This is a genomic window from Paractinoplanes bogorensis (assembly GCF_018829635.1).
GTDB classification, from domain to species: Bacteria; Actinomycetota; Actinomycetes; order Mycobacteriales; family Micromonosporaceae; genus Actinoplanes; species Actinoplanes bogorensis.
In genome coordinates this window covers 170800-227385 of sequence record NZ_JAHKKG010000013.1, presented here as the reverse complement: position 1 = coordinate 227385, position 56586 = coordinate 170800, and the positions used below count along the sequence as shown (strand labels likewise).

The following is a 56586-nucleotide window of genomic DNA, read 5'->3' as shown; positions in this document are numbered from 1 at the left end:
CTGAAGATCGTCGACGGCAAGATCTACGTCTCCCAGAAGCACGAGCTGACCGAGCTCAACGACACCAACGGCGACGGCACGATCGACCAGTACCGGCGGGTCGCGACCTGGCCGTTCGACGGGAACTTCCATGAGTTCGCGTTCGGGCTGCTCTACAAGGACGGGTTCTTCTATCTGAACCTGTCCGTGTCGATCAACCTGGGCGGCGCGACCACCGACCCGCAGGGCTCGCCCAACCGCGGCACCACCCTGAAGATCAACCGCTCGACCGGTGCCGTGCAGTACATCGCGGGTGGTCTGCGCACCCCGAACGGCCTCAACTTCGGGCCCGACGGCGACGTGTTCGTGCTCGACAACCAGGGCGGCTGGCTGCCCGCGTCCAAGCTGGTGCAGGTCAAGCAGGACCGGTTCTTCGGCCACTACACCAACCCGGACGGCCCGTTCGACACCCAGCCGGTGACCAACCCGGTGCTGTGGCTGCCGCAGAACGAGATCGCCAACTCCCCGAGCACCCCGGTGATGCTCAACTCCGGCCCGTACGCGGGACAGATGCTCTTCGGCGACGTCACCTACGGCGGCGTCCAGCGGGCCTACCTGGAGAAGGTCAACGGCGAGTATCAGGGCGCGGTGTTCCGGCTGACCCAGGGGCTCGAGATGGGCGTGCTGCGGCTGAGTCAGGGACCGGACGGGGCGCTCTACGCGGGCGGTCTCGGCGCGGGCGGCAACTGGGGGCAAGAGGGCAAATTGACGTACGGGCTGCAGAAGCTCACGCCCAACAACACCAGCGTGTTCGACATCAAGGCCATGCGCGCGATCGCCGACGGTTTCGAGTTCGAGTACACGCAGCCCGTCTCGGCCGCGACCGCCGCCTCGTACAAGGTGAAGCAGTGGCGCTACCAGCCGACACCCGACTACGGCGGTCCCAAGATCGATGAGGAGACGCTCTCGGTCACGTCGGCCACGCTGTCGGCCGACCGGCTCAAGGTGACGGTCAAGATCGCCGGACTCAAGCCGGGACGGGTGGTGCACGTACGGTCGCCGCGGCCCTTCACCTCGACGTCGGGCAGCTCGCTGTGGAGCACCGAGGCCTGGTACACCCTGAACAGCCTGGCTGACGGCACCACGCTCAAGTCGGACCGGGTCGAGGCCGAATGGTCGGGCCAGACCGGCGCCGCGACGTTCGCCAAGGACCACACGGGCTACACGGGCTCCGGTTTCTCGGCCGGTCACGGTGCGGTCGGTGCGGCGACGACGTTCACGGTCAACGTCCCGACGGCCGGCACCTATCCGACGGCGCTCCGCTTCAGCAACGGTCCCAACCCCTCAGCCGGGACCAAGACCATTTCCCTGTACGTCAACGGGTCGCGCATCAAACAGGTCAGCCTCGCCGACACCGGGAACTGGGACACCTGGGCGGTTCTGAATGATTCGGCGGCCCTGCGAGCGGGTGGCAACACCATCTCGTATCGCGTCGACACCGGCGACATCGGGCACGTCAACCTGGACAGCCTGACCATCGGGTCCGCTTCTTCCTCGGGCTCCGGCACCGGGACCATCACCGGCATCGCGGGCAAGTGCCTCGACGTGGACAACGCGGGCGCGGCCAACGGCACGAAGATCCAGCTGCACACCTGCAACGGCACGTCGGCGCAGAGCTTCACCCGCTCGGGCGATACGCTGCGGGTGCTCGGCAAGTGCCTGGACGTCGACAACGGCGGAACCGCCAACGGCACCAAGGTGCAGCTCTACACCTGCAACAGCAGTGCCGCCCAGGTGTGGCAGCCGCAGGCCAACGGGTCGCTGCTGAACCCGCAGTCGGGCAAGGTGCTCGACGCGGCCGGCGGGGCCAGCGCCGACGGCACGCAGATCCAGATCTGGGAGTGGGCCAACGTCGCCCAGCAGCGGTGGACCCTGAACGGCCCGTCCCGGGTGACCCTGTTCAACGGGGGCTCGCTGTCCGCCTTCCAGAACTCCGACGGCAGCGCGCCGACCTGGCCCGTCTCCGGCGGATCGGCCGAGGTGCTGGGCGGTGACCTGCGGACCAAGCAGACCTACGGCGACTTCAAGCTGCACGTGGAGTTCTGGTTGCCCAACCTGCCGGCCGACGTGACCGGGCAGCAGCGGGCCAACAGCGGGGTCTATCTGCAGGATCGATACGAGGTGCAGGTGCTCGATACGTACGGGAAAGCGGTCCTGGCCAATGACGACTCGGCGGCCATCTATCAGAAGCGGGCGGCGTCGACCAATGCCGGCACGGCGCCGGAGACCTGGCAGACCTACGACATCACGTTCCGGGCGGCGCGCTTCAACGGCACCACGAAGACCGAGAACGCGCGGGTCACGGTCGTCTGGAACGGCGTGACCGTCCACAACAACGTCGAGATCGACGGGCCGACCGGCGCCGGGGCGGCGGAATCGGCGGCCCCGCTGCCCATCCGCCTGCAGGACCACGGCGATCCGGGCGCGAACGTGCGCTACCGCAACATCTGGATCGAACCGGCTTGATCCACTTCGCCGCTGCCCCCGGTTCTCCCCGGGGGCAGCGGCTCTCTTGCGGCTACTCCGTGGCTCTGGCGCGGCTGCTTCGTGGCTCTCGCGCGGCTATTTCGTGAAGAAGGCGAGAAGGTTGCCGTCCGGGTCGGGCAGCGTGAAGACCCGGCGGCCCGCCTTGTCCTTATGTGGCTCGTCGAGGGGCGCGAAGCCGTTGGCCACGACGAAACCGTAGGCCTCGTCGATGCTGTCGACCTTCATGTAGAGCGTGGCCCCCGGCCCGGCCGCGGCGGCGGCCTCGGTCGAGAAGGTCAGCCAGAACCAGTTGACGTAACAGGTGTATTCGGTGTCGCTCCGCTTGCCCGCGCGGAAGCCGAGGCTCTCGTAGAACGCGGCCGTCTTGTCCAGGTCGCTGGAGGCGTAGACGAGGCCGGAAATGCTGCCGATCTTCATGGTGTGCTCCTCTCCGTTACCTCTCTGTCGGATGGAGCCGCGCAAGTGTGACAGGCCCTACGTCTGGTGGCGCTCGCGGTAGGTGCGGGTCTTGTGCCGGTTGCCGCAGACCTCCATCTCGCACCAGCGGCCGCGCCCGTTGCGGGACGTGTCGTGGAACGCCCACCGGCAGTCCGGGGCCGCGCAGAGTTTGATCCGGTGCCAGTCGCCGCGGGCCGCGCTCCCGGCCACGGTCTCGACGATCACATTGAGCCACGGCCGGCCCGAATGGGCGGCGATGCGCAACCCACCCGCCGGATCGGGCTCGACCCGCAGCGGATGCCCGGCCAGGGCCAGGATGACATCGGCGTCCGGGTCGCCGAGCAGCGACCGGCGCAGCGCCGAGCGCAGCTCCACGGTGGCGGCCAGATCATCCGGCCCGAGCTCGGATTCGCCGGGCGGCAGATGGTTGACCACGATCCAGCCCCGGAGGGCCTGCGGTGACGTCAGCTCGTCACCGGCGACGTGGGTCTGACCGTGCCGGCTGAACGTCCGCTCGTCGACGGTGTTGAGGAACTCCTCGATCAGCTGCAGCACGCTCACGACACCACTATAGCGACTAGCCGGTGTTGACAGCCTCCGACACCAGCATTAGGTTTCATTGGTGTCGAACGAATGAGGGAGGCAAGCATGCTCGACGTTTCCGGAGCAGACCTCGAAGACCTGCGGTCCCGCCTGCGTGCGACCCGTTGGGCGACGCCCTGGCCGGTCCCGGGCTGGACGGCCGGCACCGACGGTGACGAGCTGAAGCGCCTGGTCGGCTACTGGGCCTCGGCCTACGACTGGCGCAAGCAGGAAGCCGCCATCAACGCTCTGCCCCACCACTACGCCGAGATCGACGGCACGACCGTCCACTATCTCCGCTACGACGGCGAACGCGAAGGCGCGCTGCCGATCCTGCTCGCCAACGGCTGGCCCAGCACGTTCCTCGAGCTGACCGGCCTGGCCGAGCGCCTGTCGTCCTCGTCCGGGCACGGCGGCACGGTCATCGTCCCGTCCCTGCCCGGCTATGGCCTGGCCCCCCAACTGCCGGCCGTCGGCGCGCCCCCGTTCACCCACGACGTGTGGCATCGGCTCATGAGCGACGAGCTCGGCTTCGCCCGCTACGGCGCCCACGGTTCCGACATCGGCGCCGGCGACGTCGCCCGGCTCGCCCAGGCCTACCCGGCATCGGTGGCCGGCCTGCACGTGCTCGACGTGGCACGCCCACCGCACTACGACCCCGCGAGCCTGACCGTCGACGAGCAGGCCTATCTCGACGCCGAGGAGGCGTGGGAGGTCGAGGAGCGCGGCTATTCGCACCAGCAGCAGACCCGCCCGCTCACCCTCGCCCAGGGACTGTCCGACTCACCGTCCGGCCTGCTCGCCTGGATCCTCGAGAAGTACCGGGCGTGGAGCGACTGCGGCGGTGACGTCTCGACCCGGTTCAGCGACGATTTCCTGCTGACCCAGGCCTCGCTCTACTGGTTCACCAACGCCATCTCGACGTCCTTCCGCCCCTACTACGAGCGGGCCCACCGCCTGGTCCCACCGGTCGAGCGGGTCGAGGTGCCGACCGCCGTCGCTCTGTTCCCGGCCGACCTGGGCGGCCGCTTCCCGCGCAGCTGGGCCGAGCGGGCCTACCACGTCACGCGCTACACCCGCATGCCACGCGGGGGCCACTTCGCCGCCCACGAGGAACCCGACCTGCTGGCCGCCGACATCACCGAGTTCTTCCGCGACCTGGACTGACCCCGTCAGTCAGCCACCGGTGGTGATGAGGACGATCGAGGCGGCGGCCGATACGTCACAACCAGTCGTGTTCACGGGCATAGCGGGCCGCCTCGTGGCGGGTCCGTGTCTGCGTCTTCTGCATGGCGTTGGACAGGTAGTTGCGGACGGTCCCGGGCGCCAGATGCAACCGCGCGGCGATGTCGGCCACCGAGTAGCCCTCGCTGGTCACCCGCAGCACGTCCAGTTCCCGGTCGGTGAGCGGGACGTCGTCGATGACCGCGAGCGCCGACACGTCCGGGTCGATCCACCGCTTGCCCTGCTGCAGGGTGCCGATGACGGTCGCGATGTGCGACGGGTCGGCCGACTTGCTCACGAACCCCTGCACACCGAGCTTCAGAGCCTTCCGCAGTACGCCGGGACGGGCGTGCCGGGTCAGCATCAGGATCACTTGTTCCGGCCGTTCCTTCCGGATCGCGGCCACGGCTCCGAGTCCGTCCACGTTCGGCATCTCGAGGTCGATGACCAGCACGTCCGGCCGGTGCCGCAACGTCGCCTCGACCGCCTCGGCCCCGTCCGCGGCCTCCGCGAGCACCTCGACGTCGCCCTCGAGGGGCAGGATCGCCGCCATCGCCTTGCGCAGCAACGCCTCGTCATCGGCCAGCACAACCGTCGTCACAGCGCACCCTCCCCGGAGACATGCCCCGCGGCGGCTGCGACGGGTGCGGCGCGTGCACCGGCCTGCGGGAAGACGGCGGCGGTCGTGAACTGACCGGCCTCGAGCGACACGGTCAACGTGCCGCCGTCGTCGGCCAGGCGCCGGCGCAGCGCCGAGAGGCCGCGCAGCTCGGGGTCGCCGGATCCGGTGGCCGCGCCGTCGTTGACGATGGTGATGCCCGCGGCGGACAGCACGATGCGCACCTGAGTGGCCTCCGCGTGCCGCAGGATGTTCGTCGTCGTCTCGCGCAGCACCTGACCGAGCGATTCGCTCACTCGCGCATCGGCGTCCGCCTCCCGCGTCACCCGTACGTGGATGCCGGCCGCCTCGAACAGGTTCTTGGCGTTCTCGAGCTCGGCCGACAGGTTCAGCCGTCGCTGGGCGTACGCGAGCTCCTTGGTCTGTCTGATCGTGTCGCTCACCAGACCGTGGATCTCCTGCAACTCCGCCTCGGCGCGGGCCGGATCGGTGTGCACGAGCTTGCACGCGAGCGCCGCCTTCAGCTTCACGACGTGCAACGTGTGCCCCTGGATGTCGTGCAGATCGCCGGCGAAGCGCACACGTTCCCGGATGACGGCCAGCTCGGCCTCGCGCTCGCGGGACATCTCCAGCTCCTGAATGATCGCGTAGAACCGCTCACCCACGAACGACAGCACCATGATCAGCACGGTCACGCTCGTCGGGATGAGCACATACCGGACCAGGGCGTCGCTGCCCTCGATCAGCAGCCGCAGCGATCCGACCGCGGCGACGAAGACGACGAGCGCGGCCGTGGCCTCGTACTGCCGGCGCGGCAACCGCGTGAGAGCCAGCGAGGCGACGCAGGCGACCCCCCAGTACGCGTTCGGGCTGCCCACGACGAGCACCCCGAGCGGCCACACGACGCCCGCGACGATCGTGCACGGCCAGGCGACCCGGCCGATGTCGTTCGCCGTCCACCGCTCGAAAGCGACCAGGGTCGCGATCGCTCCGGGGGCCAGCACGAGCACGTGCCACCAGTCGCGCACATCGACCGCCACCACGAACACCGCGGCGAGCACGATCATCGGCGTCGCGGTGTACAGGTTGAGGCGACGCAGACGTCCCTGGGTCGCCTCGGTGATGTGCAGCGGTCTTGCTCTCACCCCACCAGTATTCGCCGTCGTCCGGCCCGCCTGACAGTGACACCACGTCACATGTCGTGATGACACAGCGGCACTGCCCGGGAGGAGGTGTTCGCTGGTGTCATCGAGTCATGTCCACGCCAGTGATCGAAGTCGAGAACCTCAACCTCACCTACGGCGACTTCCACGCCGTCAAGGATCTGACCTTCGAGGTCCGCCCCGGGGAGCTGTACGCGCTGCTCGGCACCAACGGAGCCGGCAAGACCTCGACCCTGGAGACCATCGAGGGTCACCGTACGCCGACGTCGGGCACCGTACGGGTCTTCGGGCACAGTCCCGGCGACCGTAAGGCCGTCCGCCCGCGGATGGGCATCATGCTCCAGGAGAGTGGCTTTTCTCCCGATCTGACCGTACGGGAGTCGGTCGGCCTGATCGGGACGCTCACCCGGCGCACCGACGACGTCGACCGGGTGATCGACGTGGTCGACCTGACCCGCAAGGCCGGCACCCAGGTCGGTCAGCTGTCCGGCGGCGAGAAGCGGCGGCTCGACTTCGCGACGGCCGTGTACGGCACCCCCGAGCTGATCTTCCTGGACGAGCCGACCACCGGTCTGGACATCCAGTCCCGCGACGACCTGTGGAACGCGGTCGACCGGCTGCGCGAGAACGGCTCGACCGTCGTGCTGACCACGCACTACCTGGAGGAGGCGCAGCAGCGCGCCGACCGGATCGGGCTGATGCACCAGGGTGTCTTCCACCATGAGGGCACGGTCGCCGAACTGACCCGCACGCTGCCGTCGGTCATCAGGTTCACGCTCGGCGGGCCGGCCCCGGCGTTGCCCGTGCAGGCGATCGTCGGCGCGGACGGTTCCGTGCTGGTCGAGACGTTCGGCCTGCAGAAGGACCTGGCCCTGCTGCTGGGCTGGGCCGAGAACCACGGCGTCGAACTGCGTGACCTTTCGGCCGGCCCGACCCGCCTGGACGACGTCTTCCGCGCCATCGAGTCTTAATTCCTTCCCACCGTACGTATTGAGCGCGCTCGATTCTCCGACCACGTCGACTTTTGAATGGGACGAAAATGTTCGCCATTGCTCGTACCGAGCTCATCCAGATCTTCCGGAACCGGCTGGTGCTGGTCACCAGCTTCGTCATCCCGGTCGCGATCAGCGCCTTCTTCATCTATCGGCACGACGTGTTCTCGCAGGTGGGCAGCCTCGGCTACATCGCCGCGATCGTCATGTTCACGGTCGGCGCCTTCGGCCTCTACACCTCGACAGTGACGACGCTGGCCTCCCGCCGGCAGAACCTCTTCCTCAAGCGCTTGCGGTCCACCGCGGAGAGCGACGCGGGCATTCTGGCCGGGCTCGTTCTGCCCGCTACGGTCATCGCCCTGGTCCAGGTGACCGGAATTCTGATCGTTCTGAGCGCGGTCGTCGGCACGCCGGACAATCCGCTGCTGCTCGCGGTCGCCGTCATCGCCACCGTGGCCATGATGATCGGCCTGGCGCTGGCCACGGCCGGGGTGACCAACTCCCCCGAGCATGCCCAGGTGACCACATTGCCGGTCAGCCTCGGCGTCATCGCCGTGGCGAGCTGGGTCGGCATCACCGGCACCGAGGAGCTCGCCCAGGTCAAGCGGCTGCTGCCCGGCGGCGCGGCGACCGAACTGGTGCTGAACGCGTGGAACGGCGGCGCCGCCCTGAGCGACTCGCTCATTCTGCTGGCCCCTACGTTCGCCTGGGTGTTCGTCGCGGTCACGTTCGCGCGCCGGATGTTCAACTGGGAGCCGCGCCGCTGACGCCGGTCCGCCGGCTGCCCCGGGTCGATCGAGGGGCAGCCGGCGGCGGCGTTTTGGGCGGATATGCTGGACCGACCATGACGTCCGAGCTGCTCGACTTCCGCCGCATCTACGTCGAGCCGGCGGCCGCCGAACTCCCCCGCGGCCGCGAGGTGCTGGCCCGCTATCCGCAGGCGACGGTCGTCGAGGTGGAGAGCCATAACCGGATCGACGAGCTCTACGGCGACGAGACCAACGTCAACCGGTGGGTACGCATCAAACGGGAAGCGCTCGTACTCGGCGTGAAGAAGACGCTCACCGCCCGGCCCAACGGACGGTCGGCCGACTTCATCGCCCCGTCGACGGCCAATGGATGCGCGATGGCCTGCGCGTACTGCTACGTGCCGCGGCACAAGGGCTACAGCAATCCGATCACCGTGTTCGCCAACATCGACCGGATCACCGGCTATCTGACCCGGCACGCCGCCCGGCAGGGCACCAAGACGACGCCGAACGAGTGCGACCCGTCCGCGTGGGTCTACGACATCGGCGAGAACTCGGACTGCAGCGTCGACGCGCGGATCAGCGACAACGTGCAGGACCTGGTCGGGCTGTTCCGGTGGATGCCGAACGCGAAGGCGTCGTTCGCGACCAAGCACGTGAACCGCGACCTGCTCGACTGGGATCCGCAGGGCCGGACGCGGATCCGCTTCTCGCTCATGCCCGCGCGTGACGCGAAACTGCTCGACATCCGCACGTCGCCGATCGCCGAGCGGATGGCCGCGATCGACGATTTCGTGGCGGCCGGCTACGAGGTGCACGTGAACTTCAGCCCGGTCGTCGTGCGGGACGGGTGGCTCGACGACTGGGCCGAGTTGCTCGGCGAGTTGCACGCGTCGATCGGCCCGGCCGCGCGCCGGCAACTCGCGGCCGAGGTCATCTTCCTGACCCACAACCGGGATCTGCACCAGGTCAACCTGGGCTGGCACCCGAAGGCCGAGGAGCTGATCTGGCGGCCCGACCTGCAGCAGCCGAAACGGTCGCAGAACGGGTCGTGGAACGTGCGCTACCGCACCGGGGCGAAGGGACAGTACGTCGCGGCCCTGGTCGACCTGATCGGCGAGCGCCTGCCGTACTGCCGCATCCGGTACGCGTTCTGACGTACAACGCCTCCTGGCGCATCGTCCGCGGCCCCTGACGCCGGAACTGGCAGGAAGCTCTCAGGCTCGTTGCCGATACTGCTCTGTGGCCGTGCCGTGCCGCTGGCGCCATGCTGTCCGACCGACCGAGGAGTTTGTGTGTCCGTGCTCGCCGAAGCCGCCCCCGACGAGTCCGGAGGGTTGACCGGGTGGGCCGTCGGCCTCATGGAGTCGCTGGGCGGTGTGGGGGCCGCGCTGATCGTCGGCCTGGACAACCTGTTCCCGCCGATCCCGAGCGAACTGGTGCTGCCGCTGGCCGGATTCTCGGCCAGCCGGGGCGTGTTCAGCCTGCCCGAGGCGCTGTTCTGGACCACGCTGGGCTCGGTGGTCGGCGCGATGATCGTCTACTGGGCCGGCGCACTGCTCGGACGTGAGCGAACACGCAGTCTGGTGGCGTACCTCCCGCTGGTCAAGGTGCAGGATTTCGACCGTTGTGAGGAGTGGTTCGCCAAACACGGCACCAAGGCGGTCTTCCTCGGCCGCATGGTGCCGTTGTTCCGCAGCTTCATCTCGCTGCCGGCCGGTGTCGAACGGATGAGCTTCTGGAAGTTCACCCTGCTGACCACGGCGGGCAGCTTCATCTGGAACACCATCTTCGTCACGGCCGGGTTCCTGCTCGGCGAGAACTGGCATCGCGTCGAGGGATACGCGGGCGTCTTCCAGAAGGTCGTCATCGCCGGCGTCGTGATCGGCGTGGGCTACTTCGTCTGGCAACGCTTGAGGTCCCGCCGCAACGGCACCACGGACGCAGACGCCACCGTGGTGATGCCGATCGTGCGCGACCGGCCGCGCAGCCACCGCCGGTAACTGAGCGTTCGCGCCCGGGCCGTCCACTCCACGGCCCGGGCGCGGGCTTGCTCAGGCGAGCTTGCTCAGGCGAGCTTGCTCAGGCGGCGACGCTCGACCGGGACTGCGCCGGTGCGCTCGAACGGTCGCGGCGGAAGAGCAGGACCGCGGCGAAGGCCAGCAGCCAGACGCTCCACAGCACGTACCCGAGGAAGTTGGCGAAGTCGACGCCCGGCACACCCAGCGGCGACACCACGCCGGTCGCGATCAGGACGGCCGACACGCCGCCAAGCGCGACGAACCACCACCCGGCGAACGCCCGGCCCAGAGCGGCCAGCACGAGCAGCGTCCAGGCGGCGGTGAGCGCATAACCGAGCGTTTCCCCGATGAGCGTTCCGAGCACATGATGCGCGGTTTCGAACGACGCGCGGTCACCCGAGGACGCGTACCCGGGAACGAGCAACGGCCATCGGGACAGTCCGATCACCTGGACGACCGCGGCGGCGACACCGACCGGCACGGAAATGCGCATCCATCGAACGCGGGCCAGCCGTCCGACGCCGAAAGCGATCGGCGCGAACAACGCCGCAGACAAAGCGAGCACGGTGAACCAGGAAACCACCGCAGTCTGGTGAGCGGTGAACGACGCCAGGATGACGTCGGTCGGCTCCTTCAGGATGTCCGGGTAGTCGAAGACGCTGCCCAGCACGGTGAAGGCGACATTGGTGAGCACGGCGGCCGAAACGAGCAGTGCGGCGGTCAGTTTGCGGTTCATGTGAAGTCTCCCCTGCGGATACGTGCGACGAGTTGGTTGTCGGGGTGGTCAAGAAGGTGTTCCCGGGCGAGCACCTCGACCCGGTCGTGGTCACCGGCCAGGAAGGCCGAGGCGATCGCCACCGTCTGCCGGTCGCGGGACGTGACGGCCGACGCCCGGGCCCGGGCGAAGAGCGTGAGCGCCGCCGAGACGAGTTCATCGGTCATGGGCGCAGCTTCGCCGGAACGGCTGACGCTGGGCTGACGCGGCGGTTTTATGCTGCGTCAGTGCTGACCGTGGCGGTGCTCGGCCCGCTCGACCTGCGGCTCGACGGCGTCCGGCTCGAGGTGCCGGCCGGCCGGACGACCGAGGTGCTGATCCGCCTCGCCCTCGACGCCGGGCATGCCGTCCGCGCCGAGCGCCTCATCGAAGACCTCTGGGCGGGCCGGGCCACCCCGAACGTGTTGCAGGCCAAGGTGTCCAAGCTGCGCCGGGTGCTCGGGGATCCCGGACTGGTCAGTGGCGGTCCGACCGGCTACACACTGCACGTCGATCCGTCCGGGGTGGACGCGCTCGAGGTGCTGCGCACCGCGGCCCTCCCCAGGCCGGACACCGGTCTCCTGACCCATTTCCGCGGCGACGAGCTGCTGCCGGACGCGGGCGACGGCGAATGGCTCGGGCCGTGGCGCGGCCGACTCGCCGAAGCGAGGTTGCGGCTGACCGAGGCGTACGCCGAATCACGGCTCGACGCGGGCAGCAGCAGCTCGTCCGAGTTGCGGGAGCTGGTCGCCGCGCATCCGTTGAGCGAGAACCTGTGGCGGCAGCTCATCACGGCCCTCTATCGCGAGGGTCGCCAGGCCGACGCCCTCGACGCGTACCGGCAGGCGCGCACCCGGCTGGCCGACGAGCTCGGACTCGACCCGGGCCCGGCCCTGCGCGACCTGGAACGGCGCATCCTCGTGCAGGACGCCGGACTGGCCGCCGGCAACCTGCCCGCACTCACCGCCTCGATGATCGGCCGGGACGCGGAACTGAGCGAAGTTGTCCGTCTGATGAGCGCTGCGCGCATGGTGACGGTCGTCGGGCCGGCCGGAGTGGGCAAGACACGGCTCGCGATCGAGGCGGCCCGGGGCGCGGGCGGCTGGTTCGTGCGCCTGGAGACGGCGAACGACCAGACCGACGTCTGGCGGGCGGTGGGCGAGACGTTCTCGCTGCCGGAAGCGAACGAACCGATGGTGCTCGAACGTGTCCGTACGTTGCGCGCCCTGCTCGTTCTGGACAACTGCGAGCAGGTCGCCGAGCCGCTGGCCCCGATCGTCGAGCGCATCCTGACCGCGGCACCCGGGATCACCGTGCTCGCGACCAGTCAGGTTCCGCTCACCATCGAGGGCGAGACCGCGTACGGGCTCGGGCCGTTGCCGTCGGACGCCGCCGCCGAACTGTTCCGGGAACGCGCGAACCGGCATCGCCGCATCGGCCCGGACGAGGACGTGGACAGCGTCGTCCGGCAGCTCGACGGTCTCCCGTTGGCGATCGAGCTGGCTGCGGCCAGAGCCAAGGCGCTTCCCGTACGCGAGATAGCACGCCGCCTCGACGACCGGTTCACGCTGCTCAACGATCCCAACAGCCGTCGCCCGGCCCGGCGCCGCACCCTCCGGGCGGCGATCGAGTGGAGCTACGACCTGCTGTTCCCCGACGACCAGCGCGGGCTGTGGGCGCTGGCCACATTCGCCGGCGGCGCGCCGCTCGAGGCGGCCGAGCGGGTGCTCACCGCACTCGGCGTGCCGTCGCAGGCCGCACTCGACGTGCTCGACCGGCTGGTCGACCGCTCCCTGGCGATCGCCGAGATCGGCGCGGCGGGCGCCCGCTACCGTCTGCTCGACAGCGTCCGCGCCTACGGTCGTGAGCGCATCGCACAGTCCGGCCTGTCCGACGCAGCGGCCAAGGCCCACGCCACCTGGTACGCGACCATGGCCGCCGACGCCGACCCGCACGGCGCCGGCCAGGCGAACTACGTGTCGTTCGCACGCACCGAACGCGCCGACATCGACGCCGCAATCGCGTGGTCCCGGACGCACGACCCGCACACGGCCCTCCGCATCGTCAACGGTTTCGGCTGGGCCTGGATCTTCCTGGGCGCCGGCCGCGACGCCGCCCGGCGCGCCCGCATGGTGGCGTTGTCCGCGCTCGCCGAGCCGAACGCGCAGGATGCTCACCGGCCGCCGGGCAGCGAAGCGCGCAAGACGCCACCAACCGGCAACCGGCAAACGCGCAGTGCGGCTGTAGCGGCGGATCCGGAAGCGGGCGATGTGCCGACCGATGAGCGGGTGGACGCGCTGTTGTTCGCGGCCTGGTTCGAAGCGTCCGGCGGGGATCTGGAACGCGCGTTTGCGGATGTGGAAACTGCTCGCCGGATCGCGCCGGAACCGAGAACGCTGTTGTTTCTCGCGTTTCTGCACAGCCAGCACGGGCGTCCGGCGGCGGCGCTCGAAGCGATCGCGGAGTTCCGGAAATCCGCTCAGGGGTGGGAAGCGGGCGCGGCGGCACTGCTGGCGGCGTGGGCGTATACCGGGCTCGGCGACACCGTGCGGGCTCGCGCGGCCTGCGACCAGGCCATCGGCATTCTGACGCCACTCGGAGATGCGTGGGCGCTCAGTCACGCCGAGGCTCTGCTGGGCGGGCTGGCTCAGGCCGAGCACCGGTTCGCGGACGCGGTCGCTCATCTCGGCGCCGCCGCGGATGCCGCGCACCGCCTCGGGTTCGCCGCGGCCGAGTCGCTGCACCTGGCCAACCTGGGGCGGGCCCAGCAGCAGAACGGCACGCTGCTCGACGCGCTCGAAACGCTGGAACGGGCGGCCGTGACGGCGGAGTCGGTGAGCGATCTGCGCAACGTCGCCTATGCGCGCACACGCCGGGCCCGGGTGTTGCGCGCACTCGGCCGGCTGGACGAGGCCCGCGCCGACGTCGCGGTGGCCCGGCGCTGTTACGACGACTTGTTCGCGCGCTACTTGTCCGCAGCGCTCACCAACGACGCTCCGGCGCTGCACCAGGTGGTGGCCGATGCGCGCGAAGTGAGCGATCACGAGGTGGAACTGCTCGCCCTGGACGAACTGGCCGCCCTCGAGCCCGACGACACCACCGCACAGGAACTGCGCGCCGCCGCCGACGCGCTGCTGCCCGCGGTCGCGCACCTGGTCACCCCGGACGACAGGCACCCGCGCACCTGAGCGCACCGCTCACCCGAACGAACAACCACGGTCGCGCACCTGGTCACCCCGGACGACCGGCACCTGATCGCTTTCTGCGGGGGCCTCGATCCGTAGGCTGGCCGGATGGTTGATCTCGCTCGGGTGGCCCGCCGATGTTCGTTGATCGTGGACTCGCGGTCGTTCGAGGTGACGATCGTGGTGATAATCGGGCTCAATGCCGCCCTGTTGTGCGTCGAGACCTATCCGCTGGCCGAGTCGATCTCGTATCTGCACTGGCTCGAGTGGTTCTTCCGGGCCGTGTTCGTTTCGGAGATCGTGGTGCGGATTCTCGCGTACGGGAAAAGGCCTCAGGAATTCTTCCGGCACGGGTGGAACGTATTCGACTTCGTTGTCATTGCGGCCGTTTTCATCCCGGGGCTGCATGGGGACACTGCGGCTCTGCGGGTGATCCGGATGGCGCGCGTCGTGCGGCTGGTGCGGTTCTCGCCGGGGCTTCGGACGATTGTGACCGCTCTTCTGCGCAGCCTGCCGGGGGTCGGTGGGTTTCTGGCGCTGGCGCTGGTGACTTTCTATGTGTACGGCATGACCGGTTGGCTGATCTTCGGGGATATGTATCCCGACGAGTACGGGACAATTGGGCACGCTGTGCTCACGCTCTTCGTGCTGTTGTCGCTCGAGACGTTGCCGGATCTGATCGAGCAGGGGATCGCCCTGTCGCCGTGGACGCTCGTGTATTACGTCAGCTATGTGCTGATCACGGTCAATCTGCTGCTGAACATTCTGATCGCGGTCTTCGTCAATTCAATGGAGGAGGCGCGGCGGCTGGAGATGACCGAGAGCCTGGCCGTCGACGAGGATCAGGACGGCATCCCGGACAACATCGACCGGATCATGGTCAGCCAGCGGCTCGACGACCTCCGGACGATGATCACCGAACTGGAGCGCGATCTGCGCATCGACCGCGAACCGCGCCGGCCGGGCGGCGGCTCGATCCCCCGCCCCAGCCCCGACCGGGGAGGGTCAGCCGCCCGATGACAACGGCGGCCACCGGGCCAGGACAGGCTCAGCTGTTCCGGCGCCGGCGGGTGAAGAACATCAGCGCCGCGCCCAGCAGGACGACCAGGCCACCGCCGCCGGCCAGCAGCGCGACCGGCGCGCCGGTGATCGGGAGGCCACCACCGCCACCACCGCCGCCGCCGGAGCCGCCGGGCGGGGTGGTGGGCAGGCAGCGCAGCCGGCCGGATGAAAGGGGGCACCGAACCACGCCGAACCATTTAAGGATCTTTAAGGTACGGCGTTCATCCGCGCGGAAGAGCGCCCCCGTAGTTGTCGATGCAGCAGCGAAGCAGCCGACTACGAAGGAGCCACGCATGTACCGGAACCAGCGCCGCAGGATGTCCTCGACGATGCGCAAGGTGGTGCTGGGCGCCTCCGCGGTGGTTCTCGCGGGCGGCGCGTACGCCATCAGCACGGGCGTGAGCAGCGCGGGCGAGAACTGCGACGGCCTCGACCAGGCCCTGCGGCAGAACCTCCAGTTCATCGCGGGCCAGCGGGCCGCACCCGACGCCCAGTCCGAGGCCCGCATCGCCAACCGTCAGGCCGTGGTCGACCTGATCAACCAGCGCCGCGTCGTGGCCGGTTGCAACGCGAACGTCGCGGGCGAGGTCCCGGGCGCCGCCGCCCCCGCCCAGCCTGGCGGCAACCAGGCCGGCGGGGGCGACCAGGCGGCCCCGAAGCCGCCGGCGGCCAACCCGCCCGCCGCGAACCCGCCCGCCGGCAGCCCGGGCACCGAGGGCGAGGTCGTCTGCAAGGGCTCGACCGTGACGCTCTCCGGCGAGGCCGGCGCCCCGTTCGCGTCGAGCGGCACCTTCCCGATCGGCACCACCCTCAAGGTCACCAACCTGGACAACAACAAGAGCATCACGGTCAAGGTGGAGACCACGTCGGGCAGCTGTGTGCTGCTCAACAACGCCGCCTTCGAGGGCGTGCGCGAGCCGGGCAAGTTCCTGATCCGCCGCGCCGTGATCGAGAAGCTGGGCTGAATCGTGAAAGGCCCGGCCTACGCGTAGTAGCGGTAGATAGGCCGGGCCACGCACGCGGGCTTGTCCACGCCCTCGATCTGCACGGTGAAGTCGTACGCCACCTGGACGCACCGCGAGGCCACCTCGGTCACCTCGGCCCCGACCGCGGCCAGCCGGATGTGCGAGCCGACCCGCACCGGGCTCGGGAAGCGCACCTTGTCGAGCCCGTAGTTGACGCCCATCTTGACGCCCTCGACCTGCAGCATCTCGGCGAAGAACGGGATGACCAGCGACAACGTCAGGTAGCCGTGGGCGATGGGGGCACCGAACGGACCCTTCGCGGCGCGTTCGACGTCGACGTGGATCCACTGGTGGTCGCCGGTGGCCTGGGCGAACTGGTTCACCCTGTCCTGGGTCACCTCGAACCACGAGCTGTGCCCGAGGTCGCGGCCGGCCAGGGTCTTGAGCTCGTCGAGCCCGGTGAGCGTGATCATGCCCCGAGTATCCGCCGGGGACGGCCGGTCGTCGATCCCGTGAACCACCGGTCAGGGCCAGGGGCTGCCGGCCGGGGGCTGTTCCGCGTCCGTACGATCGGCCGACGGCAACCACAGCACGAACGTGCTCCCGTTGCCCGGCGCCGAGAACGCGGCCACCCGGCCCCCGTGCGACTCCACGATCTGCCGCACGATGGCCAGCCCGAGTCCCGTACGACGCTCGCGGCGGCCACCCGGCGGTTCGGCATTTTCGCCCCGCCAGAACCGGTCGAACACCCGGGCCAGGTCGTCCGGCGCGATGCCCGGTCCTTCGTCGGCCACAGCCAGCCACAACCACGAGCCGACCTGCCCGGTCGCCACCGTCACCGTCGAGTCGGCAGGCGCCAGCCGCAGCGCGTTGGACAGCAGATTGCCGACCGCTCGCCGCAGCGCGTCGGCGTCGCCGATCAGGTGCAGGCCGGCCGCCGTCTCGTAGCGCAGGGTGAGCGCACGGGGCGTCACGAACGACTCCTCCCCCGCCTCCCGCGCGACCACCGACAGGTCGACGTCCGCGTCCACGGTCGCGTCGGCGTCCCGCCGGGCGGTGGCCAGCAGGTCTTCCACCAGGCGCGACATGCGGGTGGTGGCCCGGTCGACCACCGCCACGGCCCGGCTGCGTTCCTCGGGCGTGGCCTCTTCGGCGTTGAGCGAGGCGTCCAGGTTGGTGCGGATGATGGCGAGCGGGCTGCGCAGCTCGTGCGAGGCGTCGTCGATGAGCTGCCGCTGGGCCCGGAACGCGTGGTCCAGCCGGTCGAGCATCGAGTCGATGGTGTCGGCCAGGTCGCGCAGCTCGTCCGGCGGCCCGTTGAGCTTGATCCGCCGGGACAGGTCGGTCGCCTGGATCTCGCGCGCGGCCCGGGTGATCGCGCCGACCGGCCGCAGCGCCCGGCCGGACAGCACCCAGCCGATGCCGAGGCTGGCCACGAACAGCACCCCGAGGGCGATCAGCGAGTAGGTGCGCAGGGCTTCGAGCGTGCCGTAGTTGACCGCCGCCTGGATCTGGCTGACCTCGGCGACGTTGGCCGTGCCCTGGAACCGGCCGTCCCGATAGATCTTGGCCACCTGGGCGGTGACCTGCTGCGGCTCGGTGGTCTGGGCGACCAGGATGTAGATGACCCCGAGCGTGACCCCGGCCAGGGCGAACAGCACCGTCGAATAGATGACGGTGAGCCGGAACCGGATCGACCGGAACACCTCGGGGCGTTTCACGACGACTATCCCTCCCGCAGCCGGTAGCCCCGGCCGACAACGGTCTCGATCGATCCTTCGCCGAGCTTGCGGCGCAGGGTGCCGACCGTGACCCGTACGGTCTGGGTGAACGGATCGGCGTTGGCGTCCCACACGTGCTCGAGCAGTTCCTCGCTGGAGACGACATGTCCGGGCCGGGTCATCAGGTATTCCAGGACGCCGAACTCCTTGGGCGTGAGCGCCAGCGGCCGCCCGGCCACGGTCACCTGGTGGCGGGCCGAGTCGAGCACCACGTCCCCCACGGTGAGCCGGGCCGAGCCGCCGGACGTGTCACGACGCAGCAGCGCCCGTACGCGGGCCTGCAGCTCCGCCAAATGAAAGGGCTTGACCAGGTAGTCGTCGGCGCCGCCGTCGAGGCCCCGCACCCGGTCGTCGAGCCCGCCGCGGGCGGTCAGCATGAGCACCCGCGGTTCGCTGCCGCCCGGCGTCGGCGTCTCGCCGCTGCGCAGCGACCGGCACAGGGTGAACCCGTCGCCGTCGGGCAGGTTCACGTCGAGCAGCATCAGGTCGTATTCGTTGACGGTCAGCCGGTCATAGGCCTGGGCGACGTCGAGCGCGACGTCCACCGCGTAGCCACTGCGGGCGAGCCCGACGCGCAGGCCCTCCGCCAGATCTTCTTCGTCCTCCACCACCAGCAACCGCATTGAACAACTATCCCCGGGCGATCAGCGAATCGGCCACCTGGCGGGCCCGTTCGATCGGCACCGCGAACCCGATGCCGATCGAACCGCCGCCCTCCATGGTGGCGATGGCGGTATTCACCCCGATCACCTCGCCGCGCGCGTTGACCAGCGGTCCGCCCGAATTGCCGGGGTTGATGGAGGCATCGGTCTGTACGGCGGTCTGCCGGGTCTGGCCGCCGAGCCGCACCTCGCGGTCGAGCGCGCTGACGATGCCGGCTGTGACCGTGCCGCTGAGGCCGAGCGGGGAGCCGACCGCCAGGACCGGCTCGCCGACCCGGGTCGCGCTCGGATCGGCCAGGGCGAGCGGGCTGGGCGCGCTGCCCTGGGTGACCCACAGGACGGCGATGTCGCTGCCCGGATCGCGGCCGACGATCTCCGCGGTGCGGCGCTGACCGTCCTGGCCGACGACCGACACCGATCCCCCGCCGCCGCCGGCCGCGACGACGTGGTTGTTGGTGACGATGTGCCCCCGGTCGTCGAAGACGAAGCCCGAGCCGGAGGCACCCCCTGATCCCGTACGGACCTGGACCGAGACGACACCCGGCAGAACCGTGGCGGCCGCGCCGACCAGGTCGGACGGCACACCAGGCTGAGCCGGCGGAACAGCGGTGGCGACGGGCTCATCGGAGGAGCGGCCCGCGACGTAACCCGCCGTCCCGCCCGCACCGGCCGACAGACCGATCACGGCGAGAGCCGCGACGGCCGCCGCCGGCAGGCGCCTACCGCGGGTCGCGGCGTGGGCCGCCACCCCGGAGGCCGGTTGCGGTGCGGTGGCCCAGTCGGGCGAGTGGAACTCAGGTCCGCGAGGCGATCCCAGTCCAGACATGACGATCCTTTCCCAAGTGCGTCGGGGAAGCCGATGAGGGCGAGGTCAGGGCAGACGGGCGAACCAGAACATCGAGGCGAGGGCGGCGATCAGCGCCAGCCCGAGCCCGATCCCGATGAACCGGGCCGACACGTCCCGCACCTCGGTCTGATAGCCCACCGAGCTGCCGATGTCGGCGTACGCGTTCTGCAGCTCCTCGGTGTTGGCCGCCTCGAAGTAGCGCCCCCCGGTCGCCGACGCCACGGCTTCCAGGGTCTCGCCGTCGACCGGCACCTGCTGTCCGTCGCCGATCGTGCCCGACGCCGTACCGAAGGAAATGGTGTCGACCGGAACGCCCAGCTCGCTGGCCATGCGCGCCGCCTCAGCCGGGTCCTGACCCGACGTGTTGGCACCGTCGGAGAGCACGATCACCCGGGCCGGCGGTACGTCTTCCGCAGCTCCCGCGTCGACCGAACGGACCTGCTCGAGGGCCGACGCGATGGCGTCCCCGATCGCGGTGCCCGCCTGCCCGGCCGAGCCGTCGGCGAGCCGGTCGATGCCCGCGCCGAGCTGGGTGCGGTCGGTGCCCGGCGGCACGAACACCGAGGCCTGCCCGGCGAACCCGACCAGGCCCACCTGGAACTGTTCGGGCAGGTCGTCGACGAATCCGCGGGCGGCCTGCTTGGCCGCGTCGAGCCGGTTGGGCGCGACGTCGGTGGCCAGCATCGACCGGGACACGTCGACCGCGACCAGCACGGTGGCCCGTTCCCGGGGCACCTGCACCTCGGCCTGGGGCTGGGCGAACCCGACGACCAGCAGGCCGAGCATGGCCAGGAACAGCGACGCGGGCAGGTGCCGCCGCCAGCCCGGGCGTTTGGGCGCGACCCGGTCGAGCAGTTTCAGGTTGGTGAAGCGGACGGCGTATCGGCTGCGGCGCCGCTGGGCGATCACGTACGCCACGGCCAGTGCGACGACTCCCAGCAGCAGCCAGAGCCGTTCCGGGGAGAGCCAGGTCATGATCTTGCCTTTCGTGCGGTGGACAGGCGCCGCCGCGCGTGCACGTGCCGCACGATGTCGGCGACCCAGTCCCGGTCGGTCCTCAGGGGAAGGTGAGCGGCACCGGCCCGCTTGACGGCCCCGGCGATGGTGGCCTGTTGCTGGGCCGCGGCCGCCGCGTAGCGTTCGCGCAGCTTGCGGCTGGCGGTGGGCACCTCGCGGCGGCGCCCGGTCTCCGGGTCGACCAGGGTGAGCAGGCCGACGTCGGGCAGTTCCTGTTCGCGCGGGTCGCCCACCTGCACGGCGAGCACCTGGTGGCGGGTGGCCAGCCGCCGCAGCGGCAGCTCCCAGTCGGGGGCGGCCGGGCCGAGGCCGTCGTCGTCGAGCCCGTCCAGGAAGTCGGAGACCACCACGACCAGGCCGGTCCGTGGGGTCTGCCGGTGCAGCGCCTCGATGCCCGCACCCAGTGGCACGGGTTCCTGGTTGCGCGGCGTGAGCATCATCGCCCGCAGCAGCGACAGCAGGGCCGTTCGTCCACCGCGAGCGGGATAACGGCGTACGCCGGAACCGGTCATCAGATGAGCCCCGAGCCGGTTGCCGTTGCCGAGGGTGAGGAAGCCGACCGCGGCCACCGCGGCCAGGGCCAGTTCCCGCTTCTCCAGGTCGGCGGTGCCGAAGTCCATGCTGGCGCTGGCGTCGACCAGCACGTGGGTGGCGAGCTCGCGGTCGGCGTCGACCGTGCGGACGTGCGGCACGGTGGTGCGGGCGGTGACCGCCCAGTCCATCCGGCGCACCTCGTCCTCGCCCGGGCGGTACTCCTTGCTGCCCGCGGGTTCGCTGCCGATGCCGGGGAGCAGTCCCAGGTACGAGCCGTGCAGCAGCCCGTCGAGCCGCCGCGTGATCATCAGTTCGAGCCGGCGGAGGCGGCGCTCCGGCACGAGTGCGGGCGCGAAGTCACCTTCGTTCACGCCGCCATCCCCAGGCCCGGGCCGCTGTCCTCCTGCTGCGGCGCGATGATCGGCAGCGGGACGGCGTCGATGATCCGGCGCACGATCTGCTCGGGCGCGACCCCGTCGGCGACCGCGTCGAACGAGAGCACCAGCCGGTGCGCGAGCACGTCCGGGGCGATCTCGAGCAGGTCGGCCGGCAGCACGTAGTCGCGGCCCCGGAGCAGGGCCAGGGCCCGTCCCGCGGCGACCAGACCGAGCGTGGCCCGCGGCGACGCCCCGTACGCGAGCTGGGCTGCGACGTCCGGCAGCCCGAACCGCTCCGGCTCGCGGGTGGCCAGGACGAGGCGTACGACATATTCGGCCAGCGCGTGGTGCACGAACACCCCACGGGCCCGGATCTGCATCTCGTGCAGCGTCACCGGGTCGAGCACCGGCATGGCCACCGGCCGCGCCCCGCCCATCCGGTAGAGGATGCCGAGCTCCTCCTGCTCGGTCGGGTAGCCCACGACCACCCGCATGAGGAACCGGTCGCGCTGAGCCTCGGGCAGCTGGTAGACGCCCTCGCTCTCGATCGGGTTCTGGGTGGCCAGGACCAGGAACGGTTTCGGTACGGGATAGGTCTTCCCGCCGATCGACACGTGCCCCTCGGCCATCACCTCGAGCAGCGCCGACTGCACCTTGGCCGGAGCCCGGTTGATCTCGTCGGCCAGCACGATGTGCGCCATGATCGGGCCGAGCTCGACGTCGAAGCTCTCCTTGCCCGCGCGGTAGATCCGGGTGCCGAGGATGTCCGAGGGCACCAGGTCGGGCGTGAACTGGATGCGGTGGAAGGTGCCGCCGACCGCGACGGCCAGGGTCTCGGCGGCCAGGGTCTTGGCCACGCCGGGCACGCCCTCGAGCAGGCAGTGCCCGCCGGCCAGCAGCGAGGTCATCAGCCGCTCGATCAGGCGGTCCTGGCCGACGATCACCTTCTTGACCTCGAACAGGGTCCGTTCGAGCCGGCGGTCCGTAACGTCTTCTGTCATGTGTCGATGACACCAATCGGCCCCGAAAGCCTGCCGAAGCCGAACCGAAAGAAAACCGAAGGACCCTGTGGACAGCCACTGTTTCGCCGGTCGCGGGCGCTAGCCTCCCGGACGTCCCTGGGTGGGCGGGGGAGGCGGCGGCTGCTCCGAAATCCAGGCAGGATGGGGGCATGACGTATCCACCACCGCAGTACCACGGGGAGACCGGAGAGTTCAGCGCCACCTATCGACCGGCGGCCACCGAGCCCGAGCTGGTCTATCCGAACAACGGCACCCGCGTGCACTACCTGTCCAGCGGCGCCTCGACGGGCGGGCTGTTCGGGCTCTACCGCTGGGAGTGCGGGCCCGGCGTCACCGGCCCCGACCCGCATTTCCACCGCTCGATCAGCGAGTCGTTCTACATCCTGAGCGGCAGCATGCGCATCTATACGGGCAAGGAATGGATCGACACCGAGCCCGGCGACTACGTGCATGTGCCGATCGGCGGCATCCACGCGTTCAAGAACGAGTCAGGTGCGCCGGCGTCGATGCTGCTGCACTTCTCGCCGGGTGCGCCGCGTGAGGGCTACTTCGAGGGCCTGGTGCGGGTCGCGCAGATGGAGCCGGAGGAACGCGACCAGTTCTATCTGGACCACGACAACACCTGGCTCGGCTGAACCGCGACAGCCCCGGTCAGCCCGGCATCATGTCGAACATGCCGGCGTGATGCCGGAGCCAGGTGCCCTTGCCCTGGCGCTTGGCCGCGTACATGGCGACGTCGGCCTCGCGCAGCAGTGAACTGACCACCGTGTCGGGGCCGGCGGCGGCGATGCCGATCGACGCCGCCGCCCCGGCCGCGCTCAGCGCCTCCAGGATGCGGGCCGCGGTCTGCTCGGCCTCCTCCGGCGTGCACTCGGTCAGCAGCACCGCGAACTCGTCGCCACCGAGCCGGGCCGGCACGTCACCGGTCCGCAGCGAGCCGCGCAGCCGGTCGGCCACCGCGATCAGCAGCGCGTCGCCGGCCGCATGGCCCATCGTGTCGTTGACCGCCTTGAACCCGTCCAGGTCGACCAGCAGCACCGACACCGACGCCGGGGATCCGGTCAGCGCCTGCTCGACCTGGTCATGGAAGTGCCCGCGATTGGCCAGCCCGGTCAGCCCGTCGAAGTGGGCCTGGTGCCGCAGCCGGCCCTCGTGCTCGCGCAGGCGGGCGATCAGCGCCTGGTTGTCGTGGAACGCCACCAGCTGACGCCAGGCGACCAGCCCGCAGATCAGCGCCAGCCCCACGACCACGCCCCACAGGCGGGCGTTGACGCCACCCGGCAAGGTGAAGGCGAGCACGCCGAAAGCGACGACCATGGCCCCGTACGGGAGAAGGCTATAGGGCTTACGGCGACGCTCGCCGAACGCGGACCGGCCGCCGCTGGCCAGGATCTGCTGGATGCGGGGACCGACGCTGATGAGCAGACTGGGCAGGAAACCGACGAACAGGGCCGGGGTCGACGACGGCGGCAGGAACATGACGACGCTCATCACGGCGGCCGCACAGATCATCGGGATGGCGGCCAGCTTGTGCATCGGCGCGTTCCCGCTCAGGATCATCCGGACCGACGCGAACGACGCCGTGATCGTCACGCCGGTCGCGGCGAGCACGGTGAGCATCTCGGTCGCCGTGTTGCCGCCGGGCGTCGCCAGTACGCACCACGCGACCACACCGCCGGCCACGAACACGGTGGTCGAGTCGAGCCAGAACCCGAGACGGTCGCGGCCCGACCGGTTCGGATGCGGGTGGGCCAGCATCGCGACCAGCACCGAGGTCAGCCCGAGCCCGAGACAGACCGTCTGCACCGTGCCGCCGGTCGTCGACCACTCTCCGGGCAGGAACGTCGACACCGCCTGCGTGCTGTCTCCGATCAGGAACAGCACACCGACCGCGGTCAAAACCCGCCAGAACCGCCGGATCGCCCCGGCCGCCAGTTCCGCCACCCGCCAGGAGCACAGCGCGAGCATGAGGTCGAGCGCCGGCTGGAACATCCAGAACACCCGCACCTGCCACACCGTGTGCCCCGCGAACACCGCGAACAGCACGAACACCAGTGCGGTCCAGCCGAGCGAGCCCAGCAGGTAACGGTCGCGACGCAGCAACGACAGCACGCCGCGCGTGCCGCCCTGTGCCGAGTCGCCCATGGCCGCTTGTATCGACACCGCCGGGCCCGTGTTGAGAAAAGGTCCGCCGTGTGAGCCATCAGGCTCCCGTAATCGAGCCGCGGCTCGAATGACATAGGTCAACGGATTCTGGCCATACACTCGCGGGGTGCATCGGATCGTTGTGCTTGCGCTCGACAACGTGGTCGCCTTCGACCTGTCCACGCCCCTCGAGGTGTTCGACCGGGTGCGGCTCGACGACGGCTCCCGTCCCTATGACGTACGGGTGTGCGCCCCCACGCCCCGCGTCCGCACCCGCACGTTCACCATCGAGGCCGACCACGGGCTGGACGCCCTGGAGACCGCCGACACCGTCGTGATCCCCGGATGTCACGAGCTGCCTCACGGCGTACCGGAAACGGTGTTGACTGCTCTGCGCACGGCCGCGGCTCGCGGCACCCGGATCGCGTCGATCTGCGCCGGCGCCTTCATCCTGGCCGCCACCGGACTGCTCGACGGCCGCCGCGCCACCACCCACTGGCTGGGCGCCGCCGAGTTCGCCCGCCTGTTCCCGCTGGTCGGCCTGGATCCCGGCGTCCTCTACGTCGACGAGGGCCAGTTCCTGACCTCGGCCGGGGCCGCCGCCGGGCTCGACCTGTGCCTGCACCTGGTCCGCCGCGACCACGGCTCGGCCATCGCGGCCCAGGCCGCCCGCCTCTCGGTGATGCCGCTGGAACGCGAGGGCGGCCAGGCCCAGTTCATCGTCCCGCCGCAGCCGCCCGCCCCGCGCGGCTCGGAGATGGAACCGCTGCTGCGCTGGCTCGACACCAACGCCGACCGTGACCTGACCCTGGACGAGATCGCCACCCGGGCCGGGATGAGCACCCGGACCCTGAACCGCCGGTTCCGCGACCAGACCGGCACCACTCCCCTGCAGTGGCTGCACCTGTCCCGCATCCGCCGGGCCCAGCACCTGCTCGAGACCACCACCCACCCGGTCGACCGGATCGGCTCACAGGTCGGGTTCGGCTCACCGACGGCGTTCCGCGACCGCTTCAAACGCGTCGTCGGCACCAGCCCGCACAGCTACCGGAGGAGCTTCCGCTGATGGAAGAGCTGGAACGAAGGCGATTGAGGGCTCTGGTCGAGGCGGACACCGCCACCCTGGAGCACCTGCACGCCGACGACTTCGTGCTGGTCAACCCGGGCGGCGGCGAGTGGGACCGGGCGTTCTATCTCGGCGGCATCGCCGACGGGTCGATCGACTACCGCCGGTTCGAGGCGGTGAGCCCGATCCAGGTGCTGGCCGGCGACGACCTGGCCGTGGTGCGCTACCGGTCCGCGATCGAGATCTCGGTCGACGGCGGCCCGGTCGTCGCGCTCGACGCCTGGCACCTCGACTGCTACCGGCGCGACGACGGGTGGCGCTGCGTCTGGTCGCAGGCCACCCGGGCCGGGGACTAGGCCGGGGACTAGCCCGCGGACGGGGTCTCGAGGATGGCCTCGCCGGCCAGTTCGATGCGTACCGTCTTGCCGACCAGGACGCCGCCGCTCTCCAGGACCACGTTCCAGACCAGGCCGTAGTCCGCGCGTTCGAACTCGGCCCACGCGCTGAACCCGAAGATGTCGCGGCCGTACGGGTCGCGGCGCGCGCCGCCGTATTCGACGTTGAGGTCGATCGGGCGGGTCACCGCCTTGATGGTGAGCAGGCCGTGCACGGTGAACTTGCCGCTCGGCTTGGCCGCGGGCAGGGCGGCCGGGTTGGGGCGCCGGGACAGCGGGTTGTCGCGCAGCCGGGCCCACAGGAAGATCGCGTCGTTGTTCTCCTGCCACTCCACGCTCGTGCTGCGGAAGTCGAGGGTGGGGTAGCGCCCGACGTCGAGGAAGTCGGGACTGGACAGGTGGGTGTCGCGTTCCGGGTTGTGCGTGTTGAGGCTCGTGGCGTCGATGCTGGCGGTCACCGACGAGCGCGCCGGGTCTTCGGCCACATGAATGGTGGCGCTCCCCCGGGCGAATTCGCCGCGGACCGGGCTCACCATCATGTGCTGGGCGTGGAAACCCAGCCGTTTGTGCGCCTCGTCCAATTTGTACACACCCGGGTCGGGAATGGTCAGGCCGTTCCACTCACGGATCGGTCGGTCGACCATGGCTACGCTCCACCCCTCGGACGAGTCAGTTCAGAATGCATTCTCCGAATTCAAAGGATCTTAGGGCCCGAAGTCGTGTAGTGGGCCCCCGGTCGGACACTCTGGGTACGGACGGGCAGGTCAGTGGCCTGGAACACCGTCTCAATCGTGGGGTGATGACCGATTTATACGGCGACCGGCGTCACAGTTCCCAGCTTTTCGTGACGCACTGTTTTATTCATCGAAACACAAACGATGCGGGTGACGATGAACACTCGTCCCAAAATCGCTTATCGGCCATTGAGGACAGAGCCGGTGAGTTCCACCGATCGCACCCGATCCGCCTGTTCCGACGCGTGGTGCGCGGTGATCAGCTCATCCGCGCCGGCCTCGGACGCGAACTTCAACAGATATTCGCCGACCTCGTCGGGCGTGCCGGTCGCGGTGTACCGGGTCATGCCGGCCAGCGAGGCACCGGCCGGGGAGGCCAGGAAGGCGTCGATCTCGGCGTCGGTGAAGTTGCCACCCCGGGCACCACGGCTGATGAAGGCCCGGGTGCGGGCGCGGTAGGCGCGGACCCGCTGGTCCTCCGCCTCCTCGCTGGTGGGCGCGGCGAAGACGTTCACCCCGGCGATCACGTACGGCGTCTCGAGCTGGGCCGACGGGCGGAACGTGTCGCGGTAGACGGCCACCGCCTGGTGCAACGCGTCGGGGGCGAAGTGCGAGGCGAACGCGTACGGGAGGCCCAGCTGGGCGGCCAGTTGAGCACCGAACAGCGAGGAACCGAGGATGTAGAGCGGCACCGGCCCGTCGGGAGTGGGCACCGCCTGCACACCGGGGATGCGCGTGTGGCCGGTGAGGTAGCCGTTGAGCTCGAGCACGTCTTGCGGGAACGTGTCGGCCGAGCCGTTGTCGCGGCGCAGGGCGAGCATCGTGTTCTGGTCGCTGCCGGGCGCGCGGCCCAGGCCGAGGTCGATGCGGCCGGGGAAGAGCGTGGCCAGGGTGCCGAACTGCTCGGCGATCACCAGCGGCGAGTGGTTGGGCAGCATGATGCCGCCGGCGCCGAGGCGGATGGTCTCGGTGTGCGCGGCCACGTAGCCGATGACGACGCTGGTCGCGGAGGACGCGATGGTCGGCATGTTGTGGTGCTCGGCGTACCAGACCCGCTCGTATCCGCTGCGTTCCGCCGCCCGGGCCAGCGCGACGCTGCCCTGGAAGCTCTCGCGGGCGGTCTGGCCCTTGCTGATGGGTGCGAGATCGAGAATCGAGAGTTTCGGCACGATCCCGAAGCTACTCCCCGGTCCTTACATCGGCGATGTGCGCCGGAACACGTCGAGCACGAACCATTCGTCCTCGTGGTGCACGATCCGCGACAGCTCGGGCCGGGCCGCGATGACCGAGTGCACCTGCGCCCCGTCGTAGCCGCCGCTGTTACGGAAGTGCAGCGAGACGAGATCGCCGTCCGAGTCGAGCATCCGAACGAAGCCGTCCAGCGCCGCAGCGAGGTCGCCGGCCGAGAAGTAGTAGAGAAGGTCGGCCACGACGATGAGGTCGAACTCACCGGACGGGAGCTGGGCCGGAAGGTTGGCCACTTCCACGCGTACGTGGGAAAGGTCCTTGAGAAACGCACGCGCCTGGTCGACGGCCGACGGCACCGAGTCGACGGCCAGCACTTCGTCACAGCGTGCGGCCAACATTGAAGTGAACAACCCGATCGAGGCCCCGGGCTCGTAGGCGCGGCGATAGTGCGCGCGCGGCAGGCTGGCCAGCGTCACCGCATATTTCCGCTGGTTGTGCCACTTGGACGCGACGTCCCAGGGGTCGTCCTTGGCCTCGTAGAGCCCCAGGAAGTGATCCAGCGACACGGTGTCGGCCGGCGGTCGGGCGTCGTCGAGTTCCACGCCGAAAAAGATACTGGAGCCGCCGCGACCTGCCGATAGGGGCCGACATGGCACGACGCGGCCGCCGGGACGACGGCTTCACGATGATCGAGGTACTGGTCAGCGTCTCGATCATCTCGGTCGTGATGCTGTCGCTGTCGTCGTTCTTCGTGATCAGCATGCGCATCATCCACCAGCAGGGTGACCGGCAGGCCGCGATCCAGGCCGCCGGCGACGCCATGGAACGGGTCCGCGCCCTCCAGGTCAGCGCCATGCTCACCGGACGCGACAAGTCGAGCTCGCTGGCCCAGTGGAACGACCCGGTGACCGGCGTGTCCGGCCTGCTCACCGACACGATGGAGTTCGACGAGTCGGCCCCGGCCGGCAGCGGTGCCACCGCCGCCCTGCCCACCACCGCCCGGTCGCTGCGGCTGAGCGGGATCGAGTACCGGCAGAACTGGTACATCGGGTCGTGCACGCGGAACACCGACGGCTCCTGCTCGGCCAGTGGCACCGGGCCCGCGTTCTACCGGGTCATCGTCGCAGTCACCTGGACCGACAAGTATTGCCGGGACGATGCCTGCTCGTACGTCACCTCGGAGCTGATCGCCAGGAACACCGAGGAGCCGCTCTTCAACCCGAACGACGGATCATGAAGCGCGACGACGACGGCGTCACCCTGATCGAGGTGCTCGTCGCGATGCTGATCATGACGGTGGCCGGCGCCCTGGCCACCACCGCGATCGCCCAGATCTACCGGTCGACGAGCCATGTCGAGGCGTCGTTCGAGGCGCAGCGCCAGATCGAGACCATGTACACGCGGCTGGACACCGAGATCCGGTACGCCCGCAGCATCAGCAACCCGGGTCAGGTCGGCCGCGACTGGTACGTGGAGTACCTGCTCAGCTCGGGCAGCGCCGACACCTGCGTCGAGCTGCGCCTGAACAGCACGACCCGCGAGGTGCAGCGTCGCACGTGGACCAAGAACGCGGTCCCGCTCGCCCCGTCGCGATGGACCGTGCTGGCCACCGACATCGTCGCGACCACGCCCTTCACGGTCGTCGCGGCCGACCGGAAGAGCCTGACCGGCTCCCGCTATCAGCGGATGACGCTCGCGATGAGGTCGGTGGCCGGTGGCGGCCGGGCGAGCTCGACACAGGAGACCGACGTGACCTTCACCGCGCTCAACGCGACGTCCACCGCCGACGACGTCTCCACCTGTACCGAAGCCCGCGGAGTGGCGTCGTGAAACGTGATGACCACGGCTCGATGCCCCTGGCCATGCTGGTCGTGGTCGTCGGCCTGACCCTCAGCGGCGTGCTCGGCACGATGGTGATCAGCCAGATCGGCAGCGCCGGCTACGACGCGCGGCGGGTGATGGCGCTGCACGCGGCCCAGTCCGGTCTGGAGGCCGGCCTCGGGCAGATCCGCGCCTCGACCAGACTGAACCGCGACGGCGAGACCCGCGGCGACCGGACGAAGCTGCAGTGCGACCCGATCACCGGCTCGGTCGGCAACGGCAGCACCGGCACGTGGAGCGTGTCGGTCGCCTATTACGACGCCGACCCGCAGGGCCACGGGACCGACGCGACCTGGCTGAGCGCGCACCGGATCCCCTGCACGCCCGCCGACGGCCCCCGGGACGTGCCGTCGTATGCCGCCTTCACGTCCGTCGGCACCGCTTCGTACCAGGGCCGGATCTCCCGGCGCACGCTCACCGGCACGTACGTCTTCCACCTGGAGAACGCCAACATTCTCGGCGGGCTGATCCACGTCTACCGGGGCGACACCACGCTGAACGACCTGTGCATCGACGCCGGCTCGGGCGAACCGGCCGCCGCCGTCCCGGCCCGTCTGCAACTGTGCAGCGCGGGCAGCACCGCGCAGACCTGGGCCTACACCTCCACGTTGCAGATCCAGCTGGTCTCGTCACAGACCAAGGCGCTCCCGTACGGGATGTGCCTGGACGCCGGAAGCACACACGCCACCGGCGCGCAGGTCCTCCTGCAGCCGTGCCAGACGACGCGGCCCTCGCTCTACCGGCAGATGTGGAGCTTCAACGACTCGGCCAACCTGGTCGGCGCGAACAGCACGGGCACCGACGTGGACGGCTTCTGCTTCAACGTGCAGACCGCCGACACGCCGGGCAGCTACCTGATCATCACCAGGTCGTGCAACGGCTCGTACAACAACGTGAGCACCTTCTCGGCCGATGCCAACGTGGGCGCCGGGCAGGCCGCCTCGGACGTCGGCCGGTCGATCGGCCAGCTGATCAACTACAACCAGTTCGGCCGCTGCCTGGACGACACCGGCGCCAACCCGAACGCGACCCACATGATCGCCTGGCCCTGCAAGCAGAACCCGAACCCGAACAAGGTCTTGTGGAACCAGCGGTACACGCTGCCGGCGTTCCCCGGCGACTCGGACAAGTCGATCAACGCGACCGAGGCCAACCACGCCACCGGCACGATCACCATGACCTACACGGCGGTCACCTACTGCCTGCAGAGCCCGCTGTCGACGGCGCTCTACAAGTACGTGACCACCAAGGTCTGCGACGGCACCCCGGCTCAGCAGTGGACCGTTTACGGCCGCACCAAGCTGTACGCGACGAGCTACATCATCAGGGACGTCAACGGCAAGTGCCTGCAGCCACGGGACCCGGCGGCGAGCCCGCCCGACCTGTTCCAGGCGGTCAACCAGATCAGCAAGATCTATGTCGCCGACTGTGACGGCTCCACGCTGCAGAAATGGAACGCCGACAAGAACGTGATCGAGGCGCTGGCGCTCAAGGACATCAACGAGAACCCGGCGACGGCGAACTGATAACCTCACGCGCCGATAGCGAGGCCTGGGGAGGCGTTGTGGGGCGTAGGTGGGGCCTGGCCACAGCGGCCGCTGTGGTGACCGTCGTGCTGGCCTTCAGTGGTTTCACGCAGTGGGCCATGGCCGACGCCGGGCTGCACGATGTCGGCCTCCCCCGGGTCACCGGTGCGCCGGCCGAGTCGCCCGTACGGACGAAAATCCGCGCGACGAGGGTGGAGAACGGCCCGCTCTGGTCCGGCGGTTCGCAGCGGGGCGCCGGACGCCACGTGGTCACCCTCCGCACGCTCGAAGATCTGACCACGCTGAACCTGACCGTCCGGATCGCGCCCGCCGACGAGCTGAGCCTCGGTCAGGTCACCACCACCGTGCCCGGCAACCGTGTCGTCATCTCGGCCGAGACCCAGGACGACGCGCTGCTCTACCACCTGGCGCTGCGCCACGAGCACGTCCTGCCCGCGGGCGGCTACGACATCACGGTCCGCTTCGGCGGCGCCGCCAAGGACCGGGATGCCGTCGGTGACACGTACGAGGTGTACGCCGACGCGAGCCGCCCCCTGCACGTCTACGGCGACTTCCTCCCGACCGGCACCGATCCGTCCCGCCAGTCGTAGAGCAGGTCCGCCGCGCCCGGGGCCGGACCGGGGCGGCCGAACAGCCAGCCCTGCCCGCGGTCGCAGCCCAGCGTGCGCAGCAGGTCGGCGTGCTGCGCGGTCTCCACGCCCTCGGCCACCGTCACCAGCCGCAGGCTGCGGGCCAGGTCGACCACGGCCCGCACGAGGGCGGTCTGCTGGGCGTCGGACGAGTCGTCCGGCATGAACGACCGATCGATCTTGAGGATGTCGATCGGCAGGTCCCGCAGATAGGCGAGCGACGAATAGCCGGTGCCGAAGTCGTCGATGGCCACCCGGACCCCGTCGGCGCGCAGCCGGGTCAGGTGGGCCAGGGTCAGCTCGGCGTGTGCCCCCGACCGCACCAGCACCCCCTCGGTGATCTCCAGGACGAGTGCCTCCGGGGGCAGCCCGCTGCCGGTCAGGGCCCGGCGCACCACGTCGGCGAAGTCGGGCTCGGCCAGCTGCCGGGGTGACACGTTGACGCTGATGGTCGTGCCGTAGGTCGGGTACCACGGCGCGGCGTCGGCACAGGCCTGGCGCAGCACCCACTCCCCCAGCCCGACGATCAGCCCGCTGTCCTCGGCGGCCGGGATGAACCGGTCCGGCCCGATCGGGTCCTGCCCGGGCGGCGTCCAGCGGACCAGCGCCTCGAACGCGACCGGCGCACCCCCGCGCAGCGCGACGATCGGCTGGTAGTGCACGGTGAACTCGCCCGCCTCGAGACCTTCGCGCAGGCGTTCCACCGTACGGATCCGCTCGGCCTGCTCCCGGCGCAGCCGCGCGTCGAACACCTCGAACCGGTCCCGGCCCTCGGCCTTGGCCGCGTACAGGGCCAGGTCGGCGTCGCTGAGCAGCTGGTCGGCACCGGCGCCGTCGTCCCGGCGGCGGATCCCGACGGTCCCGGTCATGTGCAGCACGTGCCCGCTGACCTCGATCGGCCGGCGCAGGGCGGCCAGCACCTCGCCGGCCCGGGACTCGGGGGCCAGCAGGACGAACTCGTCGCCGCCGAGCCGGACCAGCGTCTCGCCCGCCCCGGCCACGGGCAGCAGCCGCTCGGCCACCGCCACCAGCAGCTCGTCGCCGATGGTGTGGCCCAGCCGGTCGTTGACGTCCTTGAAGCCGTCCAGGTCGAGCAGCAGCAGCGCCTGGTCCGGGGGCGCGCCGGCCAGCTGCTGTTCGAGCTGGAGCCGGTTGGGCAGCCCGGTCAGCGTGTCGTGCACGGCCATCCGCCGGATCGACTCCTGCATCGCCTCCTGCTCGGCCGCGCGCTCCTCGGCCACGTGCGTGGCCAGGGCCATCCGCAGCACCAGCAGCACCGACACGATCCCGGTCAGCAGGAGCGGCACAATGACGTCGTCCGGGTCGAGGCCGGCCTCGTCCCAGCGGCGGAGAATGGTGTACAGCGTCGTGGCCGGCCCGACCACCACCAGGGCGACGTTGAGCGGGACGGTGCGCCAGGCGTGCACCCGGGCCGCGGTCGCCGGGGCGGGCGCGCCCGCGGCCGGATGCAGGACGGCCAGCGCGATCAGGACGAAGGCGACGCACCAGCCGGCCATGCTCAGCACCGGACCGGCGATCCATCGGCCGTGCATGACCGCGAGGAAATACTGGACGTCGGAGAGCGCGATCACGAAGGTGGCGAACAGCACCACGGCGTGGACCCGGGTGAACCGGGCCTGCACGACCAGCAGCCGCAGGGCCATGCCGGCCAGCAGCGCGTCGATGAACGGCAGCAGCTCCATCGAGGGGGTGGCGACGCGGATCGCGGCGTCGTGCACGTACGGGTCGTAGAGCAGCACCCAGGCCAGCACCAGCGCGGTGATCAGCACGATGCCGGTGTCGGTGAGCCGGGCCCAGCGCGAGATGCCGGTCCGCCGGTCGGGCAGCAGGGTGAGCCCGATCGCGATCTGCGGATAGGCCAGGCCGTAGAAGACGTCGACGATCGAGACCTCGTCGCCGTGCGGCGGATAACTGCCCGGAGCGGCCGCCCAGATCAGGGTGCCGATCGTCGAGCAGGCCATCGCCGACGTCAGCAGCCACCAGGCGACCGGGCGGGCCGGACGGTTGCGGCGGATGCCGATCGCCACCGCCACCGTCGAGCTGCCGGCGGCCACGGCGTAGGTCAGGAGCTGACCTTGCAGGGGCAGGAACCAGCCGGCGACCAGCAGCGGGACGGCCAGCAGGGGCCACCACCACGCTCGGCCAACCATTCCGACATTTTCTCGCGGCAAGCCCGACAGGTAGGGCCAAACGGGCAAAGTGTGGCCCGAACCCCCCGCTGCATCGATGAGTCTCGCTATCGTCCGCGTCGTGAAACGAGCCTTCGCAGCCGCCCTCACCGCCGCCGCCGTCGTCGTGTTCGCCGCGCCCGCTCCCGCGTTCGCGGCCGACAGCTCCTACCGGACCCTCAGCTCCGCCACCAACCCCGACTGGATGCGGGGACTCCCCGACGCGACCAGCCTGGCCGCGCTCTCCATTCCCGGGACGCACGAGACCCTGTCGATCCACGGCGGGGCGCTGACCCAGACCCAGGAGAACTACGGCGACAGCGCGCACACGCTGACCGCGCAGCTGCGGGCCGGGATCCGGATGATCGACGTGCGGCTCCGGGTCAACGCGGGCAACACCTTCACCATCCACCACGGCGCCACCTATCAGAACGCCAACTTCGACGACGTGCTGGCCCGGCTGGCCGAGTTCCTGGCCGCGCACCCGGGCGAGACGGTCGTGCTGCGGCTCAAGCAGGAGTGCACGGGGCAGATCGGCTCCTGCACGGACGCCGGCGGTCAGCGTGCGTTTGCTGACATCTTCGACGCGTACGCGGGAAACCGCTCCTCGCTCTTCTGGACGCCCTCGGTGAGCCGGTCGGCCGCGGCGGACACCCCGACGCTGGGCCAGGTCCGCGGCAAGCTGGTCCTGGCGGTGCTCAACGGTCCGCGTGGCGGGGTGATCGAGCGCTATGGCCTGGCCCAGTTCGCCGGCTGGCACGACGGCTCGTCCGAGTGGGTGCAGGACGAGTACAACGTGCCCAACGTCGGTGCCATCGCCACCAAGCGCGATCAGGTGCGCCGCTTCCTGGACCGGACCAGCGCCGGCGACCGCTCGAAGATGTACGTCAACTTCGCCAGCGGGGCCAGCATCTTCGCCCAGCCGCAGCAGGTCGCGGGCGGCGCGTTCGGCGTGCAGGGGGTCAACCCGTTCCTGCTCACCTACCTCAACGAGGGCCCGGAAGTGCACACCCCGGTTTCCCGTACGGGCGTGATCATGCTCGATTTCCCCGGCGGCGCCCTGATCAACAAGATCATCTCGTACAACTGAGGAGCATTTACCTTTCCCGTACGTCGTCCTGACCGTCATCGATGCACGGCGGCCTAGCGTCGCCACGATGAGGATCGCACTGTTCCGGGCCGGGGCGGCGCTGGCAGCAGCCGGACTGCTGATCGGCGCCTGCACCGGCCCGTCGAAAGCCGAGTCCCAACCGGGTCGCCCGAACGTCGTCCTGGTGCTCACCGACGACCTGTCCATGAACCTCGTCCAGCACATGCCCAACGTGCGGGCGCTGGCCGGCGACGGCACCACGTTCGCGCAGTACACGGTGACCGACTCGCTGTGCTGCCCGTCCCGGTCGTCCATCTTCACCGGCCGCTACCCGCACAACACGGGGGTCTTCACCAACAGCGGCGACGGCGGGTTCGGCGTCTTCGCGAAGGAGCAGGAGAAGGACACCTTCGCCACCACGCTGCAGGCCGCGGGCTACCGCACGGCGATGATGGGCAAATATCTCAACGGCTATCAGCCCGGCCGCGACGGCGTGCGCCCCGGGTGGACCGAGTGGGACGTCGCCGGCAACGCCTACGGCCAGTACAACTACGACCTCAATGAGAACGGCACGGTCAAGCACTACGGGCGGGACTACCTGACCTCGGTGCTCGAGCGCAAGGCGACCGACTTCATCACGTCGTCCGGCGACGACCCCTTCCTGCTCGAGGTGTCGACGTTCTCGCCGCACGGCCCCTACACGCCGGCACCGCAGGATGTCGATGCTTTCCCGGGCCTGAAGGCGCCGCGCGGGCCGTCGTTCGACAAGCTGCCGGCCGACGCGCCGTCCTGGCTGGCGTCGCGCCCGCCGCTGACCGAGCAGGAGAAGACCACGATCGACCGGGTCTACCGCAAACGGGCCCAGTCGGTGCTGTCCATCGACCGGATGCTCGGGTCGCTGCGACAGACCCTGGAGAAGACCGGGGTGGCCGACCGTACGCTCGTGGTGTTCAGCTCGGACAACGGTTTCCACCTGGGCGAGCACCGGCTGGCCGCGGGCAAGCAGACCGCCTTCGACCACGACGTGCACGTGCCGCTGATCATGGCCGGGCCGGACGTGCGGGCCGGCGCCACGGTCGACGCGATGGTGCAGAACATCGACCTGCGGCCGACCTTCGAAGAGCTGGGCGGGGTCAAGCCGGGATCGGCGGTGGACGGGAGCAGCCTGGTTCCCCTGCTGCGCGACGGCGCGGCCGACGGCTGGAAGACCACCGGGCTGGTCGAGCACCACGGACCGGGCGTGGCCCCCGACGACCCCGACAAGCAGAACAAGGCCAGTGGCATGCCGCCGACCTACACCGCCCTGCGGACGCCGGACTACACGTATGTGGAATACGCGAACGGCGAGAAGGAGTACTACGACCGCCGGACCGACCCAGACGAACTGGCCAACAAGGCATCCTCCTTGCCGGCCGAGCGTGTCGCCGAACTGCACGCCGAGCTCATTCGTCTGTCGACCAGCAGTTAGAGCTCAGCGGCGGGCCATGGCCTCGGCGGCGAAGTGCATCAGCTGCTCGGCCGCCGCGGCCGGGTCGGGGTCGGCCTCGGGCAGCGACGACGACACCAGGCAGCGCTCGAGCAGCAGCTCGACCAGGGCGGCCCGGTTGACCACGGCGTCGGCGTCGATCGCGCCGGGCAGGATCCGGACCTCGACCGTGTCGCGGATCGGGCGCTCGGCGAACAGCTGGGTCAGGTTGATGTCGAAGAACTTGGTCAGTTCGCCGTCGTCGGCGGCCTGACGGAGCTCACCCCACCCGGGCCGGCCGGCCGTGGCGGCGACCAGCGGCTCGGGCAGCGGGGCGAGGCGGCGGCAGGCCGGGTTGGTCTGCAGCAGCGCCCGCAACGGCTCACGCCAGCGCGCGAACAGCCGCACCACGTTGGCCAGGGCCTCGGGCCGGCGGAACGGGCCGCCGTCGAAGTGCAGGTGCACGGCAGCCTCGTGCGGAACGGTGAAGCCGAGCTCACGGGCCGGGCCGAGCAGCTCGTCGAGGGCCTCGTGATGGTTCGCGGCCAACGGCGGCGTGACGATCTCGCAGGGCCGTTCCCGCTCGCCACCGGCCGGGGCGGCCAGCGCGATCGTGCTGCCGCCGGCGTCGTCGAGCCGGACGACGTCGCCGATCAGCTCGGGTTTGACGTCCCACAACGCGGCCGCCGGGTCGAGCACGGTGTCGAGCGGCGCGGCCGGATCACACCGTGAAGCCAGCAGGCCGAGCAGGCGGGAATCGTCGCTGAGCACGCGGTACCAACCCGGTGGGGCCGGAGTGCGCGGGTCAAGGCCGTCGATCAGGGTGATGTCGTCGACCAGGGTGCACAGCGGGCTCCCGTCCGGCCGGTCGACCGCGAAGCCCAGCGTCAGGTTGAGGAAGCGGCCCAGGCCGGGTACCAGCGACGGTTCGCTGTCGCGGTGCCAGACCGGGCGGACCCGGCCGCCGGTGCGGGCGGCCAGGTCGTCGGCGAGGCTGCGCCGGCTGACTCCCGCGGGAGCCATCAGCTCGATCTCGAAGCCGATGCGCCGGCGCAACCCCGGGGTCACGGCTGGATCGGCAGGGTCTGACCGGCCAGGATCCGCTTGCCGCCCTCGACCTTGGCACCCCAGGCGTCCTTGAGGTTCCAGATCTTGGCCAGCTTCACCGCGTCGGAGACGTCGTAGCCGGCCCGGAAGAAGGCGTTGGCCCGCTTCTCCTCCAGGGCCGCCGTGACGTTGGCCTTCTGCGGCTTGACCGGCAGCGTCTGACCGGCGAGCAGGCGCTTGCCGGCCTCGAGCTTGGCGTCGGACGGGTCCTTGATGTTCCAGATCTTGGCCAGCTTCTCGGCCTCGGTCCAGGAGTAGCCGGCCTCGAAGAACGCCCGGAACTGCTTCTCCTGGGTCGGGGAGATCGTCTCCTCCTCGACCGGGGCGTCGGGCGACGGCTGGATCGGCAGGGTCTCGCCGAGCAGCAGGCGGCGGCCGGCCTCGGCCTTGACCGCGATCCGGTCGTCGTCGCTCATCTTCCACAGCTTCGCGAGCTTGCCCGCGTCGTCGTAGCCGTAGCCGGCCTCGGTGTAGGCGTCCAGGTTTTCGTTCTCGGTGCTGGGAGACGCGGACGCCGAGGTGGCGGGCGCGGCGGCCGGCAGCCCGGCCGCCGTGTTGGTGACGGCCTGGTTGGCCGGCAGGAACGCGGGCAGGTTGATCGCCCCGGCGATGAGCCCGGCACCGAGCACGCCACCGGCGGCGATCTGGGCGCCCCGCCGGCGCCGCTTGTACTTCAGGGACAGCTCCTGCACGCGGGCGTAGACCGCGGCCGGGTCGGGGGTGTTGTGTTCGTTGGACTCAAAGGCCTCGCGCAGCTGATCGCGGTGCGGCTGCTCAGTCACGACTTCTCCTCGGCGGGAATGCGTTCCATGAGCTCCGGCGAGAGCCGGAGCGTTTTCAGTGCCCTCGAGGCGTGGCTGCGCACCGTCGCCGGTGAGCAGCCCAGCAGGTCGGCGATCTGGTCGTCCTCGAGCTGCTCGTAATAGCGCAGCACCAGGACCGCCCGCTGTTTCCGGCCCAGCGTCGCCAGGCGTTTCCAGAGAACGTCGGCCATGACGACACCCTCGGCGTGGTCGCGCACACCACCCCGGGCATCGTCCAGGTCGATCAGCCTTTCCCCGACCGCGTGCACGTGACGGACGGCCCAGCTGCGTCGCCACGACAGGTACTCGTTGAGCACCATGCGCCGTACGTACGCCTCCGGAACTTCCGCCTCGCTTATCCGCCGCCATCGCACCTGGGCCCGGGCCAGCACCTCCTGCACAATGTCCTGAGCCAGGTCACGGTTGCCGGTGAGGACGACCGCGTAGCGCAGGAGACTGGGGAGCCGGGCCATCGCGAACTGCTCGAAGGTCACAAACACTCAGACGCACCCCGTACCGGTTCTGTGCAATCCCGTTCGTGACTTTTTTCCGCCGGGATCACGCTTCCACGGTCGGCAGCGTAACGGTGAACGTCGTGCCCCCGCCGACCGCCGGGCGGGCCGCGAGAGTGCCCTGGTGAGCCTCGACGATGGCCTTGGTGACGGCCAGGCCGAGGCCGGTCCCCTTGATCCCGGCCCGGGTGGCGTTGCCGGCCCGGAAGAAGCGGCTGAACAGCCGCGGGTACTGCTCGGCCGGGATGCCGATGCCGGTGTCGCTGATCTCGATGGTCACCCCGTCCCCGCCGGTCTCGGCCGTGACCATGACCCGGCCGCCCGCGGGCGTGTACTTGATCGCGTTGGAGAGCAGGTTGTCCAGCGCCTGCCGCAGCCGGTGGGCATCGGCGTGCACGGGCAGGTGCGGCTGGAGCCGGGCCTCGACGGTGAGCTGCTTGGCGTCGGCGTCGGGGCGGTGGTTCTCGATCACCTCACGCAGCAGCCGGCCGGCCGACATCGGGCGCGGGTCGATGCTCAGGTGGCCGGCGTCCAGGCGGGCCAGGTCGAGCAGGTCGTCGACGAGCCGTTGCAGGTGCTCGGCGCTGCGGTCGACCACCCCGGCGTAGCGGCGGTCGGTCTCGGCCAGGTCGGGGCTCTCCAGCAGCGTCTCCATGTAGCCGCGGATCACCCCGATCGGGTTGCGCAGCTCGTGGATGACCAGGGCGGTCAGCTCGTCCTGCATGCGGGTCAGTTCGTGCTGGGCCGACACCAGCGCGAGCTGCAGATCCTCGGCCCGGCGGCGCTCGACGAACCGGCCCAGGTGCACGCAGATCGTGTCCAGAACGGCGGCGATGTCCGGATCGTGGGGCAGGTCGGCGTCGACGAAGAACGCGATCACCCCCAGCACCCGGCGCCCGGCCCGCACCGGCAGGCCGATGACCGTACGGATCCCGGCCTCGCGCGCCGCCTCGACCCGCATGCTGTTCAGCACCTCGCCGCCGCTCCACACCTCGGCCCCGGTGCGCCAGACCATGCCGGACAGGCCCTCGCCCCGGCCGAACGACAGCGGCGCGTCCGAGGTGAAGCCGGCCAGCGACCGGCCCGGTGCGGTGTGCGAACTGATCCGGACGATCTCCCGGCGGTCCTCGGTGACCTGCCAGTACTCGCCGCACAGCCAGCCCAGGGAGTCGGCCACGGCGGCCACCGCCCCGGCCGCGGCCTGCTCGGCGCTGGTCGCCTCGGAGAGCACCTGGGCCACCGCGTGGCGGGTCCGGCGCAGCACCTCGGAACGGTGCACGGCGGTGATCTCGTGCATGGCGGCGACAGCCCCGAGCCGGCGCCCGTCGGCGGTGTCGATCGGGCGGGCGTTGGTCAGGAACCGGCGGGGCGTGCCGTCCGGGGCGGGCACGACCAACTGCTGCCCCTCGACCACCTCGCCGGTGTAGGCCCGGGCCAGCGGCACCTGGTCGGCCGCGAGCGGGGTGTGCCCGTCGGCCGCGTACAGGCCGTACTTCTGCGACCAGGTGTCCGGCGGGCCCGGGGTGGCGTCGGCGCCGTGGATCTGCCGCAGGGCGTGATTGAAGAAGGCCAGCCGGCCCTCGCTGTCACAGGCCGCCACGCCGGTGTCCAGGCTGTCCAGGAGGGCTTGGAGGAAGGCACGGTCGTCCGCGATCTCGGAGTGCACGAGCCGGAGCGCGATCTCGGACTCGGTGGCGGCGGCCAGATCCCGTACGGTGGCCAGGTCCTCCTCCGACCACCGGCGCGGCTTGTCGTCGGTCACGCAGAACGAGCCGAGAACCTGCCCGTCCGGGGCGTGGATGGGGAAGCCGGCGTACGCGATGACGTTGAGGTCGGGGATCGCCAGGTTGTCGTGCAGACGGTCGTCGAGCCGCCCGTCCTCGATGATCAGCGGCGCGCCGTCCATCACCACGTACTGGCAGAAGGAATGGCTCAGTGGGGTCTGGCGGTCGCGCTCGAGCGTCTCGGACAGCCCGCACCCGCTCGCGAACCGCTGCCGCTCGGTGTCGACCAGCGACACCAGCGCCAGCCGGGCTCCGGTCAGGCGGGCCGCCATCCGGGTCAGCCGGTCCAGCGAGGGCACCGGACCGGTGTCCATCAGGCCGGTGGCCTGCAGAATGTCCAGGCGGTCGGGCGCCGCAAGCGTCATGAAGAATGCATCGGCAGAATCCGGCCGGAGTTGAGCCTCAGCGGTCGGGAGCGTCGGCCGGGGCCATCACGCGCAGCGCGTTCGCGGCCAGGCCGATCCGCATCGGGGTGCTGCCGCCGGGCTCGCCGTCGACCTCGACCCGGGCCGGACGGTCGGTCTCGAGCCAGAGCTCGCCCACGGCCAGGAACGGTTCCTCCCGCAGCGTGCGGGACGGCCCCTTGGCCGCGTTGCGGGCGGTCTCGACCAGCAGTTCCCGGCGTTTCGGACCGCCGACCGTGTACGCCACCAGCAGCCGGTCGTCCGCGTCGGCGTCACCGGCGATCGGCCGACCGGCGTGGTGCCCGCCGTTGGCCACGTAGACCTGGTGACTCTCGTACTCGTGCTCGCGCCCCTCGGCCCGTACGGTGATCCGCAACGGCTGGTGCCGGGCCAGCAGACCGAGCGCGGTCAGCGGATAGGCGAGCTTGCCGAGGGCGCGCTTCAGCGGCCGCGGTGCCCGCAGCATCACCTCACCCGACAGCCCGACGCCGACGTGGTTGGTGAACGGCTCGTCCCCGGCCAGCCCGAGGTCGAGGTCGATCACCTTGCCGTTGACCAGCACCTCGATCGCCTGGCCGAGGTCGAGCGGGGTGTGAGCGGTGCGGGCGAAGTTGTTGGTGGTGCCCAGCGGGAGCAGGCCGAGCGCGACGTCCTGATAGGCCAGCAGCCGCCCGGCCGTGCTGATCGTGCCGTCGCCGCCGCCCGCGATCAGCAGGTCGGGCCCCTTGGCCAGGCCCTCGGCGAGCAGGCGGGGCAGCTCGCGTGGCCGGTCGACCGCGGTCGCGCCGAGCAGCGTGAACCCGGCCTCCTTGAGCCGGGCGAACGCCGTGTCGTAGAGCAGCCGGCCGCGCCGGGAGTGCGTGTTGACCACCAGGACCGCACGCTTCTTGACGCGGATGTCCTCGGTCAGCTGCTCCTTCGTCCGCACCCGGTCGACCCTATCGGGGTCCCTCGGGCCACACCCGGTCGACCCTATCGGGTCAGTACTGACGTCCCCTCCTCGACCGTCCAGGACGCGCTGGTGGTGACCGGGGTCTCGCGGACCTCGATGGTGTCGACCGTCCGGACGTCGGTGTGCCAGGCCGACTTCGTCACCAGGCAGCGCAGATAGCCCCGCTTGGACCCGTCGAAGTAGCGCACGTGCGGGTTCAGCGTCGGGTTGACCTGCTTGAGCGGGGCGTCGAAGGCGATCGGGAAGTCCGAGCTGACCGAGGTGGCGGTGAACTCGACCGCGACCGGCTCGAGCTCGGGCTTGTCGAAGTCGGTGCGCAGCTCGGAGAACCAGGTCGAGTGGATGTCACCGGCCAGGATCACCGGGTTCTTCACCCGCCGGTCGGCCAGGTACTGCAGGAAGCGGGTGCGCTGCGGCGCGTACCCGTCCCACTGGTCGAGGTTGGCCACGATCGGCGGGACGGGTGCGCCGGTCGGGTTCGGGAACTTGATGCGGCTCATCATGACCTGCTGGGCCACCACGTTCCAGCGGGCCGGCGAGTGGTCGAGGCCCCGCTTGAGCCAGCGCTCCTGGTCCTCGCCGGTGAGCGTGCCGGTGATGTTGGCCGTGCCGGCCGTGGCCAGGCCGAAGTCGCCGGGGAAGCCGCCGGGCTGGTCGGTGCGGTACTGCCGGGTGTCGAGCACGTTGAGGCGCAGCAGGCGGCCGAAGTCGAACCGGCGGAAGATGCGCAGGTCGGCGTGCCCCGGCCGCAGCTCGGCGCGGATCGGCATGTGCTCGTAGTAGGCCTGGTAGGCGGCGGCCCGCTGCCGGGCGAACTGGGCCACCGTCTGCAGCTTGGCGCCGGTGTCGTCGATCTCGTCGACCAGACCGGCGTAGTTGTTCTCGGTCTCGTGGTCGTCCCAGGTCACGATCCACGGGAAGGCGGCGTGCGCGGCCTGCAGCGCCGGGTCGGTCTTGTACTGCGCGTGGCGGGCCCGGTAGTCGTCCAGCGTCACCAGCTGGTCGAGGCCGGGGGTGGCCGGCGTGGTGTGGTTGCGGTCGGCGAAGCGGCTGCTCGGGTCGTACTCGTAGATGTAGTCGCCCAGGTGCACGACGACGTCGAGATCCTCGGCGGCCAGCCCGAGATAGGCCGGCCAGTAGCCGTTCTGGAAGTCCTGGCAGTTGACGATCCCGAAGCGCAGGCTGGACGCACTGCCCGCCGTCCTGGTGCGACCCACCGGGCTGATCTGACCGAGCGCGCGGAACCGGTAGAAGTACTCCCGGCCGGCGTCGAGCCCGCGCGCGTCGACGTGCACCGAGTGGGCCAGCTCGCGCCGGGCGGTGGTGCGGCCGTGACGCTCGATCCGGCGGAACCGTTCGTCCCGCGCGACCTGCCACTCCACCTCGACCGGGCGGGTCAGACCCGCCTTGATCAGCCGGGTCCAGAGGATCACCGCGCCGGGTAAGGGGTCGCCGCTCGCCACGCCCAGTGGGAAAAGATCAACCGAGGTTTCCGCGTACGCCGTGGTGGCGGGAACAACCGCAGCGCCGGCGGCCACGGCGGCACCGGTCAGGATGTGACGGCGGGTGGGCATAGGAATTCCTCCTCAGTGGACGTCAGCGTCGGCTCGACGGTCGCTCTTCTCGGCGCCGATGGCAAGGGCTGTTTCCCGGTCGGCCAGGCGCTGGATCAGCACGGCGATCCCGGTGATGACGAAGGCGCCGCTCCACGCGACCACCAGGCCGAGCAGCGGGCGGGTCTCGAAGAACGCGCCGCCCAGATAGCCGAGCAGCGACGCCTGCACCGACCAGAGCGTGACCCCGGCCGCCGTGTACCAGCCGAACCGCACGGGCGGATAGCCGACCACCCCTGCGGCCAGGGCGGTGGTCGAGCGGCCGCCGGGGACGTAGCGGGCGAAGACAATGACCAGGCCGCCCCGGCTGTGCAGCAGGCGGTGCACCCAGTCGTGCACGGCCACCGCCCGGCGGTGACTCAGCCTCCTCGTCACGGCCGCGGTGCTGCGGCGGCCGACCCGGTAGGACAGCACGTCACCCAGCCACGCCCCGGCCGCGGCCACCACCATCAGCAGGCCGAGATGGGGACGGCCGGTGCTGGCGGCGGCGACCCCGCAGGCCAGGACGGTCGACTCGCTGGGCATGAACGGCAGCAGCGCGTCGAGCCCGGCGACGACGAAGACGACCGCGAGGATCCAGGGGCTGGCGGCCACCGCGTCGAGGTAGTGCGGCATGCGCTCACGATCTCGTGCGCAACCGAAGCGCGTGTGTACGGCGAGCGAAGGTTACGCGTTCGCGGCGCGGCGCGCGGTGTACTCCGGATTGCGGCGGGACGGGTACTGGATGAGGTTGTCGGGGGTCTCGTCGAGCCCGCCGCTCCAGCCCCGCCGGGCCTCGACCGGGGGCTCGTCGGTGATCGAGCGGCCCCGGAACTGCCGTCCGTAGTCCATCATCCCGTCGATCAGCCGGTCGACGTCGCGGCCCGGGCGCACCACCAGGCGCATGAACTGGCTGGTCATCCCGAGCTTGTTGCCGCACTCCCGGGTGTAGACGCCGTGATTGGCCACCAGGTAGTCGCGCAGCGCCGTGCCGGACCACTCGGTCGGCAGCTTGACCAGGATGAAGTTGCCCTGCGAGGGGAACACCGTGATGCCCGGGATGCGGGCCAGCTCACCGGCCATCGTGCGACGGTCACGGCTGAGCAGGCGCAGGCTGTCCTCGTACTCCTCCTCGTGCTCCTGGATCATGAAGACGACCTTCTCGGCCAGGGAGTTGAGGTTCCACTTGGGCAGCGCCTTGCCGATCTTGCCGGCGATGGCCGGGTTGGCCATCAGGTAGCCGAAGCGGATGCCGTGCAGGCCGAAGTTCTTGCCCAAGCTCTTGAGCACCACCGCGTTGGGCCGGATCACCGCGTCCGGGCCGACCGACGGATACTGCTCGAGGTCGGAGAAGTCGATGAACGACTCGTCGATGACGACCAGGTCGAGGTCGCCCAGCATGTCCATGAACCGGATGACGTCGCGCCGGGGCAGGTAGCAGCCGTCCGGGTTGTTGACGTTGCAGACCACGGCGACCCGGGACCCACGGTCGCGGATGAAGCGCACGTAGTCGTCCAGGTTGAGCCGGAAGCCGTCGCGCTCCTGCAGCGGGAACATGTCGACCCGCTTGCCGGTCTCCAGCGGCTGGTCGGTCCACCGGCCGAACGTCGGGATCGGGATCGCCACGCTCTCCTTGATCAGCAGGTGGTCGATCCAGGTGATCAGTTCGGTCGAGCCGTTGGCCATCGCCACCGTCTGCGGGTGCAGGCCGAGCACGCTGCACAGCTTCTTGGTGATGCTGGTCGAGTCGCTCGGGTAGTACTTGAGGATGTTCTTGAGGTCGCGGCTGAGCTCGTCGAACATCTCGGGCGTCGGGAAGTACGGGTTGCAGGGAATGCAGAAGTCGACGATCTCCACACCATCACCCGCGGCGCGGCTGAGGTCGAAGTAGGAAGCGCTGTGCGCACCCTTGTGCAGGATCGACGTGTCGATTCCCGTCCCGGCCATCGCGACTCCTTCGTCCGTGGGGGTTGCCGTCCCTCACTACGGGGTGAGACAGCGCGGGGTTCAGGAATTTCGAAGCAGTAATACAGCTTTTCGCGTTTACGCAGGTCAATGCGCATGAGGTCGGCCGCGTGCGCCTTAAGTGACCCTTAACGGCCTTGTTGATCAGGTGACCCAGATCACGTGGGTGTTTCCGCCCTGCTCGCGGCCCGTACACAGAGGACCGGCCGCGCGGGGTTCGTGAAAATGTCGTACCCCCGTCCTAGGTTCGAGCGCATGACAAAAAGCACACGGGTGCTGACGGACGGTGATGCAACCGCATCCGTTCTCCGCACCCAGAGCGAAGTCGAGGCGCGCATTCGCGCGATCTGCTTCAAGACCGGGCCACCCGCGCTGATCGGCGCCGAACTGGAATGGACCCTGCACCACACCGCGGCGCCCACGGCGCCGCTGGCGGTCGAGACGCTGCGGCAGGCACTCGGCCGGCACACCCCGGAAACCCTCGGGTCACCCACCCCGCCGCTCCCCCTCCCCGCCGGCGGCTCGATCACGGTCGAGCCGGGCGGACAGGTCGAGATCTCCTCCGCCCCGGCCGGCTCGCTCACCGAGCTGCACGCGGCGGTCAGCGCCGATCTGGCCCACCTCACCTCCCGGCTCGAGCCGGCCGGCCTGTCGCTGGGCCGCCACGGCATCGACCCGCATCGCGAGCCCCGCCGCCTGGTGCACACCCCGCGTTACGCCGCGATGGAGCAGTCGTTCGACACCCGCGGCCCCGACGGCCGCGCCATGATGTGCAGCACGGCGGGCCTGCAGGCCTGCCTCGACGCCGGCACCCCGTCCGACCTGGCCCTGCGGTGGGCGACGGTGACCGCGCTCGGGCCGCCGCTGCTGGCCGCCTTCGCCAATTCGCGCCGCCACGCCGGCCGCGACACCGGGCTGGCCTCGGCCCGGATGGCCGCCTGGTGGGCGATGGATCCGCGGCTCACCCATCCGGTCGGCGTCTCCGCCGACCCCGCGGGCGACTGGGTCCGTTACGCCCTCGCCGCCCCGCTCACCTGCGTCCGGCGCGACGGCGACTGCTGGGACGCGCCGCCCGGCACGACGCTGGGCGACTGGGCCCGGGGCGCGCTGCCCCTGCCGCTGACCACTGATGATGTCGACTATCACCTGACCACGCTTTTCCCTCCCGTACGCCCGCACGGCTACCTCGAAGTCCGCTACCTCGACGCCCAGGCCGGCGACGACTGGTTCACGCCGGTCGCGGTGCTGGCCGCCCTGCTGGCCGACCGCGCCACCACCGGCGCCGCCCTCGACCTGGCCGCGGCGACCGCTTCCGAATGGGAGACGGCGTTCCGGTGCGGTCTCGACGACGCGGCCCTGCGCCGCACCGCCGGCGCCGTGCTCGACCTGGCCGCCCGCCGGCTGTCGGCCGGCTCTCCTCACTCCGCCGCCCCTTCCCTCCCGGCCGGCCCTCTGCTCGGCGGCGCGCTGCTGGGTGGCGTTCTCGACTCGATCGAACGGACGTTGTCATGACCATCGAGACCGAGCGGCTGCGCGACCGCGTCGCCGCCGACCTGCTGCGGGCCCGCGACCGCACCGCCCTGCTCACCGAGGCCGTCGACGACGGCGACCTGATCCGCCAGCACTCCCCGCTCATGTCGCCGCTGGTGTGGGACCTCGCCCACGTCGGCAGCCAGGAGGAGCTGTGGCTGGTCCGGGACGTCGGCGGCCGCGACCCGGTCCGCCCCGACATCGACGAGCTCTACGACGCCTTCAAGCACGCCCGCGCCGACCGGCCCGACCTGCCGCTGCTCACCCCGTCCGAGGCCCGGCGCTACGTGGCCCAGGTGCGTGACAAGGCCCTCGACGTGCTCGACCACGCCCGCCTCGACGACGGGCGCCGCCTGGTCGCCGACGGGTTCGCGTTCGGCATGATCGTGCAGCACGAGCAGCAGCACGACGAGACCATGCTGGCCACCCACCAGTTGCGGGCCGGGGCGCCGGTGCTCACCGCTCCCCCGCCGCCCACCGCCCCCACCCCGGTCAACGGCGAGGTGCTCGTGCCCGGCGGGCCGTTCACCATGGGCACCGACACCGAGCCGTGGGCGCTCGACAACGAACGCTCGTCCCACCAGGTGTTCGTGCCCGCCTTCCACATCGACCGGGCCGCCGTGACCAACGCGCAGTACGCGGCATTCCTCGACGCCGGCGGCTACGACGATCCACGCTGGTGGAGCCCGGCCGGGTGGGACCACCGTCAGGCGGCCGGCCTCACCGCGCCGGCGCACTGGCAGCGCGACGGGGACGGCTGGGCGGCCACGGTCTTCGGGCGCACGGCCCGGGTCGTACCAGAGGAACCGGTTGTCCACGTGTGCTTCTGGGAGGCGGAGGCGTACGCGAAATGGGCCGGAAAGAGGCTGCCGACCGAGCCCGAATGGGAGAAGGCAGCCCGCTGGGACCCGGCGACCGGGCGCTCGCGGCGCTTCCCGTGGGGCGACGACCCGCCCACGGCCCGGCACGCCAACCTCGGCCAGCGCCATCTGCGTCCCGCGGCGGCCGGCGCCTTCCCCGAGGGTGCGTCCCCGCTCGGCGTGCACCAGCTGATCGGCGACGTGTGGGAGTGGGTGGCGAGCGACTTCGCCGGCTATCCGGGCTTCGCCGCGTTCCCCTACCGCGAATACTCCGAGGTCTTCTTCGGCCCCGACTACAAGATGCTCCGCGGCGGTTCGTTCGGCACCGACAGCGCGGCCGTGCGCGGCACCTTCCGCAACTGGGACTACCCGATCCGCCGCCAGATCTTCAGCGGTTTCCGCTGCGCCCGGGACGCCTGATGCTCTCGTCGTCGCGACACCGCCCGCCGGGCGCCCACGTCCGGCGGACGGTCGCGGGCCAACGGACGGTCGCGGGCCGACGGACGGTCGCGGGCCGACGGACGGTCGCGGGCCGGCTGTTGCGCCGGCGGACGGCACTCGGCGGGTCCTCCCCACGCCATCGGCCGCCGGGCGCCGGTGCCCGGCTTCGGCCGCCCGGCCCAGCGTGGGGCGCCTGATGTGCCGCCATCTGGTCTACCTCGGGGTGCCGATCCCGCTGTCCCGCCTGCTCTTCGACGCGCCGCACTCGATGGCGCACCAGTCGTGGGCGCCGCGTGACATGCGGGGCGGCGGCACGATCAACGCCGACGGCTTCGGTGTCGGCTGGTACCCAGCCGTCCCGGCCCCTGCGGGCGCCCGGGCCGCTACGGGCAACCCGGCCGATACGGGCGACCCGGGCACCGCGAGCGACCTGGCCTCTACGGGCGACCCGGGCACCGCGAGCGGGCCGGGCACTGCGGGCGGGCCGGGCGCTACGGGCGACCCGGGCACCGCGAGCGGGCCGGCCGCTACGGGCGGGCCGGGCACTTCGGGCGGGCCGGGCACTTCGGGCGGGCCGGCCGTTGCGGGCGACCCGGGCGCTGCGGGCGGGCCGGCCGTTGCGGGCGACCCGGGCGCTGCGGGCGGGCTGGCTAGTGGGGCGGCCCCGGCAGACAGTGCGGGCGATGCGGCCGGGGCGACGCCAGTTCGCTATCGGCGGGCCACTCCGATGTGGAGTGACACGACGTTGCCGGGGCTGGCGGCCTCGGTGTCGGCGGGCGCGATGCTGGCGGCCGTGCGCAGCGCCACCGTCGGCATGCCGGTGACCGAGCAGGCGGCGGCGCCGTTCGGTGAGGGGCGGTGGCTGTTCAGCCACAACGGCAAGGTCGCGGGCTGGCCCGGTTCGGTGGCCAAGCTCGCCTCCACGTTGCCGACGACCGACCTGCTCACGCTCGACGCGCCCACCGACGCGGCGCTGCTGTGGGCGCTCGTACGCGATCGGCTGCGGCGGGGCACCGGGCTGCGCGAAGCGGTCGCGGGCACGGTCGCCGAGGTGGCCGCCGACGCGCCCGGGTCGCGGCTCAACCTGCTCCTCACCGACGGCGTCACGGTGGTCGCGACCACGTACGGGCACGCCCTGTCTTTCTTGAAAAAACCCGGTTCGGTGCTGATCAGCTCCGAGCCGCTCGACGATGACCCGTCCTGGCAGGCCGTCGGCGACCGCACGCTCGTGGTCGCCACCGCCGCCGAAGTGCACCAGATCCCGATGGGGGACGCATGAAGGTACTTCTCGACGCCGACGTCCAGGAGGCCGCCCTGCGCGCCGACGTGCTGGCCGGGCTGACCGCGCCGTCCAAGTGGCTGCCGCCGAAGTGGTTCTACGACGCGCGCGGCAGCGAGTTGTTCGAAGAGATCACCGAACTACCCGAGTACTACCCGACCCGCGCCGAGCGAGCCGTCCTGGAGACGCACGCCGGCGACATCGCCCGGCACACCGGCGCCCGCACCTTGATCGAGCTCGGCTCCGGCTATTCGACCAAGACCCGGCTGCTGCTCGACGCGCTCGACCTGACGTCGTTCGTACCGATGGACGTCGCGCCCAGCGCCCTCGAGGCGGCCACCGCCCAGATCGCGGTCGACTTCCCCGGCCTGCCCGTGCACCCGATCGTCGGCGACATCACCCAGCACCTGGATGCCCTGCCCGCCGCTCCGGATCGCCTGGTCGCCTTCCTCGGCGGCACGATCGGCAACTTCGAGCCGGCCGAACGAGCCCAATTCCTTTCCGCCGTACGAGGTGTTCTCCGCCCCGGCGAGCATCTGCTGCTCGGCACCGACCTGGTGAAAAGCCCACGCGTGCTGGTCCCCGCCTACGACGACGCGGCCGGGGTGACCGCCGAGTTCAACCGGAACGTGCTACGCGTCCTCAACCACCACTTGAGCGCCGACTTCGACGTAGACGGCTTCGCCCACGTGGCCTTGTGGGACGCCGACCACGAGTGGATCGAAATGCGGCTCCGCGCCCGCTGGCCGATGCGCGTAACAATCCCGGCCGTCAACTTGACCGTGTCGTTCGCATCAGGCGAGGAGATCCGAACCGAGATCTCCGCCAAGTTCCGCCGCGAGGGCGTCGACAAGGAACTGACCGAGGCCGGCTTCACGCTGGACCAGTGGTGGACCGACGCAGAGGGCCGCTTCGCCCTGTCCTTGGCCGTCGCCACACCCTGACCCCAGTCGGCGCGGCGGCGGCACTTCGAGCGCCTATCGCGTAGCCACACAGCCCGCGGGTCACCAGCAACTCGCGGGCGCAGCGGTCAACCAGACCAAACGGCCGTGCGGCAACCAACCCGCACGGCCGACTCCGGACCGCACCGCCATCCAGGAGCCCAACGGGCGATAACACAGCCGGCAGCCCGCAGACGTAACGTGAGACCAAAACACACGACCGCGCGGTCGTCCAGCAGGCCGAGCCACGCGTCAACGCAACAGTTCCTCGCGACCACATCACCGTCCAAGAGCCCTACGGGCGATAACACAGCCAGCAGCCCGCAGACGCAACGTGCGACGGTCGCCCAGCGGGCCGAGCCTCGTGGTCACCGCAGCGGTTCCTTGGGACCGCACCGGTATTTCAGAGCACAGCGGGCGGCGGTCTGGAAGAGCCACGGCGTCCGGTCGCCGCGGCGATCGGCTCCCGCCGGGTGCTGCCCGCCGCGCACTCGCACCCATGGAACGCGGCACGTGACAAACACGCCAACCTGCAGCCGCACTTCCGGAGCGCAGCACGCGAGACACACCACCGTGCAGCAGCACGTTCGGGCGCGCCACGCGACGAACTAGAAGACGCGGCGCCTAACAGCCAAAAGGGCATCGCGCGTCTGTCAGGCCGACCGTCTTCCTCCACAGCTGACCACCATGTAGTCGCACTCCCGAAGCGCAGCATGCAACGGACACATCACCGAACACCCAAACGGCGACCCGCCGCCTCAAAACACGACGTGTGCCTGCCACACCGACCGCCTTCCACCGATGGCTGACCACCGTGCAGTCGCAGTCCCGAGGCGCGGCATGCGACAGACACGTCACCGAACAGCCCCATGCCCGGAACGCAGCACCCGACAACACCAACGATTCGGCGGCCGGGCTGCCTGAAGTTACGACTTGCGCTCGCCACTCCGCCCGTCTACCTCCGGGAGCCGCTCACCACGCGTCAGCGCTTCCGGAGCGCGACAGACACGGACCAAGGGGCGGCAGCATTTCAAGAACACGACGTGCGCCAAAACACCCACCACCTGACAGCCGCAATTCCAGAGCGCTACGCGCGACTAACACCAACGCCGAGGCGGCGGCAGTTAAAGGGAACAGGGCGCGCTACCGACACAGGCCACCGAACGGCGGCGCTCTCGGATCGCGGGGCGTGTTGGTGCAGACGGTCGAGCGACGGCACGTCCTACCGCGCAGTCGCACCTCCGGAACGTCGGACGTGGCCGACACACCACCGCTCCGCGGCGCACCCGGAACGCAGCGCTCAACAGACACAGCGAACGCGGCGACCGGCGGCCAAAGCTGCGACGAGCGTTGCCATGCCCACCGGCATCCTCCGGGAATCGCCCACTGCGCCATCGCGCTCACAGAGCACGACAGACACAGGCGACACAGCGACCCGCAGCCAAACCTACGACGACCAATCGCCACACCCACCGGCATCCCCCGGCAATCACCCACCACGCCACCGCGCCCCCAAAGCACGACAGACACAGGCGACACAGCGACCCGCAGACAAAGCTGTGCCGTGCGCTTGCCACGCCGACCGGCTTCCTCCGGAGTTGCCTACTGCGCATCGTGCTCCCAGCGCGCGGCAGACGCCGACGAAGAGCACCGCACCTCCAGAAGACAACGCACAACAGGCACCGCCACGCTTCCCGAGCGCGACGAGTAGCAGGCGCAGACCTCGAATCGTCGGCCATGCCGGTGGCCTGCATTAATGCGTAAGCGGCTGTGCCTCAAGGACACGACGGGCGGAAGGCTGCGGCGTGTCAGAGGTTCAGGCGGCGGGGCGGCGGGGCGGCGGCGCTTCGGGGGCGCGGCGCCACCGCCCGGCCGGGTCAGGGGATGTAGCGGAGCAGCGTGAACTCGGTGCCGCCGGCGCTGGAACCGGTGCCGCCGACCAGCAGGCGGCCGGTGGGCTGGATCTTCACCACGTAGCCGACGTCGTAGCCGCCCAGGTCGGTTACTACCACGCCGTTCGTGCCGAAGGTTTGGTCGGGGCGGCCGTCGGGGCGGTATTGGGCCAGTGCGACGTTCTGGCTGATCGAACCGGTAGTCAGGATCTTTCCGTTGGGGCGGATCACCGGGGCGCCGACCGGGCCCGCGGTGGGGGTCACGACACCGTTGCGGCCGAAGTTGCGGTCGGGCTTGCCGGTGGGCAGGTAGCGCAGCATCGCGGGCGTCTGGGTCTCGCTGCCCGCCGCCTGCAGCGCGGCCGTCTGCAGGATCCGGCCGTCGCGGCCGACGGCCAGGCCCGCGTGGATGTCGATGCCGCTCGGGCCGGTCAGGTCGCGGACCACGCTGCCGTTGGTGCCGAACGTCGCGTCGGGGCGGCCGCGCGGGGTGAAGCGGGCCACGACGAGGTCGCCGGTCGGCTCGGGAAGCGTGCTGTAGTAGCCGCTCGAGCCGGCCACCACGATGTCGCCGTCGGGGGCGAGGGCCAGGCTGCGTACGGAATGGAACTCGTGCGGGCCGAAGTCGTAACGGATCACGCCGCCGGTGCCGAACGACGGGTCGAGCGCACCGCCGGGCAGCAGCCGCAGGGCGACCGGGGCCGGGCTGCCGTCGCTGGTGACGCCCTCGACCGCGAGCACGATCCGGCCGTCGGGCTGGCGGACCATCCCCTGGGTGCGGGCCGACGTGACCGTGTCGCCGAGCGCGGGGAACGCCCGGCCGTCGACGCCGAAGGTGGTATCCACCGTGCCGTCGGCCAGGTAGCGGATCACGACGGGGGCGCCGAACCCGGCCCGCGACACGGAACCGGCGACCAGGAAACGGCCGTCGGGCAGCAGCGTGATCGACTTGGGGTCGTCCCAGTACGAGTCGGGGTCGGCGTCGGTGGCGACCAGCCCGTTGGTGCCGAAGGCGTAGTCGATTGAACCGTCGGGCAGGTGCCGCTCGATGCCGAAGTAGCCCTCGTTGGCGTTGCCCAGCGCGAGAATCTTCCCGTCGGCCTGGGTCGCGAGGTCGATCACGTAGTCGCCGCCGCCGTGGTCGTTGCTCACCCAGCCGCCGACACCGAAGGAGGGGTCGAGCACCGGTCCGCGCGCCGCCGCGGCGTGAGCGGCCGTGGGCACGAGCAGCGCCCCGACGGCCAGCGCGACGGTGACCAGTCGTCGGACGAACATGGGCGACCACCTCCCCGGAAGCCGTCCACCGTGGACGCGCGGGCACAGTGTCGTCCTACGCCACCGGTCGTGTGTGCCCGTCCGCGCGATCCGCGAATACCGTCATCGCGCCCAATCCGCCAGCTCTGCCGCGATCTCGGCCGGCCTGTCCTCGGGCAGGAAGTGCAGACCCTCCCCCACGTCGCGGATGCGCAGACGCGGCGCGGCCCGGCGGACCTCGTCGACCGTGGCCGGATCGAGGATCGCTCCGGGGGTCGCGGTCAGGAGCAGCACCGGTACGTCCGTGGAGGTGAGCCAGGCCCAGTTGGCGGTCAGCACGCGATGCGTTTCGGGCGGGTCGCCGGCGATCGGGATCTGCGTGACCCACATCCAGATCGGGTGCCGGGCGGACGGCGTCGAGTGCGGTTCCTCGTACGGGGAAAGCTCCTCGCGGGTCAGCCGTCGCATGATCCCGCCCGGCAGCACCGTGGACAGGAAGAAATTCTCCTGTTCGACCATGCGCCGGCCCTCGACCGGATCGCGCAGCCGGCGGAACAGCTCGCGGCCACCCTCGTCGAACGCCTCCCACGACGGCAGCGGCCGCAGATGCCCCTCGGTGACGGCGACGCCCGCCACCCGATCCGGATGCGTACGCGCGTACTCGATCGCCAGTCCCGCACCCCAGTCGTGCCCGATCAGCCGGAACGGGCCGGCGATCCGGTCGAGCACGGGGGTCAGGTGGCGGCGGTGGTCGTTCCAGTCGTACGCGATGTCGGGCTGGGGCGAGCGACCCATGCCGATCAGATCGACCGCCACACACCGGAACCGGCCGGCCAGCCGCTCGATGACGTGCCGCCACAGGTAGGACGACGTCGGATTGCCGTGCAGGAAAACGATTGCCGGCCCGGCGCCGCCGGTGTCCGTGACGTGCAGGTCGGCGACGCTCACGCGATGGTCAGGTAGGGCAGCGGGCAGTCGGGGCAGGTGCAGTTGGTCAGGCTGTCGCACTCGGCCTCGACGACCTCGGTGAGCGTGCCGCGGATCGCGGTCAGGTCGGCGATGCGCCGGTCGATTTCAGCGATCTTGCCGAGGGCCTGCTGGCGGAGATCGGGCGTCGGGTGACGCCGGCGCCCGGTGCCGAGCAGATCGGCCACTTCGTCGAGGGTGAAGCCGAGTCGCTGGGCCGCCTTGATGACGGTGAGCCGAGCTACGGTGTCGGGCGGGTAGAGGCGGTGACCGCCGCTCGACCGCTCCGGAGGCGGCAGCAGTCCGCGGCGCTCGTAGTAGCGCAGTGTCTGGATGTTGACGCCGACCCGAGCGGCGAGCTCACCGGAGCGCATCCTCCGACGATAGACCCAACCCGGAACGGGCCTCCCTTTCCGTGGAGGGGTGGTCGGTCGAAGCACCGACGCGCGGGAGCAGAAGCGCGCCGACACTGGCGCGGTGACCTATCACACACCGATGACACCGCCGCGCAGGCCGGGCTTCTGGTCGCGGCGCACGCCCCTGCAGCAGATCGGGCTGATCGTGGCCGCCCTGGTCCTCCCGTGCCTCGGCGGGCTGACGGTGATCGGGGCGCTGACCGACGCCCCCAAGACCGAGACGGTAACCGGCACCGGGACCAATCTCGCCGACGTGCTGCCGATCGAGACCTCCGCCGCCGCAGCCGACCCGGCCGGCGCGGGCCCAGCCGCCAACCCGGCCGCCGCGGACCCGGGTGCGACAACCGGGATCGAGCCGCCACCGACCGCCAAGCCCGCCGCCCAGGTCACCAAGAAGCTCGTCACCGCGCAAGCGAAGATCCCGTTCAAGACGAGGCGGGTCGACGACAGCAGCCTGGCCAAAGGCAAGACCCGGATCCGCACGCCCGGAGTCAACGGCATCAGGACCGTCACGTACGAGGTAACGCTCACCGACGGCAAGCAGACGGCCCGCCGAATCATCAGGACGACGACCACCAGGCCGCCCGTAACCAAGGTGATCGCCGTCGGCACCAAGGTCGCGTCGACGGGCCAGTGCGACCCCAACTACAGCGGCTGCGTCCCGATCGCCAGCGACGTCGACTGCGCCGGCGGCAGCGGAAACGGCCCGGCCTACGTCAAGGGCCCGATCCGGGTGATCGGCGACGACATCTACGACCTGGACCGAGACGGCGACGGCATCGCCTGCGACAGCTGAAAGACAGCTAGAGCGCTGCCTGGACCCGCTTCAGGTCGTCGTCGAGACGGGAGGCCGGCACGTCCGGGTCGACGCGACCGAAGTCGAAGTCGGCCATCTCCCAGGCCGGGAACACGTGGACGTGGGCGTGCGGCACCTCGAACCCGGCGATCACCAGACCGGCCCGCGGCGCGGAGTACGCCTTCTTGACCGCCGCACCGATCCGGTGGCTCACCGCCATCACGTGGCCCAGCAGGTCGGCCG

Annotated in this window: 53 protein-coding genes and 2 pseudogenes (2 of these 55 cut by a window edge); 24 read left to right on the top strand and 31 right to left on the bottom strand. The window is 70.5% G+C overall.

All coding sequences use genetic code 11. From position 1 onward, the window contains the following. Window positions 1-2505, top strand: partial view of a 3-keto-alpha-glucoside-1,2-lyase-like domain-containing protein gene (locus KOI35_RS36785; protein WP_215793314.1) — the 3' portion only. The gene continues 837 nt to the left of window position 1, outside the view; 2505 of the gene's 3342 nt are visible here — the last part of the coding sequence; its start codon lies beyond the left edge, outside the window; its stop codon occupies window positions 2503-2505. A 96-nt stretch (window positions 2506-2601) separates the two neighbouring features. Here the strand turns inward: KOI35_RS36785 and KOI35_RS36780 are convergent, their stop codons facing one another. Both KOI35_RS36780 and KOI35_RS36775 read right to left on the bottom strand, forming a co-directional pair. After that, window positions 2602-2943 (bottom strand): VOC family protein, encoded by a 342-nt coding sequence (locus KOI35_RS36780; RefSeq protein ID WP_215793313.1) that lies wholly within the window; start codon window positions 2941-2943, stop codon window positions 2602-2604. A 57-nt stretch (window positions 2944-3000) separates the two neighbouring features. Beyond that, window positions 3001-3525, bottom strand: coding sequence for a CGNR zinc finger domain-containing protein (locus tag KOI35_RS36775; RefSeq protein ID WP_215793312.1), 525 nt, complete (start codon window positions 3523-3525; stop codon window positions 3001-3003). 87 nt (window positions 3526-3612) lie between these two features. On the opposite strand from KOI35_RS36775, the gene KOI35_RS36770 reads away from it, so the two are divergent. After that, a complete protein-coding gene (locus KOI35_RS36770; protein WP_246614342.1) occupies window positions 3613-4713 on the top strand; it encodes an epoxide hydrolase family protein in 1101 nt (366 codons plus the stop codon). Window positions 4714-4768: 55 nt separating this feature from the next. Here the strand turns inward: KOI35_RS36770 and KOI35_RS36765 are convergent, their stop codons facing one another. Next, window positions 4769-5371, bottom strand: coding sequence for a response regulator transcription factor (locus KOI35_RS36765; protein ID WP_215793310.1), 603 nt, complete (start codon window positions 5369-5371; stop codon window positions 4769-4771). Next, complete coding sequence (locus tag KOI35_RS49155; protein WP_215793309.1) at window positions 5368-6534, bottom strand: sensor histidine kinase; 1167 nt, start codon at window positions 6532-6534, stop codon at window positions 5368-5370. The genes KOI35_RS36765 and KOI35_RS49155 overlap by 4 nt, the downstream gene beginning before the upstream one ends. A gap of 110 nt (window positions 6535-6644) precedes the next feature. Between KOI35_RS49155 and KOI35_RS36755 the strand changes: the two genes are divergently transcribed. From KOI35_RS36755 to KOI35_RS36740, 4 genes are all read left to right on the top strand, one after another. Then, complete coding sequence (locus KOI35_RS36755; RefSeq protein WP_215793308.1) at window positions 6645-7523, top strand: ABC transporter ATP-binding protein; 879 nt, start codon at window positions 6645-6647, stop codon at window positions 7521-7523. 68 nt (window positions 7524-7591) lie between these two features. Further along, on the top strand, window positions 7592-8311 hold the full coding sequence (locus KOI35_RS36750; RefSeq protein ID WP_215793307.1) for an ABC transporter permease: 720 nt from the start codon (window positions 7592-7594) through the stop codon (window positions 8309-8311). 77 nt (window positions 8312-8388) lie between these two features. Continuing rightward, window positions 8389-9450 carry a spore photoproduct lyase family protein gene (locus tag KOI35_RS36745; RefSeq protein ID WP_215793306.1) on the top strand — a complete coding sequence of 354 codons (1062 nt, stop codon included), beginning with the start codon at window positions 8389-8391 and terminating at the stop codon, window positions 9448-9450. A gap of 138 nt (window positions 9451-9588) precedes the next feature. Then, complete coding sequence (locus KOI35_RS36740) at window positions 9589-10296, top strand: DedA family protein (protein ID WP_308121314.1); 708 nt, start codon at window positions 9589-9591, stop codon at window positions 10294-10296. Between the two features lie 79 nt (window positions 10297-10375). Here the strand turns inward: KOI35_RS36740 and KOI35_RS36735 are convergent, their stop codons facing one another. Both KOI35_RS36735 and KOI35_RS36730 read right to left on the bottom strand, forming a co-directional pair. After that, entirely contained in the window at window positions 10376-11050 is a 675-nt protein-coding gene (locus KOI35_RS36735; protein ID WP_215793305.1) for a DUF4386 family protein, read from the bottom strand. Beyond that, window positions 11047-11256, bottom strand: a complete 210-nt coding sequence (locus KOI35_RS36730; protein ID WP_215793304.1) for a hypothetical protein — start codon at window positions 11254-11256, stop codon at window positions 11047-11049. The genes KOI35_RS36735 and KOI35_RS36730 overlap by 4 nt, the downstream gene beginning before the upstream one ends. A 60-nt stretch (window positions 11257-11316) precedes the next feature. Between KOI35_RS36730 and KOI35_RS36725 the strand changes: the two genes are divergently transcribed. Together KOI35_RS36725 and KOI35_RS36720 are read left to right on the top strand one after the other, a co-directional pair. After that, the gene (locus KOI35_RS36725; protein ID WP_215793303.1) at window positions 11317-14256 is read left to right on the top strand and encodes an ATP-binding protein; all 2940 of its coding nucleotides are present in this window, start codon (window positions 11317-11319) and stop codon (window positions 14254-14256) included. A 168-nt stretch (window positions 14257-14424) separates the two neighbouring features. Beyond that, window positions 14425-15273: an ion transporter gene (locus KOI35_RS36720; RefSeq protein WP_308121313.1), complete on the top strand. Its 849-nt coding sequence runs from the start codon at window positions 14425-14427 to the stop codon at window positions 15271-15273. A gap of 28 nt (window positions 15274-15301) precedes the next feature. Here KOI35_RS36720 and KOI35_RS36715 read toward each other — a convergent pair whose 3' ends face one another. Next, window positions 15302-15502 (bottom strand): hypothetical protein, encoded by a 201-nt coding sequence (locus tag KOI35_RS36715; protein WP_215793301.1) that lies wholly within the window; start codon window positions 15500-15502, stop codon window positions 15302-15304. A 106-nt stretch (window positions 15503-15608) separates the two neighbouring features. Here KOI35_RS36715 and KOI35_RS36710 point away from each other — a divergent pair, with 106 nt between their 5' ends. Beyond that, complete coding sequence (locus tag KOI35_RS36710; RefSeq protein ID WP_215793300.1) at window positions 15609-16280, top strand: SCO2207 family protein; 672 nt, start codon at window positions 15609-15611, stop codon at window positions 16278-16280. 17 nt (window positions 16281-16297) lie between these two features. On the opposite strand, the gene KOI35_RS36705 is transcribed toward KOI35_RS36710, so the two are convergent. Genes KOI35_RS36705 through KOI35_RS36675 form a run of 7 tightly spaced genes read right to left on the bottom strand, consistent with a single transcriptional unit; the run spans window position 16298 to window position 22499 of the window. Further along, the gene (locus KOI35_RS36705) at window positions 16298-16753 is read right to left on the bottom strand and encodes a MaoC family dehydratase (protein ID WP_215793299.1); all 456 of its coding nucleotides are present in this window, start codon (window positions 16751-16753) and stop codon (window positions 16298-16300) included. 51 nt (window positions 16754-16804) lie between these two features. After that, window positions 16805-18001 carry a sensor histidine kinase gene (locus tag KOI35_RS36700; RefSeq protein ID WP_215793298.1) on the bottom strand — a complete coding sequence of 399 codons (1197 nt, stop codon included), beginning with the start codon at window positions 17999-18001 and terminating at the stop codon, window positions 16805-16807. 5 nt (window positions 18002-18006) lie between these two features. Then, window positions 18007-18684, bottom strand: coding sequence for a response regulator transcription factor (locus tag KOI35_RS36695; protein ID WP_215793297.1), 678 nt, complete (start codon window positions 18682-18684; stop codon window positions 18007-18009). A 7-nt stretch (window positions 18685-18691) separates the two neighbouring features. After that, window positions 18692-19549, bottom strand: a complete 858-nt coding sequence (locus tag KOI35_RS36690) for a S1C family serine protease (RefSeq protein WP_215793296.1) — start codon at window positions 19547-19549, stop codon at window positions 18692-18694. 45 nt (window positions 19550-19594) lie between these two features. Then, window positions 19595-20545 (bottom strand): VWA domain-containing protein, encoded by a 951-nt coding sequence (locus KOI35_RS36685; RefSeq protein WP_215793295.1) that lies wholly within the window; start codon window positions 20543-20545, stop codon window positions 19595-19597. After that, window positions 20542-21492 carry a DUF58 domain-containing protein gene (locus KOI35_RS36680; protein WP_308121312.1) on the bottom strand — a complete coding sequence of 317 codons (951 nt, stop codon included), beginning with the start codon at window positions 21490-21492 and terminating at the stop codon, window positions 20542-20544. The genes KOI35_RS36685 and KOI35_RS36680 overlap by 4 nt, the downstream gene beginning before the upstream one ends. Further along, the gene (locus KOI35_RS36675; protein WP_215793294.1) at window positions 21489-22499 is read right to left on the bottom strand and encodes an AAA family ATPase; all 1011 of its coding nucleotides are present in this window, start codon (window positions 22497-22499) and stop codon (window positions 21489-21491) included. The genes KOI35_RS36680 and KOI35_RS36675 overlap by 4 nt, the downstream gene beginning before the upstream one ends. Before the next feature lie 170 nt (window positions 22500-22669). On the opposite strand from KOI35_RS36675, the gene KOI35_RS36670 reads away from it, so the two are divergent. Beyond that, a complete protein-coding gene (locus KOI35_RS36670) occupies window positions 22670-23155 on the top strand; it encodes a cupin domain-containing protein (RefSeq protein ID WP_215793293.1) in 486 nt (161 codons plus the stop codon). A 16-nt stretch (window positions 23156-23171) separates the two neighbouring features. On the opposite strand, the gene KOI35_RS36665 is transcribed toward KOI35_RS36670, so the two are convergent. Beyond that, window positions 23172-24665 carry a GGDEF domain-containing protein gene (locus tag KOI35_RS36665; protein WP_215793292.1) on the bottom strand — a complete coding sequence of 498 codons (1494 nt, stop codon included), beginning with the start codon at window positions 24663-24665 and terminating at the stop codon, window positions 23172-23174. A gap of 127 nt (window positions 24666-24792) precedes the next feature. On the opposite strand from KOI35_RS36665, the gene KOI35_RS36660 reads away from it, so the two are divergent. After that, window positions 24793-25731 carry a GlxA family transcriptional regulator gene (locus KOI35_RS36660; protein WP_215793291.1) on the top strand — a complete coding sequence of 313 codons (939 nt, stop codon included), beginning with the start codon at window positions 24793-24795 and terminating at the stop codon, window positions 25729-25731. Next, a complete protein-coding gene (locus KOI35_RS36655) occupies window positions 25731-26087 on the top strand; it encodes a nuclear transport factor 2 family protein (protein WP_215793290.1) in 357 nt (118 codons plus the stop codon). Before KOI35_RS36660 ends, KOI35_RS36655 begins: the two co-directional genes overlap by 1 nt. A gap of 8 nt (window positions 26088-26095) precedes the next feature. Here KOI35_RS36655 and KOI35_RS36650 read toward each other — a convergent pair whose 3' ends face one another. The 3 genes from KOI35_RS36650 to KOI35_RS36640 all read right to left on the bottom strand — a co-directional run bounded on the left by KOI35_RS36650 (window position 26096) and on the right by KOI35_RS36640 (window position 28650). Further along, complete coding sequence (locus KOI35_RS36650; RefSeq protein WP_215793289.1) at window positions 26096-26770, bottom strand: YceI family protein; 675 nt, start codon at window positions 26768-26770, stop codon at window positions 26096-26098. Between the two features lie 269 nt (window positions 26771-27039). After that, entirely contained in the window at window positions 27040-28029 is a 990-nt protein-coding gene (locus KOI35_RS36645; protein ID WP_308121311.1) for an LLM class flavin-dependent oxidoreductase, read from the bottom strand. 24 nt (window positions 28030-28053) lie between these two features. Then, entirely contained in the window at window positions 28054-28650 is a 597-nt protein-coding gene (locus tag KOI35_RS36640; RefSeq protein WP_215793288.1) for an SAM-dependent methyltransferase, read from the bottom strand. 47 nt (window positions 28651-28697) lie between these two features. On the opposite strand from KOI35_RS36640, the gene KOI35_RS36635 reads away from it, so the two are divergent. From KOI35_RS36635 to KOI35_RS36620, 4 genes are read left to right on the top strand one after another with little or no spacing between them, the layout of a single operon-like run. Next, window positions 28698-29285 carry a prepilin-type N-terminal cleavage/methylation domain-containing protein gene (locus KOI35_RS36635; RefSeq protein WP_215793287.1) on the top strand — a complete coding sequence of 196 codons (588 nt, stop codon included), beginning with the start codon at window positions 28698-28700 and terminating at the stop codon, window positions 29283-29285. Further along, the gene (locus tag KOI35_RS36630; RefSeq protein WP_215793286.1) at window positions 29282-29878 is read left to right on the top strand and encodes a prepilin-type N-terminal cleavage/methylation domain-containing protein; all 597 of its coding nucleotides are present in this window, start codon (window positions 29282-29284) and stop codon (window positions 29876-29878) included. Before KOI35_RS36635 ends, KOI35_RS36630 begins: the two co-directional genes overlap by 4 nt. Next, window positions 29875-31455, top strand: a complete 1581-nt coding sequence (locus KOI35_RS36625) for an RICIN domain-containing protein (protein WP_215793285.1) — start codon at window positions 29875-29877, stop codon at window positions 31453-31455. The genes KOI35_RS36630 and KOI35_RS36625 overlap by 4 nt, the downstream gene beginning before the upstream one ends. Before the next feature lie 38 nt (window positions 31456-31493). Beyond that, a complete protein-coding gene (locus KOI35_RS36620; RefSeq protein WP_215793284.1) occupies window positions 31494-32066 on the top strand; it encodes a hypothetical protein in 573 nt (190 codons plus the stop codon). Here the strand turns inward: KOI35_RS36620 and KOI35_RS36615 are convergent. Further along, entirely contained in the window at window positions 32018-34276 is a 2259-nt protein-coding gene (locus KOI35_RS36615; RefSeq protein WP_215793283.1) for a putative bifunctional diguanylate cyclase/phosphodiesterase, read from the bottom strand. The genes KOI35_RS36620 and KOI35_RS36615 overlap by 49 nt on opposite strands. Before the next feature lie 100 nt (window positions 34277-34376). On the opposite strand from KOI35_RS36615, the gene KOI35_RS36610 reads away from it, so the two are divergent. Both KOI35_RS36610 and KOI35_RS36605 read left to right on the top strand, forming a co-directional pair. Then, a complete protein-coding gene (locus tag KOI35_RS36610; RefSeq protein WP_215793282.1) occupies window positions 34377-35384 on the top strand; it encodes a phosphatidylinositol-specific phospholipase C in 1008 nt (335 codons plus the stop codon). Window positions 35385-35451: 67 nt separating this feature from the next. After that, window positions 35452-36852 (top strand): sulfatase family protein, encoded by a 1401-nt coding sequence (locus KOI35_RS36605; RefSeq protein ID WP_215793281.1) that lies wholly within the window; start codon window positions 35452-35454, stop codon window positions 36850-36852. Between the two features lie 3 nt (window positions 36853-36855). On the opposite strand, the gene KOI35_RS36600 is transcribed toward KOI35_RS36605, so the two are convergent. The 8 genes from KOI35_RS36600 to KOI35_RS36565 form a co-directional block, all read right to left on the bottom strand. Beyond that, complete coding sequence (locus tag KOI35_RS36600) at window positions 36856-37917, bottom strand: amidoligase family protein (protein WP_215793280.1); 1062 nt, start codon at window positions 37915-37917, stop codon at window positions 36856-36858. Continuing rightward, on the bottom strand, window positions 37914-38738 hold the full coding sequence (locus KOI35_RS36595) for a hypothetical protein (protein ID WP_215793279.1): 825 nt from the start codon (window positions 38736-38738) through the stop codon (window positions 37914-37916). Before KOI35_RS36595 ends, KOI35_RS36600 begins: the two co-directional genes overlap by 4 nt. Continuing rightward, the gene (locus KOI35_RS36590; RefSeq protein WP_308121322.1) at window positions 38735-39253 is read right to left on the bottom strand and encodes a SigE family RNA polymerase sigma factor; all 519 of its coding nucleotides are present in this window, start codon (window positions 39251-39253) and stop codon (window positions 38735-38737) included. Before KOI35_RS36590 ends, KOI35_RS36595 begins: the two co-directional genes overlap by 4 nt. 64 nt (window positions 39254-39317) lie before the next feature. Then, the gene (locus KOI35_RS36585; protein WP_215793278.1) at window positions 39318-41420 is read right to left on the bottom strand and encodes a GAF domain-containing sensor histidine kinase; all 2103 of its coding nucleotides are present in this window, start codon (window positions 41418-41420) and stop codon (window positions 39318-39320) included. A gap of 37 nt (window positions 41421-41457) precedes the next feature. Then, window positions 41458-42387 (bottom strand): diacylglycerol/lipid kinase family protein, encoded by a 930-nt coding sequence (locus tag KOI35_RS36580; protein ID WP_215793277.1) that lies wholly within the window; start codon window positions 42385-42387, stop codon window positions 41458-41460. A gap of 44 nt (window positions 42388-42431) precedes the next feature. Continuing rightward, the gene (locus tag KOI35_RS36575) at window positions 42432-43985 is read right to left on the bottom strand and encodes an alkaline phosphatase D family protein (RefSeq protein WP_246614341.1); all 1554 of its coding nucleotides are present in this window, start codon (window positions 43983-43985) and stop codon (window positions 42432-42434) included. A gap of 12 nt (window positions 43986-43997) precedes the next feature. Further along, the gene (locus tag KOI35_RS36570) at window positions 43998-44639 is read right to left on the bottom strand and encodes a DedA family protein (protein WP_215793276.1); all 642 of its coding nucleotides are present in this window, start codon (window positions 44637-44639) and stop codon (window positions 43998-44000) included. A 51-nt stretch (window positions 44640-44690) separates the two neighbouring features. After that, complete coding sequence (locus KOI35_RS36565; RefSeq protein WP_215793275.1) at window positions 44691-45950, bottom strand: pyridoxal phosphate-dependent aminotransferase; 1260 nt, start codon at window positions 45948-45950, stop codon at window positions 44691-44693. A gap of 273 nt (window positions 45951-46223) precedes the next feature. Here KOI35_RS36565 and KOI35_RS36560 point away from each other — a divergent pair, with 273 nt between their 5' ends. The 5 genes and pseudogenes from KOI35_RS36560 to egtD all read left to right on the top strand — a co-directional run bounded on the left by KOI35_RS36560 (window position 46224) and on the right by egtD (window position 51022). Further along, window positions 46224-47480 carry a glutamate-cysteine ligase family protein gene (locus tag KOI35_RS36560; protein ID WP_215793274.1) on the top strand — a complete coding sequence of 419 codons (1257 nt, stop codon included), beginning with the start codon at window positions 46224-46226 and terminating at the stop codon, window positions 47478-47480. Beyond that, complete coding sequence (egtB, locus tag KOI35_RS36555) at window positions 47477-48778, top strand: ergothioneine biosynthesis protein EgtB (protein WP_215793273.1); 1302 nt, start codon at window positions 47477-47479, stop codon at window positions 48776-48778. The genes KOI35_RS36560 and egtB overlap by 4 nt, the downstream gene beginning before the upstream one ends. Window positions 48779-48995: 217 nt before the next feature. Further along, a pseudogene (locus KOI35_RS36550) lies at window positions 48996-49151 on the top strand (ergothioneine biosynthesis protein EgtC); the annotation flags it as partial. 339 nt (window positions 49152-49490) lie between these two features. Continuing rightward, window positions 49491-50078 (top strand): annotated as a pseudogene (locus KOI35_RS36545) (class II glutamine amidotransferase domain-containing protein); the annotation flags it as partial. Then, window positions 50075-51022: an L-histidine N(alpha)-methyltransferase gene (gene egtD, locus KOI35_RS36540; RefSeq protein WP_215793272.1), complete on the top strand. Its 948-nt coding sequence runs from the start codon at window positions 50075-50077 to the stop codon at window positions 51020-51022. The pseudogene KOI35_RS36545 and the gene egtD, both read left to right, overlap by 4 nt. 1874 nt (window positions 51023-52896) lie before the next feature. Here the strand turns inward: egtD and KOI35_RS36535 are convergent. The 3 genes from KOI35_RS36535 to KOI35_RS36525 form a co-directional block, all read right to left on the bottom strand. Beyond that, entirely contained in the window at window positions 52897-54186 is a 1290-nt protein-coding gene (locus tag KOI35_RS36535; RefSeq protein ID WP_215793271.1) for a hypothetical protein, read from the bottom strand. A gap of 102 nt (window positions 54187-54288) precedes the next feature. Beyond that, window positions 54289-55113 carry a haloalkane dehalogenase gene (locus KOI35_RS36530; RefSeq protein ID WP_215793270.1) on the bottom strand — a complete coding sequence of 275 codons (825 nt, stop codon included), beginning with the start codon at window positions 55111-55113 and terminating at the stop codon, window positions 54289-54291. Continuing rightward, a complete protein-coding gene (locus KOI35_RS36525) occupies window positions 55110-55505 on the bottom strand; it encodes a MerR family transcriptional regulator (RefSeq protein ID WP_215793269.1) in 396 nt (131 codons plus the stop codon). The genes KOI35_RS36530 and KOI35_RS36525 overlap by 4 nt, the downstream gene beginning before the upstream one ends. Before the next feature lie 103 nt (window positions 55506-55608). On the opposite strand from KOI35_RS36525, the gene KOI35_RS36520 reads away from it, so the two are divergent. Beyond that, window positions 55609-56343 (top strand): G5 domain-containing protein, encoded by a 735-nt coding sequence (locus KOI35_RS36520; RefSeq protein ID WP_308121310.1) that lies wholly within the window; start codon window positions 55609-55611, stop codon window positions 56341-56343. Window positions 56344-56350: 7 nt separating this feature from the next. Here KOI35_RS36520 and KOI35_RS36515 read toward each other — a convergent pair whose 3' ends face one another. Then, window positions 56351-56586, bottom strand: the 3' portion of a protein-coding gene (locus tag KOI35_RS36515; protein ID WP_215793268.1) for an HIT family protein. The gene runs 157 nt beyond the window's last position; only the last 236 of its 393 coding nucleotides appear in the window; its start codon lies off the right edge, out of view; the stop codon is at window positions 56351-56353.

What these genes read in the sequence shown, in the direction of transcription:
- KOI35_RS36780 (WP_215793313.1), bottom strand. Translation starts at nt 2,943, where the DNA reads ATGAAGATCGGCAGCATTTCCGGCCTCGTCTACGCCTCCAGCGACCTG.
- KOI35_RS36770 (WP_246614342.1), top strand. Translation starts at nt 3,613, where the DNA reads ATGCTCGACGTTTCCGGAGCAGACCTCGAAGACCTGCGGTCCCGCCTG.
- KOI35_RS36755 (WP_215793308.1), top strand. Translation starts at nt 6,645, where the DNA reads ATGTCCACGCCAGTGATCGAAGTCGAGAACCTCAACCTCACCTACGGC.
- KOI35_RS36750 (WP_215793307.1), top strand. Translation starts at nt 7,592, where the DNA reads ATGTTCGCCATTGCTCGTACCGAGCTCATCCAGATCTTCCGGAACCGG.
- KOI35_RS36745 (WP_215793306.1), top strand. Translation starts at nt 8,389, where the DNA reads ATGACGTCCGAGCTGCTCGACTTCCGCCGCATCTACGTCGAGCCGGCG.
- KOI35_RS36735 (WP_215793305.1), bottom strand. Translation starts at nt 11,050, where the DNA reads ATGAACCGCAAACTGACCGCCGCACTGCTCGTTTCGGCCGCCGTGCTC.
- KOI35_RS36730 (WP_215793304.1), bottom strand. Translation starts at nt 11,256, where the DNA reads ATGACCGATGAACTCGTCTCGGCGGCGCTCACGCTCTTCGCCCGGGCC.
- KOI35_RS36710 (WP_215793300.1), top strand. Translation starts at nt 15,609, where the DNA reads ATGTACCGGAACCAGCGCCGCAGGATGTCCTCGACGATGCGCAAGGTG.
- KOI35_RS36705 (WP_215793299.1), bottom strand. Translation starts at nt 16,753, where the DNA reads ATGATCACGCTCACCGGGCTCGACGAGCTCAAGACCCTGGCCGGCCGC.
- KOI35_RS36695 (WP_215793297.1), bottom strand. Translation starts at nt 18,684, where the DNA reads ATGCGGTTGCTGGTGGTGGAGGACGAAGAAGATCTGGCGGAGGGCCTG.
- KOI35_RS36690 (WP_215793296.1), bottom strand. Translation starts at nt 19,549, where the DNA reads ATGTCTGGACTGGGATCGCCTCGCGGACCTGAGTTCCACTCGCCCGAC.
- KOI35_RS36685 (WP_215793295.1), bottom strand. Translation starts at nt 20,545, where the DNA reads ATGACCTGGCTCTCCCCGGAACGGCTCTGGCTGCTGCTGGGAGTCGTC.
- KOI35_RS36675 (WP_215793294.1), bottom strand. Translation starts at nt 22,499, where the DNA reads ATGACAGAAGACGTTACGGACCGCCGGCTCGAACGGACCCTGTTCGAG.
- KOI35_RS36670 (WP_215793293.1), top strand. Translation starts at nt 22,670, where the DNA reads ATGACGTATCCACCACCGCAGTACCACGGGGAGACCGGAGAGTTCAGC.
- KOI35_RS36665 (WP_215793292.1), bottom strand. Translation starts at nt 24,665, where the DNA reads ATGGGCGACTCGGCACAGGGCGGCACGCGCGGCGTGCTGTCGTTGCTG.
- KOI35_RS36655 (WP_215793290.1), top strand. Translation starts at nt 25,731, where the DNA reads ATGGAAGAGCTGGAACGAAGGCGATTGAGGGCTCTGGTCGAGGCGGAC.
- KOI35_RS36650 (WP_215793289.1), bottom strand. Translation starts at nt 26,770, where the DNA reads ATGGTCGACCGACCGATCCGTGAGTGGAACGGCCTGACCATTCCCGAC.
- KOI35_RS36635 (WP_215793287.1), top strand. Translation starts at nt 28,698, where the DNA reads ATGGCACGACGCGGCCGCCGGGACGACGGCTTCACGATGATCGAGGTA.
- KOI35_RS36630 (WP_215793286.1), top strand. Translation starts at nt 29,282, where the DNA reads ATGAAGCGCGACGACGACGGCGTCACCCTGATCGAGGTGCTCGTCGCG.
- KOI35_RS36615 (WP_215793283.1), bottom strand. Translation starts at nt 34,276, where the DNA reads ATGGTTGGCCGAGCGTGGTGGTGGCCCCTGCTGGCCGTCCCGCTGCTG.
- KOI35_RS36605 (WP_215793281.1), top strand. Translation starts at nt 35,452, where the DNA reads ATGAGGATCGCACTGTTCCGGGCCGGGGCGGCGCTGGCAGCAGCCGGA.
- KOI35_RS36585 (WP_215793278.1), bottom strand. Translation starts at nt 41,420, where the DNA reads ATGACGCTTGCGGCGCCCGACCGCCTGGACATTCTGCAGGCCACCGGC.
- KOI35_RS36575 (WP_246614341.1), bottom strand. Translation starts at nt 43,985, where the DNA reads ATGCCCACCCGCCGTCACATCCTGACCGGTGCCGCCGTGGCCGCCGGC.
- KOI35_RS36570 (WP_215793276.1), bottom strand. Translation starts at nt 44,639, where the DNA reads ATGCCGCACTACCTCGACGCGGTGGCCGCCAGCCCCTGGATCCTCGCG.
- KOI35_RS36565 (WP_215793275.1), bottom strand. Translation starts at nt 45,950, where the DNA reads ATGGCCGGGACGGGAATCGACACGTCGATCCTGCACAAGGGTGCGCAC.
- KOI35_RS36560 (WP_215793274.1), top strand. Translation starts at nt 46,224, where the DNA reads ATGACAAAAAGCACACGGGTGCTGACGGACGGTGATGCAACCGCATCC.
- egtB (WP_215793273.1), top strand. Translation starts at nt 47,477, where the DNA reads ATGACCATCGAGACCGAGCGGCTGCGCGACCGCGTCGCCGCCGACCTG.
- egtD (WP_215793272.1), top strand. Translation starts at nt 50,075, where the DNA reads ATGAAGGTACTTCTCGACGCCGACGTCCAGGAGGCCGCCCTGCGCGCC.
- KOI35_RS36535 (WP_215793271.1), bottom strand. Translation starts at nt 54,186, where the DNA reads ATGTTCGTCCGACGACTGGTCACCGTCGCGCTGGCCGTCGGGGCGCTG.
- KOI35_RS36525 (WP_215793269.1), bottom strand. Translation starts at nt 55,505, where the DNA reads ATGCGCTCCGGTGAGCTCGCCGCTCGGGTCGGCGTCAACATCCAGACA.